This is a genomic window from Streptomyces sp. NPDC091649, assembly GCF_044756785.1.
Taxonomy (GTDB): domain Bacteria; phylum Actinomycetota; class Actinomycetes; order Streptomycetales; family Streptomycetaceae; genus Streptomyces.
In genome coordinates this window covers 56,801-111,502 of the sequence record NZ_JBIVTR010000020.1, presented here as the reverse complement: position 1 = coordinate 111,502, position 54,702 = coordinate 56,801, and the positions used below count along the sequence as shown (strand labels likewise).

Below are 54,702 nucleotides of genomic sequence, written 5' to 3'. Positions count from 1 at the left end.
GTGGAGCTCACGGAGAAGGACCCCGGGGCCGCCCTCACGGGACTTCAGCGCGCCGTCGAGCGGCGTCCGTCGCTCGCCCGCCACTGCATGTCGATCGCGAAGGCCCTCGGCAAGGCGGCCGTCGAGCAGTACGGCCCGACGCGCGCGCAGCGCTTCTCCCGGCCCGTCTGCGACACCTCGTTCGCCTCCGGCGTCGCCCAGTTCAGCTGAGCCGTTCCCGACCGGGCCGCTGCCCGTCCGGGTCCGTCCGGCTGAGCCGTTCCGGCCGAGGGCTCCCGTGCCGAGCCCGCGGGCGGCCGGGCGGAGCGCCGCCGCCCGTCGGCGGGCACCGCATATCGTGCCTGCCATGCATACGTATCCGACGCAGGCCGTGATCCTCGCCGGTGGCCAGGGGTCCCGGCTGCGGCCGTACACCGATGACCGCCCCAAGCCGATGGTCGAGATCCCCGGGACCGGGACTCCGATCATCGGCCATCAGCTTTCCTGGCTGGCCGCCGAGGGGGTCACCGACGCCGTGGTCTCCTGCGGGCACCTCGCCGAGGTGCTCCAGGAGTGGCTGGACTCCGCCGTACTGCCGCTCCGGGTCACCACCGTCGTGGAGACCGAGCCGCTGGGGCGCGGCGGCGGGCTGAAGTACGCGGCCGGGCGGCTGCCCGATCCGGAGCAGCCCTGGTACGCCACCAACGGCGACATCTGGACCCGCTTCTCCCTGCGGGAGATGGCCGCCTTCCACGCGGAGCGCGACGCCACCGCCACCCTGGCCCTCGCCCGCCCCCGGATTCCCTGGGGCGCCGTGGAGACCGACGCGTTCGGGCACATCACCGACTTCATCGAATCGCCGCCGTCGCCGTATCTGATCAACGCCGGGGTGTACGTGTTCTCGCCCTCGTTCACGGCGCTGCTGCCGGACCGGGGCGACCATGAGCGGACCACGTTCCCGCGGCTCGCCCGCGAACGCCGGCTGGCCGGGTACCCGCTGCCGAACGGGGCGTACTGGCGCGCCATCGACACCGCGAAGGACCTCACCGAGGCGGCCCGCGAGCTCGACTCCCCCACGGGCGGCACCACATCGCACCCGGCTGACCGCACCGGCTGACCGCACCGGCCGGCCCCCGCCGACCGGTCACCACCGTGGGCCGCCCCGGGGCCGCCCCCGTGGGCCGCCACCCCGGGACCACCCGTGGCGGGCCGCAGCCGCCCGCACGGAGCAGGAACCCGTCCCCGTACGGCTCCGGCAGCCACCCGTCCCGTACGGCTCCGGCGGTCGCCCGTCCGGTGCGACCGCCCACCCGTCCACGCCTCCGCACAACAGGCCGGCCCCCACCCGGTCTCTCCGGGTGGGGGCCGGCCCTCGCTGCCGGTGTACGGGTCAGCCGAGCAGGCCGCCGATCGGGTTCCTGCCGCCGGAGGTCGATCCCTCGCCGCCGGAGGACGTCGAACCACCGGTGGGCGCCGGTTCGCCGCCACCGCCGGAGGAGGCGTCGCCGGTGGAACCGGACGAGGTGGGACCGGCGCTGGTGGCGGCCGGGGGCTCCTGCGGAGTGGACTGCTGCGGGGGCGCCTGGCCCGTGCCCTGGGTCTGGCTCGGCTGGGTGTCCGAACCGGTGCTCTGGCCGCCGGAGTCGCGGGTCGCGCCCGGGGTCACCTGGCCGGTGGTGGACTCGGTGGCCGCCCCGGAGGGGGTGGGCTCCGGCTGTCGCCGCTGCTCCGGCGTGCGGGAAGCCTGGCGCTCGGCGGTGGACTCCTGGGGCAGGGGCATCCCGGGGAGGCGGTTGGTGGGGTTGTCGTTGCGGCCGGGCACGGTGACCACCTCGGTGGAGCGGACCGCACCGCCGAGGATGGAGCCGATGAGCAGGGTGAGGCCGACGACGACCGTCGCGACGACGGCGCCCCGGCGCAGGACCCGGCGGCGCAGGTCCCAGATCTCCGAGCGCGGACCGAGCTTGCGCCAGGCTTCCCCGGCCAGCCGGCCGTCCACGGAGTAGACCGGCGCGCCCGCGATGATCAGCGGGCTCCAGGCGGCCAGCAGGATGATGTCGGGGGCGTCGTACACGGCGACCGTGCGCCAGCTCACCGTCACCAGCAGCGCGGCGGAGAGCAGCGCGCCGAACGCGGCGGCCACCCGCTGCCAGAGGCCGAGGACGGTGAGCACACCGACCACGACCTGGAGGAAGGCGACGGTCAGCCCGGCGCCGACCGGGTGGGAGAGCGCGAAGTCGCGCAGCGGCTCGGCCACCGCCCACGGGTGCAGGGAGGTCAGCCACGTGACCATCGAGCCGCGCGCGCCGCCGTCGAAGTAGACGGGGTCGCACAGCTTGCCCATGCCGGCGTAGATGGAGATGAAGCCGAGGAGCACCCGCATGGGGAGCAGGACGACGCCCAGGTTCATCCGGTGGCCGGGGTAATAGGCGTGCCGGACCGAGTCGTTGGCGCCCCGCCGGGCGCGGGAGTCATCGGCTTCGTCGACGTCGTCGCCGGCGTCGGGGGCGCCGGGCCGGCCGAGGTCGTCGGGCCCGTCGACGAGGTCGTACGCGCCGACGGCCTGCCGCATGGGCGGCAACAGCGGGCCGGTGCGCCCCGGCTGGTGGGGGGCGGTCAGTACGGGGGTGGGCTGCGTCTCCTCCAGGAGCGGGACGACCTGCGTCGCACCCACCGCGTGCCCCTCCCCGGACGCCCCGCCGAGTCCGGCGTCGAGGAGTCCGGCGGTGGAGTTGCGCACGGCCTGGAGGAGGCCGGTGGCGCCGGGGTCGCCGGGAGCGGACTTCCCGCTCCAGACGACCGGTGCCCTCCTGCGGCCTCCACCGGCGCCGCTCATCGCGGGGATGCGGGCCGTCTCCGCGGGGGCACCGCGCAGCCGTGCGCGCTGGCCCGGGGCGAGCTGCACCCGGAAGCTGGCGTGGTTGACGATGACCTGCGCGGGGTCGCTGTCCACCTTGGTCATGCTCAGGGCGGGTTGCTCGTCGAACCGAGGCGTTCTGGTGTCCACACTCATCTAACCGAGTGATGGGTGCTTAGGACACTGCCTTGACCCCCCGGATGTGTCCGAGACCCGTCAAGATCGGGCCAAACCCGGGCATCCCGGAACGGTGTTCGGCATTCGCCCCTCACCGTGTCCGGCCGACACGTCCGGCCGACGCGCCGGGGCGGCGTGAACGCCGCGGCCCCGGCGGCCGGTGCGCGGCTATCCGCGGCGGCGCGCCACCTCGTACATCACGATGCCCGCCGCGACACCGGCGTTGAGCGACTCCGCGCCGCCGGGCATGGAGATCCGCACCCGGTAGTCGCAGGTCTCGCCGACGAGCCGGCCCAGGCCCTTGCCCTCGCTGCCGATGACGATGACGACCGGCCCGGCCAGCTGCTCCAGGTCCTCCACCGTGTGCTCGCCGTCGGCGGCCAGGCCGACGACCGTGAGGCCCGCCTTCTGGTAGCCCTCCAGCGCGCGGGTGAGGTTGGTGACCCGGGAGACCGGCGTGCGGGCCGCCGTGCCGGCGGAGGACTTCCACGCGCCGGCGGTCATGCCGGCCGCGCGGCGCTCGGGGACGACGACGCCGTGGCCGCCGAACGCGGAGACCGAGCGGACGATGGCGCCGAGGTTGCGCGGGTCGGTCACCCCGTCGAGGGCGACGATCAGCGGGTCCTCGTTGTTGTCGTACGCGGCGGCGGTGAGGTCCTCCGGGTGCGCGTACTCGTACGGCGGGACCTGGAGGACGAGGCCCTGGTGGTTCAGGCCGTTCGTCATCCGGTCCAGCTCGGGGCGCGGGGCCTCCATCAGGTTGATGTTGCCGCGCTCGCTGGCGAGCTTGAGGGCGTCGCGGACGCGCTCGTCGTTGTCGATGTACTGCTGGACGTACAGGGTGACGGCGGGCACGCCGTCCCGCAGGGCCTCGTAGACCGGGTTCCGGCCGACGACCATCTCCGAGGTGCCCTTCACGCCGCCGCGCCGGGGCGCGGGACGGCGGGCCGCGGCCTGCTTGGCCTGGGCGTTGGCGACCCGGTTCTTCTTGTGTCCCTTGCGGGCGGAGGCGGGCGGCGTCGGTCCCTTGCCTTCGAGACCACGGCGTCGCTGGCCACCGCTGCCGACCTGCATGCCCTTCTTGTTGGACGTGCGGCGGTTCCTGCGTTGGCTGTTCCCGGCCATGATCTACCTGTTTCGTTGCTTTCAGACGTACGTATGTATAAGGAAAGTGTGCCGCCCGGATCGCCGGGCGGCACCATCTCACTGCTCGGAGCGGGTGCTCAGCGCGGTCCCAGCGTCCACCGGGGGCCGGTGGGGCTGTCCTCGATGACGAGGCCGGACCGGCCCAGCTGGTCGCGGATGGCGTCGGCGGCGGCCCAGTCCTTGCGGTCCCGGGCCGACTGCCGCTGGTCGAGGACCAGGCGCACGAGAGTGTCGACGACGCCGTGCAGATCCTCGCCCCTCTCGCTCTCGCCCGCCCAGTGCGGGTCGAGCGGGTCCAGACCGAGGACGCCGAGCATGGCCCGGACCTCGGCGAGGCGGGCGGCGGCGGCTTCCTTGTCGTCCGCGGCCAGCGCGCTGTTGCCCTGCCGGACGGTGGTGTGGATGATCGCCAGGGCCCCGGGCACGCCCAGGTCGTCGTCCATCGCCTCGGCGAAGGCGGGCGGCACCTCGGCGGCGGGCGGCACGGTCTCCCCCGCCTGCTCGGTGGCGCGCTGGACGAAGCCCTCGATCCGGGCGAACGCGGAGTCGGCCTCGCGCAGGGCGTCCTCGCTGTACTCGATCATCGACCGGTAGTGCGGGGTGCCGAGGTAGTAGCGCAGGACGATCGGGCGCCAGTTCTTGACCATCTCGCTGACGAGGACGGAGTTGCCCAGCGACTTCGACATCTTCTCGCCGGACATGGTGACCCAGGCGTTGTGCACCCAGTACGTGGCGAATGCGTCGCCGTACGCCTTGGCCTGGGCGATCTCGTTCTCGTGGTGCGGGAAGATCAGGTCGATGCCGCCGCCGTGGATGTCGAACGCGGAGCCCAGGTACTTGTGGGCCATCGCGGAGCACTCCAGGTGCCAGCCGGGCCGGCCGCGCCCCCAGGGCGTCTCCCAGCTGGGCTCGCCGGGCTTCGTGGCCTTCCACATGGCGAAGTCGCGCTGGTCGCGCTTGCCGGTCTCGCCCTCGCCCGAGGGCTGGCGCAGATCGTCCAGCTCCTGGTTGGACAGCTCCAGATAGCCGGGCAGGGAGCGCACGTCGAAGTAGACGTTGCCGTCGGCCTCGTAGGCGTGACCGCGCTCGATCAGGCCGCGCATCATCTCGATCATCTCGGGGATGTGGCCGGTGGCGCGGGGCTCGTAGGTGGGCGGCAGGCAGCCGAGCGCGTCGTAGCCGTCGTTGAACGCGCGCTCGTTCTCGTAACCGATCGACCACCACGGCCGGCCCTGCTCGGCGGACTTAGCGATGATCTTGTCGTCGATGTCGGTGACGTTCCGGATGAACGTGACGTCGTAGCCGCGGTAGGTGAACCAGCGGCGCATGATGTCGAAGTTCAGGCCCGAGCGGATGTGGCCGATGTGCGGCGCCGCCTGGACAGTGGCGCCACAGAGGTAGATCGAGACGCAGCCCGCGGTGAGCGGGACGAAGTCACGGATCTGCCGGGCGTTGGTGTCGTGCAGGCGAAGAGTCACGCCTCAAGGGTAGTAGGCCCGCACCAGTGCCCCGCGACCCCCGGGGACAGCCGGGACAACTTTCTGGTACCGGGATGCCTCGAACCGGCCCGGAAGGGCCCTGGCCGAGTCAGATGCGGCCGACGACCTTGCGCGGGGAGACGCGGACGACGACGCGGGGGCCGTCGGATCCGGAGTCCGGGTTGAACTGCGCGTACGGCATGCCGGTGTACTTCACCGAGAGCTCGTCGATCAGTTCCTGCCCGCCGTCCGTCGTCAGTGTCGCCTCGCCGCGGATCTCGGCGTAGCTGTACGGGGCGTCGAAGGGCTGCACGACCACGCTGACGCGTGGGTCGCGGCGGAGGTTCTTCTCCTTGCGGCGGCCGACGGTGGTGGAGATCAGGAGGTCGTCGCCGTCGCGCTTGACCCAGACCGGGGAGACCTGGGGGCTGCCGTCGGGCTGGACGGTGGCGATGTTGACGAACACGGGGCTGTCGAGCAGGTTCTTGAGCTCGGTGGAGAGTGCGGCGGTCATCTGTACGTCCTCCGGTGCGCGCTGGTCCTGTGGTCCAGTGGTGCTCCTACCCCGCGACCGGTCGTGTTCCCTGGGCCGGTCCTGACGTCCCGCCGGAAGAGTGAACGCCAGCGCCGCTCCGGCGAGCGGGACCGCCGCGAGGACCGCCCACCGCACGGGCGCGGGCACGTCGAGCAGCGCACCGGTCGCCGCGCTCCCCCCGAGGACGGCGATCCCGGACACGGAGGACAGCGCCCCGGTGGCCAGCCCGAGCTGCCGGTCCCCGACCAGGTCGGGCACCATGCCGCGGGCCGCGGGGACCAGCAGCATCTGGCCCAGGGTCAGCAGGGCGACGAGCGCCGCGCCGGGCAGCAGGCCGCCGGGGCCGGCCGGCGTGAGCGGTACGGCGGCGAACCCGGCGGCGACGACCGTGAGGCCGGTGACCAGCGCGGTGCGCGGGGCGATCCGGCGGGCGGACCAGCGGGTCAGCGGGAGCTGGGCGATGACGACCAGCAGCGAGGACAGGGCGAACAGCCAGCCGAGCGCGGTCTGGGACCCGGTGGCCCGCTCCACCTCGACGGGCAGCGAGAGATAGAGCTGGTTGTAGGCGACGAGGTAGCCGCTGTACGCGAGGCAGAGCAGCAGGAACGCCCGGTTGGTGAACACCTCACGCCAGGGCGACCGCCCCTGCCGGTCCGTACGGGGGGCGTCCCGCGGTTCCCGGTCCCGTACGCGGTCGGCGCGCGGCATCAGGGCCGTGTGCCCGGCCAGTACACCGACGAAGACGAGGGCGCCGGCGAGGCAGGCGGCGCGGAAGCCGCCGCCGAGCAGCAGGAGCAGCGAGCCGAGCAGGGGCCCGAGGAACGCCCCGGCCTGCCCCGCGGCGGAGAAGAGGGCGAGGACGTGGGCGCGCGGAGCGCCGGTGTCCCGTTCGAACCGGACGGCCTCGCGGGCGGCCTCGGACTCCACGGCCGGGGAGAACAGCGCGGCGGCGAAGCCGATGAGGAGCACGGCGGCGACGACGGTGGCCGTGGAACCGGCGAAGGCGAGCCAGCCGAACCCGGCGATCCGCAGGGCGCAGCCCGCCAGCACGACGGGGCGCGGGCCGTAGCGGTCGGTGAGCGCGCCGCCGACGACGAACAGGCCCTGCTGGCTGAAGGTGCGCAGCCCGAGGACGAGGCCGACGAGCCAGCCCGCCATGCCGAGCCCGCTGCCGAGGTGGGTGGCCAGGTAGGGCAGGACGGCGTAGAAGCCGATGTTGAAGGCGAACTGGGTGGCGGTGAGGAGCCGGAGATAGGGCGTGGGGGCGCTCGCGAACCGGACCCGGCGGCCCTTCCCCTCGACGGGGGCCCGTGCGGGTGCTCCGGCGTGCGCGGGTGCGGGCGCGTCGGCTCGCGTGGGTGCGGGCCGGTTCACTTCAGGCCCGCCGGGGTGCGCCCGCGCACGGCGGCCGAGCTGAGGACGGCCAGCGCGCCCAGGGCGGCGAGCGCGGCGGCGGGGGCGAGGACCGCCCACGGGGCCCGTTCCGCGTACGGCAGGTTCTCCGACAGCATCCGGCCCCACTCCGGCGCCGGGGCCTGTGTGCCGAGGCCGAGGAAACCGAGGGAGGCGAGGGCGAGGGCGAGGGCCGGGACGCGCAGGAGGGCGTGCCGGACGACGGGCGGGAGGACCCCGGGCAGGACGTGGCGGCGCAGCAGATGGGTCCGGTCCGCGCCGAGGGCTCTGGCGGCGGCGAGGTGCGGGGCCGCCTTCTCCTGCGCGTACAGGGCGGCGGTGTGGGCGGCCAACGGGGCCCAGGCGACGGCGGCCACGGCGATGGCGGCGCCCCAGGGGCCCGGCCCGGCGACGCCCGCGACGACGAGGCCGACGAGGACGGCGGGGAGCGCGTTCGCCGCCTCGGTGAGCGCTCCGGCGCGGGCGGCTCCGAGGAGCAGGCCGAGCACCAGCGTGACGGCCCCCACGGCGACGGCCGCGAGTGCGGTCCGGGCCGCTCCGTGGCCGAGGCGGGCGAGGATGTCGCGGCCGAGGTTGTCGGTGCCGAAGGGGTGCGCGGCGGAGGGGCTCGCGAGGCGGGCGGCCGTGTCGATGTGGAGGGGGTCGCGCAGGAGGCCCGCGACGGTGACGGCGGCCAGGAGGGCGCCGAGGACGAGGGCGGCCGCGGCGAGCGCGCGGCGGCCGGGCAGGCGGGGCGCGACGAGGGCCGGCAGCGCGCGGGCGGTGAGCGCGGGGCCGAGCAGCACGCGGACGGCGAGGCGGGCCAGGAGCCCGGCGGCGACGGCCAGGAGGAGGAGCACCAGGACGGCCGCCCGGAGGACGGGCAGGTCCTGGGCGAGGGCGGCGGCCAGCGCCGTGGCGCCGAGACCGGGTATCGCGTACAGCGTCTCGACGGCCACCGCCCCACCGGTCAGCCCGACCGTGATCAGGGCGAGCTGGGGCAGCAGCCCCGGCAGCATCCGGCGCAGCGCGTGCCGGGCGATCCTTCGACGCGGCATACCGCTCGCGGTGGCGGCCCGCGCCCAGGGCTCGGCGAACGCGCCGGGCAGCGCGTCGTCCAGCAGCCGGCCCAGCAGGGCTCCCGCGGGGACGCCCATGGCCAGCGCGGGCAGCACGAGCTGGTCGGGCGCCCCCCAGCCGAGCGCGGGGAGCCATTCGAGGCGCACGGCGAACACCGTGGCCAGCACGGCGGCGAGCAGGAACTCCGGCAGTGCGGCGAGTACCGCCGCGCCCGCTCCGGCGCGCACCCGGACGATCCGGCGCGCGGCCCCGCGCCGCAGGGTGGCGGCGCTCAGTGCCAGGGCGAGGAGCACGGCGACGGCGAGCGAGACGCCCATCAGGGTGAGGGAGTTGCCGAGGGCGGCGGCCACCTCGGGTCCGACGGGCTGCCCGGAGACCCAGGACATGCCGAGGTCGCCGCGTACGAGAGCGCCGAGCCAGCCGCCCAGGACGGGGAGGGGGCCGCCGTCGAGCCCGGTCTCGGCGCGGATCGCGGCGAGGGTCTCGGGGGTCGGGGCCCGGTCGGCGTACCGGGCGTGCAGGATCGTGCGGGCCGGGTCGGTCCGGGTCAGCCAGGGCAGCAGCCCGATCACCGCGACGACGGCGAGCAGGGTGCCGAGCCGTCCGGCGAGGTACTTCACGCGCTCACCCGACGTGGGTGTCGGCGGTGATGAGGGTGCGTTCCATCGGGTCGAGGGCGACGCCCCGGACGCGGGTGTCGTCGTACCCCTGCACGAAGCGTTCGTGGACGAGCGGGACGAGCGCGTCGGAGCCGAGGACGGCGGCCTCGGCGGTCATCTCCGCGCGGTGGCGGGCGTCGGTTCCGGCCAGGGAGGCGGCCCGGTCGACGGCGGTGTCGACGGACTTCGCGCAGAGCTGGGTGATGTTGAAGCTGCCGTCGCAGGTGAAGTCGGAGGCCAGGTAGGAGACCGGGTCGGCGGTGTCCAGGAGAGTGTTGCGGGCCTGGATGAACGCGTCGTACGTCCCGGCGAGCGCGTCGGCCTCCAGCCGCGCGTAGTCGCGGACGACCTGCTCGACGCTGAAGCCGCGCTGCTCCAGCTGCCGCTGGACGACGGTGGCGACCTCGGGCAGTTCGGGCCGGTTGGTGTAGGTGGCGAGGACGATCTGCCCGGTCTTCGCGACCTCGGCCGGGGTGGCGGCCTTCGCGCGGCCCGTGGGGGCGGTGCGCAGGCCGGCGGCCCAGGGGACGCCGGGGCCGAGGAGCCCCTGGGCCGTGTCCGCGCGCCCTTCGTAGACGCCGTCGACGAGGGCCTTGGAGTCGATGGCCTCGCGGGCGGCGGCGCGCATCGCCGGGTCGGCGAAGACGCCGCGTTCGGTGTTGAGGGAGAGGCCGTTGGTGCGGGCGGAGGGGAACGCGTGGACCAGTCCGTCGCCGAGCAGGGACGCCTGCGAGATCGGTACGTACTCGGCGACGTCGACGTCCTCGGTCCGCAGCGCGTTGGCGCGGGCGGTGCCGTCGGCGACGAACCGCACGTCGAGGCCGGGGGCCTTGGCCTTGTCGCCCCAGTAGGTGTCGTTGCGCTCCAGGGTGGCGCCGACCGTGCCGTTCACGTCGGTGAGGGTGAAGGGGCCGGTGGCGTGCCCGGCGGGGTCCGCCTTCGAGCCGTCCTCGTACGCGGCGGCGGACAGGATGCTCAGGGAGGGGTTGGCGAGCCGCTGGGGCAGGAGCGGGTCGGTGTCCTCGGTCGTGATCCGTACGGTCGCGGCGTCCGGGGCCGAGGCGGTGAGCGTGGTGTCGGACAGCACGCGGGGCTTCGGGGACGCCTTCTGCGCGGCGGTCAGGGAGCGGGCCGCGGCGGCGGCGTCGAGCTTCGTCCCGTCCTGGAAGACCGTGCCCTTGCGGAGCGTGAACTCCCAGACCAGGTCGCCGTCCCGCTTCCAGGAGGCGGCGAGCGCGGGCTGGGCCTCCCCGTTCCGGTCCAGCCGGGTGAGCCCTTCGACGACCGCGAGCCGGCTCAGGGTGACCGCGTCGTCCCCGTACGGGGACATGGCCTGGGCGGGCGGGAAGGCCAGGGCCACCTTCAGCCGCTGGTCCCCGCCGGAGCCGCCGGATGCGGTGCAGGCGGTGGCGGGGATCAGGAGAGCGGCGGCCAGCGGCAGTGCGACGCGCGCGACGCGGGGGCGGGGGCGGTGGCGGGACGTGGGCATGGCGGCGACCTTATATGGAAATGATTGTCATCTAGCTGGCGGGGGCGGTCCTGGCGGTGTCGGCGGAAGTCGGCCCCGCCCCGGGCATCGGCAGCTCGAAATGGATGATCCCCTGGCCACCCCCGGGCAGTGCCCGCTCGTCGCACACCTCGCGGGCCAGCGAACGCCAGAAGGGCTCGGCGCCCGGCACGGCCGGATCGGTGTGCAGGTACAGGGCCTCGTAGCCACCGGCCCGCTCGGCGAACTCCACCAGCGCGCGCACCAGCCGGCGGGCCAGCCCGTGCCTGCGGTGCTCGGGGCGCACATAGATCCGGCAGAGCTGCGCCGTGGATCCGGAGGGAAAGCGGTCGGCGACCCACCGCGGATTGGGCGGCGACTGCGGGCCCCGGTCGCGCACGGCCCCGGTGGCGACGATGTCGCCCCGGTGCTCGACGACGAGCAGGGTGCAGCGCTCCGGGCGCAGATAGGCGGCGCCGGGGTCGATGACGTCGGCGTGCCAGCGGGGCACGTAACCGGACTTCAGATCGCGGTAGACGGTGTCGAGCATGACGGCCCGCGCACCGCCCAGGTCGTCGGCGGTGGCGGTGCGCAGGACGTATCCGGCGCCCTCGCGCCCCCCGGCCCCGTCGCGTCCGGCGGCCGGCTCCGCCGTCACCCGGGTCGCCGCCGTCGCCACCGGGGCCGCGCCGGACCGGTCGGCCACCGCCCCGGTCGTCACTGTGGTCGCGTGGGTCACCGGTACCGCTCCCGCCTCGTGGTGCACATCGCCTGCACGATCAGCGTACGTGCAAACGATGTGCACCAGACGGCGGCCCGCAGGTCAGCCGGTGCGGTAGTGCCGCAGGTCAGCCGGTGCGGTAGACCAGAGCGGTCGCGATGCCGGCGATGCCCTCGCCGCGGCCGGTGAAGCCGAGGCCGTCGGAGGTGGCGGCGGAGAGCGAGACGGGGGCGCCCACGGCGGCCGACAGCACCTTCTGGGCCTCCTCGCGCCGCTTGCCGATCTTCGGGCGGAGCCCGACGACCTGGACGGCGACGTTCCCGATCCCGAAGCCCTCCGCGCGGACGATCCGGGCGGCTTCGGTGAGCAGCGTGACCCCCGAGGCCCCGGACCACTCGGGGCGGCCGGTGCCGAAGTGCTGCCCGAGGTCGCCGAGGCCCGCGGCGGAGAAGAGCGCGTTGCAGGCCGCGTGCGCGACGACGTCGGCGTCCGAGTGGCCGGCCAGGCCCGGTCCCTCGCCCTCCCACTTCAGGCCCGCGCACCACAGCTCCCGCCCCTCCTCGAAGGCGTGGATGTCGGTGCCGATCCCGACGAGCGGGATGACAGGGGCGGGGCCTCCCGCGCCGGGGTTCTCAGAAACCATCGTTGGCCCTCCTGCGGGCGAGCACCGCTTCGGCCAGCACCAGGTCGAGCGGCCGGGTCACCTTGAACGCCTCCTCGTGGCCGGGGACGACGACCACCGGCGCACCGAGCCGTTCCACCATGCCCGCGTCGTCCGTGGCGCCGTCGCCGTCGACCGCCACCTCTGCGTGCGCCCGCACCAGCATGTCCCGCTCGAAGCCCTGCGGCGTCTGCACCGCGCGCAGCCTGGCCCGTACGGGAGTGGCGAGCACCGGCTCCGGCTCCCCGGGCGTCCCGGCGGGCTCGACCTCCTTGACGGTGTCCGCGACGGGCAGCGCGGGAACGACGGCGGGCGCTCCGTCCCGTACGGCGGCGGCGACCGCGTCCACCGTGTCGACCGGCACCAGGGGGCGGGCGGCGTCGTGGACCAGGACGACGGCCACGTCCTCGGGCAGCGCTTCGAGCCCCAGGCGCACGGACTCCTGGCGGGTCTCACCGCCCGGCACCACCAGGTAGTCGGTGCGCTCGGGCAGCGGGTGCTCGTCGAGGAGGTGCTTCACCTCGGGCGCGCCGTCCGGCGGGGCGACGACCACGACGAGGGAGACGGCCCGGGACGCGGCCATGGCGCGGATGGCGTGAATCAGCATGGGCGTGCCGCCGAGCGCCCGCAGGGCCTTGGGCGCGCCCGGCCCGAGCCGCACGCCGCGCCCGGCGGCGGGGATCACCGCGGCGGTACGGGGCGGGCGCGGCCGGTCGGTCGGGGGTGGCGTCGATGTCATCGGTTGCACTCCGAAGGTCCGAGAGGTCCGGGATGGTCCGAAGGATCCGAGGGGCCCGGGGGCCCCGGAGGCCCGGGGGGAAAGGTCCGAGGGTTCGGCAGGTTTGTTTCCACGACCGACATGGGTAGGGGCCCAGCGAGCCGGGCGGGACGCCCTGACTCGCACCGGGCCCCTTCCGTGACACCCGGTCGAGGACAGGTCGCACCGGGCGCTAATACGGCACCGGGGACCGCCACTCACCGGCGGTCGCCGCACACGCGGTTCGCACCGCGGGCACGAGGCGTGACAGGTGGTCGGGCACCGGATGACGATCCGGATCCGAACATGCCGCAGCGCCCGACGACACAGCGTGAAAACGGCTGGTCAGCGGGCACCGCGGCACATTCATACGACCGGTGCGATCCGGTTTCAGGACGCGAGGACCTCGTCGAGCAGAGCCTCGGCCTTGTCCTCGTTCGTGTTCTCCGCGAGGGCGAGCTCGCTCACCAGGATCTGGCGGGCCTTGGCGAGCATGCGCTTCTCTCCGGCGGAGAGACCGCGCTCGCGCTCCCGACGCCACAGGTCACGCACGACTTCGGCGACCTTGATGACATCGCCGGAGGCGAGCTTTTCGAGATTTGCCTTATAACGCCGGGACCAGTTCGTCGGCTCTTCGGCATACGGTGCGCGCAGCACCTCGAAGACCCGGTCCAGCCCGTCCTGCCCGACCACGTCGCGCACACCCACGAACTCCGCATTGTCCGCCGGCACACGAACCGTCAAGTCGCCCTGGGCGACCTTGAGCACCAAGTAGGTCTTGTCCACGCCTTTGATCTGGCGAGTTTCGATAGCCTCGATCAGCGCGGCCCCGTGATGGGGATAGACCACGGTGTCGCCAACCTTGAACGTCATGTGACAGGTACCCCTTCCGTGGCTATCCAGAGTAACACGAGAACGGCATCTCCTGAATGGCGTTTTCGCAGGTCAGGGCATATCTCGGGGCTTGACAACAGCGACACCGTCGTGCTGCGGAAGCCTTCCGGAGGGCGGTATTCGCAGGTCGGAGCCACTGTGCGCCCGGAGCGAAACATCCCCGTCACACGTCCCGGAAGCCCTACAGAAGAGGACGAAAGTCCCGTTTTGTCGGGTTCCGGATGGCGATCATTCCGTACTCCGTTCGGTGATCGCTCACCCGTGCGGACGTAACTGTCCGGCCGCAATGAAATTGATCAAGCCACGCGCCGCACGAAACGTTTCCGCCGCGAACACGATGCGAACGCGACGCGAACGTGAAGGACGAACGCGAAGGACGAAGAAGCCGGGAAGCGGAGAATGGTCCGGAAGGGCCGACGCGGGCGGAAGAATTGATCACACGGAATTTCCGAACGGCATCCGGCGTACCGGCCGGTAGAAACGCCTCGGGGCCACTTCGGCGGACCCGCCGCGCAAGCCGCCGGCGCCCGGCCCCACCCGCCTCGCGTCCCCCCGGGGAAGACCCTCGGCACCTAGGGGCGGGTCGGGTGCGGGGCGGACACGGCGGCTCGGTAGCCTAAGGCCGCTGACACACCCTTGGGGCGGGTTCACACGACCGCCCGACGACCGACGTCCGAAACCCGCAGTCCGACTCGTTCAAGGAGTTGCCGCCGCCGTGAGCCGCAGCCTTCGACACGGCGCTCTCGCCGCCACCGCCATCGCGTTCTCGATCGTCTCCCTGTCCGCCTGCGCGGCGGGAAACAACGCGGAGACACTCAAGATCAGGCCGGACAACCCGGCCACCTCGGTGGGCAGCATCAAGGTCCAGAACGTGAACGTGCTCACGCAGCCCGGAGGCGGCACGGACGGCCCCGCCGTCGTGGCCGCGACGCTGTTCAACGAAGGCACCGAGCGCGAGGTGCTGGAAGCGGTCACGCTGCCCGGCAGCGACGCCGAGGTGAAGCTCCGGGCCGCCGACGGCAAGGGGCCCATCGTGGTCCCGGCCGGCGGCCAGGTCATCCTCGGCGGCGAGGGCAACGCCGCCGCCGTGATCGAGAACGGACAGGCCGCACGCGACGGCGACGTCCGGCAGGTCGTCTTCAAGCTCAGCCGGACCGGCGACGTCGGCCTCGGCGCCAGCGTCTTCCCGGCCGAGGGCTTCTTCAAGGACTTCGGCCCCAGCCCCAAGGCGGAGGCGCCCGCGCCGAAGCCCAGCGGAACGCCGTCGGGCACCGCGTCCGGCGACGCGGAGGCCCCCGGCGCGACCGAGGGCGAGACGTCCGGCACGCCCGCGAACGGCGCGGGCGCCGAGGACGCCCAGGGCGGGACGGGAACGCAGGGCGAGGCGGGCGACGCCGCCTCGGTGCCCGCGGCCCACTGACGCGGCGGCTCCGGCCCCGTAACGCGGGCGCGCCGCCCCACCACCGCACCCAGCGGACAGCACGCGCGCCGAAGGGGCGCTTCCCGGCCGGGAAGCGCCCCTTCGGCACAGGCGGACCCGCGGTTTACGGCTCGAACTTGTACCCCAGGCCCCGCACCGTGACGAGATAGCGCGGAGCGCCCGGGTCGGGCTCGATCTTGGCGCGCAGGCGCTTCACGTGGACGTCGAGGGTCTTGGTGTCACCGACGTAGTCGGCGCCCCACACCCGGTCGATCAGCTGCATCCGGGTCAGCACCCGGCCGGCGTTGCGCAGGAGCATCTCCAGCAGGTCGAACTCCTTGAGCGGGAGGTCCACCTTGCCGCCGGAGACGGTGACCACGTGCCGGTCCACGTCCATCCGGACCGGTCCCGCCTCCAGGGCGGCCGGCGTGACCTCCTCCGGCTCCCCCCGACGGCGCAGGACCGCGCGGATGCGGGCGACGAGCTCCCGGGAGGAGAAGGGCTTGGTGACGTAGTCGTCGGCTCCTATTTCCAGGCCGACGACCTTGTCGATCTCGCTGTCCTTGGCGGTGACCATGATCACCGGGACGTTGGAGCGGCTGCGGAGCTGGCGGCACACCTCGGTGCCGGGCAGGCCGGGCAGCATCAGGTCGAGCAGGACCAGATCGGCGCCGTTGCGCTCGAACTCGTCCAGCCCGTCGGGACCGGTCGCCGCGATGGCGACCTCGAAACCTTCCTTGCGCAGCATGTAGGACAGGGCGTCGCTGAAGGATTCCTCATCCTCGACGACAAGCACTCGGGTCACGGAAGAGCCTCCGGGGCGGGGAAGGGGTCAAAGGTGTCGGTCTCGTACGGCCCCTCGTCGTCGCCGTTGACGATAAGCGGTCCGCCGGTGGTGCGCTCCCTCGCGACGCCCGATTCGGGCAGCCGGAGGGTGAAGGTGGAGCCCTGTCCCTCGGAGCTCCAGACGGTGACCTCCCCGCCGTGCGAGGCGGCCACGTGTTTGACGATGGCGAGGCCGAGACCGGTGCCACCGGTGGCCCGTGAGCGGGCCGGGTCGACGCGGTAGAACCGCTCGAAGACCCGCTCGCGGTCCTTCTCGGAGATGCCGATCCCCTGGTCGGTGACGGCGATCTCGATGAGGTCCCCGCCCGGTGACGCCATGCGGCGTGCCGCGATGCCGACGCGGGTGTGGGCGGGGCTGTAGTTGACGGCGTTCTCGACGAGGTTGCCGAGTGCGCCGACGAGCTGTCCGCGGTTGCCCCAGACCGTGAGGCCCTCGGCTCCGGCGGAGGCCATGGTGATCTGCTTCGAGCCGGCCTGCTGGCGGCAGCGGTCGATCGACTCGGCGATCAGCGTCTCCACCTTGACCGGCTCGGCGTCCTCCAGCGGGTCGTCGTTCTGCACCCGGGAGAGGTCGATGAGCTCCTGGACGAGGTTGGTCAGCCGGGTCGCCTCGATCTGCATCCGCCCGGCGAACCGCTCCACCGCCTCCGGATCGTCGGAGGCGTCCATGACCGCCTCGGAGAGCAGGGAGAGCGCTCCGGTCGGCGTCTTGAGCTCGTGGCTGACGTTGGCGACGAAGTCGCGCCGCACCGCTTCTATCCGGCGGGCCTCGGTGAGGTCCTCGACGAGCAGCAGGACCAGCCGGGAGCCCAGCGGCGCCACCCGGGCCGATACGGCGAGGGTGTCCCCCCGGCCCGTACCGCGCCGGGGCAGGTCCAGTTCGCCCTGGCGTATCTCGCCGTCCCGCCGGGTGTCCCGGGCCATGTTGAGCATGGGCTCGACGGCCAGTCGGCCGCCTCTGACCAGGCCCAGGGCGTACGCCGCCGAGCTGGCCTTCACCACCCCGTCGCTCTCGTCGAGGACCACGGCGGAGGAGCTGAGGACGGAGAGGACGGTGTCCACTCCGGGGGGCAGGGCCGCGTTGCCGTCCGGCCGCAGTGACGTACGCGTGGGCCGTTTCAGGTCGCGTTCGCTCCAGCGGAACGCCAGCATGGCGATCACACCGGTCAACAGCCCGGCGATCGCTGCAGCTGCGGCGACCGCCGCGTTCACGTCCATGCTTCAAGGTTATGCGGGTGCGAGGACACTCTCCCAGCCGTCCGAGTGCCATCTCGAACACTCGTCGCCCAGAGTTCACTGAGGGGTAGGAGCCGGTTCACTTAGGGGGCCGGATACGGACGCGTTGCGCCCCCACCGTGTAACCGTGGGGGTCGGTCCGAGACCCCGGCCTCAGTTTGGAACTGGAGAGGGACTTCCCATGCGCGACGCTTACCACGAGGAACTCGATTCGATCGGCGAGGGCCTGGTCGAGATGGCCCGGCTGGTCGGCTCGGCGATCGGCCGGGCGACCACGTCCATGCTCGACGCCGACCTGACCCTGGCGGAGAACGTGATCGCCGGAGACCAGAAGGTCGACGACCTCCAGCACGAGCTGGAGGCCCGCGCCATCGCGCTCCTGGCCCGCCAGCAGCCGGTGGCGACCGACCTGCGCATCGTGGTGACCTCGCTGCGGATGAGCGCGGACCTGGAGCGCTCGGGCGACCTCGCCCAGCACGTGGCGAAGCTGGCCCGGCTGCGCTTCCCGCAGACGGTGGTCCCGCACGACCTGCACGCCACCATTCTGGAGATGGGCCAGCTCGCCCAGCGTCTGATGGCGAAGGCGGCCGAGGTCATCATCACCAAGGACGTCGATCTGGCGCTCCAGCTGGAGCAGGACGACGACGAGATGGACCTGCTGCACCGCACGCTGTTCCAGCACCTGATGGACGACCGCTGGAAGCACGGCATCGAGACGGCCGTCGACGTGACGCTGCTGGGCCGCTACTACGAGCGCTTCGCGGACCACGCGGTGTCGGTCGCCAAGCGCGTGGTCTACCTGGTGACGGGGGAGCACGCGGACGAGATCCAGGCGGCGGCCCCGGTCGAGGGAGCGTGACGGCCGCACCCGTACGGCGGTGACACCGGCCGCACCGGGTACGGCGGTGACACCGGCCGCACCGGGTACGGCGGTGACACCGGCCGCGCCGGTACGGCGGTGGCGTACCGGCACGGTCGGTGTACCGGCGTACCCCCGCGCATCTCCGGCGTACGCGAGTCGCACTTACGTTCCTGCGCGTGTGCGCCGTTGATGCGCCCGCCGGAGCGGGCATGCAATGGAGGTTGGGAGCGGCGCACCATGCCGACCGCCGCCCCAGCCGTACGCCCTGAGGAGGGACCATGGCCGATTCCCCCATGACCGAACCCCAGCAGGAGAACCCGACCGAAGTGGTGCACCTGACCGTGCTCGGCGCCTGCGGCTGCGGGTCGGGCTGTGGGTGCGGCTGCCAGTCCGGCGCCCCGTGCCAGTGCGGCGGCTGATCCGCGCCGCGTACGGACCGGCGGCGCCCGCCCGGGATTCTCTTCCGGGCGGGCGCCGCCGTTTCGCGTACCGGCGCCCCGGTCAGCCGGCCCGCTCGACCGCCGCCACGGGCGCGGCCTCCGGCTCGGCCTGGTCGGGCCGTGCCTCGGCCGGGACGGGCGCGGGCTCGGGCAGGGCGTCCGCCACCGCGTGGTCCTCCCGCGGCAGGTTGCGCATCAGCAGCCAGTAGCCGCCTCCCGCGACCGTGCCGATCACCGCGCAGGCGCCCCAGAGCCAGGCGGCGCCGTAGTTGTCGATCACGAAGCCGGACATCAGGGGCGCGACCAGCGCGGCCACCGACCAGGACATCGTGTACATGCCCTGGTAGCGGCCCCGGCCCCGGGCGGGCGACAGCTGCACGACCAGGCCCGTCTGGGTGGGCGCGTTGACGATCTCGGCGAGGGTCCAGACGCACACCGTCAGGGCGTACAGCGCGACCGACCCGGCGAACGCCGTCAGCCCGAAGCCGTAGCCGGCGAGCAGCGAGGAGATGATCAGCAGCCGACGCGGATCACGGTGCTGGAGGAAGCGGGTGACGGGGATCTGGAGCACGACGATCAACACGCCGTTCACGAAGATGGCGGTGCCGAAGTCGGAGCTGGAGAGCCCGTCCCGCACCATGGCCACCGGCAGTCCCACGTACCCCTGCTGGAAGACCAGCGCCACCAGGAACGACAGCCCCACGACCCCCATGAAGCGCCCGTCGCGCAGGACGGTGGAGAGCCGCACCTCGTCCTTGGGCCGCTTGCCGCCGACGGCCGGCACCGGGGCCTGCTCGGGGCGGGACTCGGGCACCTTCACGAAGACGACGACCGCGCAGACCAGTGTCATCAGGGCCTCGCCGATGAAGCAGGCGAGATAGCTGTACTCCGCGATGAATCCGGCGCCGGCGGAGGAGATGGCGAAGCCCAGGTTGATGGCCCAGTAGTTCAGGGAGAAGGCCCGCACCCGGTCCTTCGGCTCCACGATGTCCGCCATCATCGCCTGGACGGCGGGGCGCGAGGCGTTGCTCGCCATCCCGACGAAGAACGCCACGGCGGCGATGGCGAAGGGGTGCACCATGAAGCCGAGCACCAGCACGGACACCGCGGTGGAGAGCTGGGCGATCAGCATGGTGGGGCGCCGCCCGAGCCGGTCGGTCATCACGCCCGCGCCGAGCGAGGAGACGACCCCGCCGAGCCCGTGGAGGGCGGCGACGAGCCCGGCGTACGAGGCGGAGTAGCCCCGGTCCAGGGTCAGGTACAGGGCCATGAACGTCGCGACGAACGCCCCGAGCCGGTTGACCAGCGTGCTGGTCCACAGCCACCAGAACTCGCGGGGCAGCCCGGAGACGGTCTCGCGGGCGGCGGTTCGCAGGCCGGCGACGGACATAAGGATTCCCCCCATGGGACATACGGAACGAGGGCCCCGGGACGGACGCCCGACGACGTTCGAGACGTTACGAAGCCCGGCTCCCCACCCGCCACCGGATTGACGGCTGCCGTCAAACGTCCCGCCGCCGAACACGCCCGGCCGGGAGCTGTCCGCTCTACGGGCGGGCGCGCGGAGGCCGTACGGGTTCGATTACGCTCGGACTCATGGCCGACGCACCGTACAAGCTGATCCTCCTCCGCCACGGCGAGAGCGAATGGAACGCGAAGAACCTGTTCACCGGCTGGGTGGACGTGAACCTCACCGAAAAGGGCGAGAAGGAAGCAGTCCGCGGAGGTGAGCTGCTCAAGGACGCCGGTCTGCTCCCCGACGTCCTGCACACCTCCCTCCAGCGCCGCGCGATCCGGACCGCCCAGCTGGCCCTGGAGTCCGCCGACCGCCTCTGGATCCCGGTCCGCCGCTCCTGGCGCCTGAACGAGCGCCACTACGGCGCGCTCCAGGGCAAGGACAAGGCGCAGACGCTCGCCGAGTTCGGCGAGGAGCAGTTCATGCTGTGGCGCCGCTCGTACGACACCCCGCCGCCGCCCCTGGACCGCGACGCCGAGTACTCCCAGTTCGACGACCCGCGCTACGCGACCCTCCCCCCGGAGCTGCGCCCGGACACGGAGTGCCTGAAGGACGTCGTCGTCCGCATGCTCCCGTACTGGTTCGACAGCATCGTCCCGGACCTGCTCACGGGCCGCACGGTCCTGGTCGCCGCCCACGGCAACAGCCTCCGCGGCCTGGTGAAGCACCTGGACGGCATCTCGGACGAGGAGATCTCGGGCCTCAACATCCCGACCGGCATCCCGCTCTCCTACGAGCTCGACGCCGACTTCAAGCCGCTGAAGCCGGGCGGCACGTACCTCGACCCGGACGCGGCGAAGGCCGCCATCGAGGCCGTGAAGAACCAGGGCAAGAAGAAGTAGCCTCCCCTCTTCCGGGCGGAGCCCCCCGCCCGTGGACGGTCCACTCGTCCACGGGCGGGGGGCTTCTTCCCGCCTCAGGTGCTCCGGTGGCGGTGGACCGGGGCATCGAGCCGGCGTGCGGGGCCCGGGGGCCTTCGTTCAGCCGGTGCCGCCCGTGTCCACGACCCCGCTCTCGTCCGGGGGCCGCACGTCCAGGGGCTCGTCGAAGGCGCTGAAGGACGTGACGCTGTCGAACTCGGCGTCCTTGTAGACGCGCACGTGCCCTTGAGGTCGGTCACCAGGTGGCCGGACCAGTCATCGCCGCCGGTCATCTGGATGACCGTGTCCATGGTCACCGACTTCAGGCCGCTCATCGCCTCGTTCGCGTCCTCAAGCAGCTGGTCGGCGGAAAGCTCCTCCGACGTGCCGCTGCCGGTGCAGCCGGTCACCGCGGCGCCCATGATCAGGCAGGCCAGCACGGCCGTCCCAGCGGTCGATCTCTTCGGCACAAGGCCCCCCGGAGTTTTCGATCATGCTAGGGGCTGCCCCGTAAGGGGCGCCCACACAGCGGCGGGAGGGCGGCGCGTGGACGTACCGGGGTTTCAGAGGGGTTTGCGCCATACGGAGATATGCCGACCGGAGTCCTGGGTGAACGGTGACCCGTTCCAGTCCTCGACGCGGCGTTCCCGGTCGAGCCCGGCGATGCGCGCCATCAGATCGAGTTCCGCCGGCCAGGCGTAGCGGTGCCGGGAGGCTCCTCGGCGGTAACGGCCGTCGTCGCCGTCCCGGGTGAAGTGGTGGGAGACCAGGATCTGTTCGACCAGGTCGAAGGTGTCGAAGCCGAGGTGCCGCTCGGAGACGTCGAACGGCACCGCCGCCTGCCCGGGCGGCAGGCACCGCAACGGCGGTACCTCCAGCTCGATGACGAACCGGCCGCCGGGCGCCAGATGACGGGCCGCGTTGCGGAAGCACGCGACCTGCTCGTCCTGGGTGAGCAGGTTCGAGATGGTGTTGTAGACGAGGTAGACGAGGGTGAACTCGCCGGGGACGACGGTGGTGGCCATGTCCCCGATGACCACCGGGAGGGTGTCCTCGTCGACCTTGCGGCGGAGTACCGCCGCCATGGGTTCGGACAGTTCGATGCCCACCACCGGCACGCCGCGTTCCCGGAGCGGCACGCCCACCCGTCCGGTGCCGATGGCGAACTCCAGGGCCGGTCCCTCACCGGCGAGGTCGGCGAGGAAGGCGAGGGCCGGTCCGAGAGCGGCGGGCGAGGAGTTCTCCGCCTCCTCGGTGTCGTAGCGGTCGGCGGTCGCCCGGGTCCACAGTTCACTGCTGGTCATGAACGGGCACTCTGCCCCGAGTTCCGTGTCCTGTCGACGGAATTGGCGCCGGCCGGCCCCGCACAGCGGCGCGTCGGCGTTGTCAGTGCCCTCTGCCACGATGGTGCTCATGGCGACCTACCTGCTCACCGACATCGAACGGGCGCTCCGCGCCAGTTGGAGCGCGGAGACCTGCACCCCGGAGTACCGGGACCGCTGGAATCCGGGCAATCCGGCACGGGACCAGTGCGGGGTGACCGCCATGGTGCTCAACGATCTGCTCGGCGGTGAGCTGATCCGGGGCGAGGTGCATGTCGACGGGGTGCGCACCGACTACCACTGGTGGAACCGCCTGGGCGCCGGCGTGGACATCGACCTGACCCGGGAGCAGTTCGGGCCGGAGGAGGTCGTGGTGGGCGGTGACGTCATAGTCCGGCCGCCCGTGAGCGAGTGGCGGCGGCTCCAGGAGGAGTACGCGCTTCTGCGTGACCGGGTGGCACAGAGGCTCGGCCGGGACTGAGGCGCTGTATCGATTCGTGACCCGGCCGGGCAGGCCGAAACGCCCCTCGTACGCACTACGGTGAGCCCATGCCGTCCGTGTGCTTCCAGAGCAGGGAGATCGAGGAGAGCGATCATGGGTGAGTCTCTGAAGACCTTCGTCGGCGGTACCGAGGTCGAGGTGCCCAACAGCATCCCGGACATCCGTGCCGCGCTGCCCGAGGAGAGACGCGAGGAATTCGACCTCGCGATCAACGACGCCGGCGTGCACGAGATCCAGGCCGTCATGCGGCACTGGATGCTGGAGGCCGTCCCCGATCCCGAGGCCGAGAAGATCCTGGACCGGCTGGCGCAGGACGAGGCCGAGAGGCGGAGCGTCGCTTGAGCTTCCGCATCTCCTACGCACCGCCCGCCGACGACACCCTGGCCAAGATGCGCGACGGTGAGTCCTTCCGGAACGAGATGGCGCGCACCCTCGGCAGGGAGCCGTACGGCCACGCCTCCTCCGCAGTCAAGGGTGAAGAGGACCGGCGCGAGGCGACCGTCTCCGGGGCCATCGTCCTCTACTACGTCTCCCGTTCCGTCCTGACACTCACCGTCGTCCGCCTCGTCCCCCTGCCCTGACCGCCCCCGGCCGAAGCGGCGGCGAGGGGCGAGGGGCGCCTACGCGTACGGCCGGTACGCACGGCCGGTACGGACGGACGTACGCGAAAGCCTGTCGTCCCGCCCGCGCCGCCACACCGCCCCGCCCAGTCCGTGCCGTGCGGGTGGCACCGGGCGGTGCCGGACCCTGCCGTCAGGCGTCGGGCGAGCGCTCGATCACGTGGCTGAACGCGTCCAGGTTCCGCGTGGACTCGCCGCGCGACACCCGCCACGCGTACTCCTTGCGGATCGAGCTCGCGAAACCGAGCTCCAGGAGGGTGTTGAACGCCCCGTCGGCCGCTTCGAGCACCACGCCGAGCAGCCGGTCCAGCTCCTCGGCGGTGACCACCGACAGCGGCAGCTTGCCGACCAGGTAGACGTCGCCGAGCGAGTCGATCGCGTAACTCACCCCGAACAGCCGGAGGTTGCGTTCCAGCAGCCAGCGGTGCACCCCGGCGCCGTTCTCGTCGGGGTGCCGCACGACGAACGCGTTGAGGGAGAGCGAGTGCTTGCCGACGATCAGCGAACAGGTCGTCGACAGCTTGCGGGTGCCGGGCAGCGTCACCACATAGTTGCCGCGTCCCGGGCTCTCCCATACGAGCCCGGCGTCGTTCAGCGTCGCCTCGATGACCTGGGCCGCTGCTGTCTCGTCCGCTACGTCAGCCATACAGCGAGCGTACGACAGCGGCGCGCCTCGCACGGGCACGGGACCGGCGGCACGGGACCGGCGGCAAGCGCCGCGGTCGCCCCCGGGTCAGCCGTGGTGCGCGCGGGCCCGGCGGCGGTGGTCGCAGAGCGCCGCCGTGTACACGTCGGCGGTCGCCGAGGCGGCCGTGTCCCAGCCGAAGGACTGGGCGTGCGCCGCGGCGGCCGCCCCCATCCGCTCGACCAGCTCCGGCGCGTCCGCGAACCGCCCGAGCGCCTGGGCGTACGCCTCCGGCTCGTGTCCGGGCACCAGGAAGCCGCTGCTCCCGTCGCGCACCGCCACGGGCAGCCCGCCCACGGCCGCGGCGATCACCGGAGTGCCGGCCGCCTGTGCCTCTATGGCGACCAGGCCGAAGGACTCGCTGTACGACGGCATGACCAGCACCGACGCGGCGCGGAACCAGTCCGCGAGCCGGTCCTGGCCCACCGGCGGGTGGAACCGCACGACGTCGGCGATGCCCAGGCGGGCGGCCAGCTTCTGCAGGCCCTCGGGCTTGGCGAGTCCGCTGCCGCTCGGCCCGCCGACCACCGGCACGACGATGCGGGACCGCAGGGACGGGTCCCGGTCCAGGAGCACGGCCACCGCGCGCAGCAGCACGTCCGGGGCCTTCAACGGCTGGATGCGGCCCGCGAAGAGCGGGATCAGCGCGTCCTGCGGCAGGCCGAGGCGGGCGCGCGCGGCGGCGCGGGCGGACGGCGCGTCCCGTGGACGGAGCTTGTCGGAGCCCTTGGGGAAGGGGCGGAAGCGGTCCAGATTGACGCCGGGGTGCACGACGGCGACCCCGGCGGGGTCCGCGTCGTAGAAGCGGACGAGCTCGTCGGCCTCCTCGGCGGTGTTGGCGATCAGCCGGTCGGAGGCGTTCACGATCTGGGTCTCGCCGATGACCCGGGCGGCCGGCTCGGGGGTGTCGCCCCGGGCGAGCGCGGCGTTCTTGACCTTGGCCATGGTGTGCATGGCGTGCACGAGGGGGACGCCCCAGCGCTGGGCGGCGAGCCAGCCGACCTGGCCGGAGAGCCAGTAGTGGGAGTGCACGAGGTCGTAGTAGCCGGGGCGCTGACCGGCCCACGCCTGCATCACGCCGTGCGTGAAGGCGCAGAGCTGGGCGGGCAGCTCCTCCTTGGCGAGACCTTCGTACGGGCCGGCGTCGACGTGCCGGACCAGGACGCCGGGGGCCAGCTCGACGACGGGCGCCAGCGAGCCGTTGGTGGCCCGGGTGAAGATCTCGACCTCGATGTCGATGGCGGCGAGGCGCGTGGCCAGCTCGACGATGTAGACGTTCATCCCGCCCGCGTCGCCCGTGCCGGGCTGGTGGAGCGGGGACGTGTGGACGGAGAGCATCGCGATGCGGCGCGGCTTGCGGGAGGCGCCGGAGAAGCCCCCGGGGAACCTCAGGCGCGCGGCCGTCCGGGTGGAGCCGAGCCGGGAGACGTACTGGCTCACCTCGTCGGTCCTCCTCATTCGGGGCATGCCGTGAAGAGGGCGCGGTCCCTCCGAAGGGCGAGAACAGTGGAATCCCGCCTTTCATTTCCGCTTTGCCAAATCATTACGTTGCCGGGCGGCGCGTCGTGCGACCCGGGCGCCGCACCGGGTATCCGCCCCTCCCCGCCCCGTCGCATACGCTCGACCCATGCGCCAGCGCCCCATCGGCACCGCCACCCGCGGGACCACCAACCCGAACCGGCTGCGCCGCATGGACCGCTGGATCGCCGACGCGCACGGGCCGGCCCTGCGCCGCGCCGGGCGGCCCGTGGCGGTCGATCTCGGGTACGGGGCCGCCCCCTGGACCGCCGTCGAGCTGCTGGGCCGCCTGCGCACCGCCGAGCCGCGGACCGTGGTGGCGGGCATCGAGATCGACCCGGAGCGGGTCGCCGCCGCGCAGCCGTACGCCGGGGAGGGCCTCACGTTCGCGCACGGCGGCTTCGAAATCCCCCTGGACGTCCGGCCCCTGCTCATCCGGGCGGCGAACGTGCTGCGCCAGTACGACGAGGACCAGGTGGCCGAGGTCTGGGCGCGACTGCGCTCCCGGCTCGACCCCGAAGGTCTCCTGGTGGAGGGAACGTGCGACGAGATCGGCCGGCGGCACGTCTGGGTGGCGCTGGGGCCCGAGGGCCCGCGCACGGTCACCTTCGCGACCCGCCTCGGCTCGCTGGAGCGCCCCTCGGACCTCGCGGAACGCCTGCCGAAGGCACTGATCCACCGCAACGTGCCGGGTGAGCCGGTCCACGCGTTCCTGCGGGACTTCGACCGGGCCTGGGCGTCGGCCGCCCCGTACGCCTCGCTCGGCGCACGGCAGCGCTGGATCGCGGCGGTGCGGGCGGTGGCGGCCGACTGGCCGGTGGTGGACGGGGTCCGGCGGTGGCGGCAGGGCGAGATCACCGTGCGGTGGGACGCACTGCGGCCCCACGTCCGCTGAACGTTGCCCGGAAGGGCAGAATTACGCTGTCCCGGGAACGCCGCGGGGGCACCGTTCGTCCCAGTGGGAGGATGGCGCACCAGGGGGCGGCGCACCAGGGACGGCACCGGTGGAGAGCGGCGTGGCGAGGGGACGCGGCTCCGTGCGGGCCGAGGGGGAGGAATCATGACGAAGTGGCCCGGTGGGGGCGGTATGTGACGCGGCGGGTGCCGTCGGCCTCTGTTGCTTTACGGGGCGACATGGCACGATCGCGACGCTGCCGAAAAGTTACTGACGGTAAGTCACGTCTGCGATGTCCGGCTTCCGTTTCCGTCCCCCGCTCACCGTACACACCGCTTTGGCCCCATCAGCGGCCTTCGCCGACTCTGTTGCGATCAACGTCCTTTTGTCATCTTGTCGCCTTCGCCCGGAGACGGGCCGGAGGAACCACCCGGAGGGGGAGCTCGTGAACCGACGCCACTGCGCCACTGCCGCCATCACGCTGGTCTGTGCGCTGGCCCTGCTGACGTCCACGGGCCAGGCCGCGGCCGCCCCGGTGCCGGACCCGTCCCCCTCGTCCTCCTCCCCCGCCGGCTCGCCGCCCCGCTACTCCAACGCGGACCTCGAAGAGGTCCGCCAGCAGATCGAGACGCTGTACCGGAAGGCGGGCGCGGCGACGGACGCGTACAACCTCGCCGAGGAGCAGACGAAGAAGCAGTCCGGCGAGATCGTGAAACTGGCCAAGGCCATCGTCGACGGCCAGGCGCGCATCACCGTGCTGAAGGACCAGGCCGGGGCCCAGGCCCGGGAGCAGTACCGCAGCGGCGGCCTGCCGCCCGGCGCGCAACTGGCCCTGAGCAGCGACCCGAAGCTCTTCCTCGACGGGATCAACAAGGTCCGCCAGAGCCAGCAGGCGTCCAAGTCGCTCCTGACCGACCTGAACCAGACGCAGGAGGACCTGGAGACGTACACCCAGGACGCCAGCGCCAACTGGGAGAAGCTGGAGACGAACCGGGTCAAGCAGGCCAAGGCCAAGAAGAAGATCAACGCCCAGATCAAGGCGGCGGAGAAGCTCGAATCACGGCTGGAGACGACCGAGCGCGAGCGGCTCCGCCGACTGGAGAGGGACGCCGCGGACAGGGCACAGGCCGCCTGGCTCTCCTCCGGTGCGGTCAAGGACGTCAGCGGCGAGGCGAGCGAGAGCGGCGCGGCGGCGGTGGCCTTCGCGACCGCGCAGATAGGCAAGCCGTACGTCTGGGGAGCCGAGGGCCCCGGTTCGTACGACTGCTCGGGGCTGACCTCGCAGGCGTGGCTGGCGGCGAAGCGGCCGATCCCGCGCACCTCGCAGGAGCAGTGGCGGCTGCTGCCGCGCATCGACATCCAGGACATGCGCCCCGGCGACCTGATCATCTACCACGCCGACGCCAGCCACGTCGGGATGTACGTCGGCGACGGCGCGATAGTCCACTCCCCGCGCCCCGGCCGCCATGTCACTCTGGCGGGTGCCGGGTCGATGAAGATCCTCGGCGTGGTCCGCCCCGACAAGTAGCACCGGCCCGGACAGCGGGGCCGCCTGTCCCGGGCCCTGGCAGGCGGGACCTCGCGATCAGGCCACACCGCCCGTGGTGGCGCGTGATGTTTGTCATGGGCGCTTACGCGCCGGCCTGGCGGCCCATCGCGCCGGATCCGTGTCGGGACGCGGCTTATGACGGCGCATATGACGGGGTCCGTTCCCGGTGCGCCATTCCGTTCCCCCGCCGCGTACCGCTATCGTCCCCGACTGGCGGATCGTCGATCGTCGACCCGCCGGGCCCTCGGGGGGAGGGAAGGAAACCCGAACCGATGCCCGTACCCGAACCTCGGCAGCGATCCGTTCCCGCCGCGGAGACCTCGCACGGCGACCTGACCCTGCTGGTGATCGAGGGCGACCCGGCGGGCACCGCCATCACCGTCCCCGAGCTGTCGGCAGCCGCCGGAACCCGGGTCCGTGTCCGTACCGCCCGCAATCTCACCGAGGCCGCGCGGCTGCTCACCGACGACGTCGACTGCATCCTGCTTGACCTCGCGCTGCCGGTCACCGGTGCCGCACCCGGCGCGCCGCCCATCGCCGACGCCGGGGCCCCGCGCACCGGGACGCCCGGCGGCGGGCCACGGCCCGAGCCCGTCTCCGAGCGGGCCGACGAGCTGGCGGCGCTCACCCATGTGCTCCGCCTGGCGCCGCTGCACGCGGTCCTGGCCCTGACCGCGCAGGACGACACGGAGCTGGCGACCGAGGCCGTACGCGTCGGGGCGCAGGACTACCTCTTCCGCGGCGAGCTGGACGCGCGCGTCCTGAGCCGTGCCATCCGGTACGCGGTGGAGCGCAAGCGCGCCGACATCGCCCAGCACCAGCTGACCGAGTCCCGGCTGCGTGCCCAGGAGAACGCCCGCCTGGAACGGGGCCTGCTCCCCACCCCGCTGCTGGACGGCTCCGGCCTGAGCTTCGCCGCCCGCTACCGCCCCGGACGCAGCCGGGCCCTCCTCGGCGGCGACTTCTACGACGTCGTCCGCACCCCGGACGGCACGGTGCACGCGATGATCGGCGACGTCTGCGGCCACGGTCCGGACGAGGCGGCGCTCGGCGTCGAGCTGCGGATCGCCTGGCGGGCGCTGACCCTGGCCGGGCTGTGCGGGGACGAGCTGCTCTCCACGCTCCAGCAGGTGCTGGAGCACGAGCGGCAGAGCGAGGAGATCTTCGCGACGCTCTGCACCGTCGACATCGCGCCCGACGGGCGTCGGGCCGGACTCTGCCTGGCCGGACATCCCGCGCCGCTGCTCGCCCGCCACGGCCGGCCCGCGGGTCTGCTCCCGTACGAGGACGGCGGACCGGCCCTGGGGCTGCTGCCCCGGGCCCGGTGGTCGCGCCGTCAGGTCGAGCTGGGCCCCGCCTGGAGCCTGATGATGTACACGGACGGGCTCATCGAGGGCCGCGTGGGGACCGGCGGCAGCGAGCGGCTCGGCCAGGACGGCATGGTCGCGATGATCAACACCCGGCTGGAGCAGGGTCTGGCGGGCGAGGAACTGCTGGAGGCGGCCGTCGCCGAGGTGCGGGAACTGAACGGCGGCGAGCTGACCGACGACGTGGCGGTCCTGCTGCTGGGCCGCGATCCGCAGCGGATACGACGATGGGGCGGCAGCGCACCGCGCTCCCACCCCGCGTCCGTCGACCGTCCGCCGCGCCCGCCCGTGAGGGCGGCGAGGGCTCAGCGCCCGCCGTTGTAGGGGCCGTACGGGCCGTCACTGCTGGAGCCGCCCTTGCGGCCACCGCCGCCGCCCGAGACCGCCTTGAGCGCGGGACGCACGTCGACCATGAACACGATCGACGCGACCACACCCGCGAGCTGCAGGAAGAGCAGCGGGATCAGCAGGTTCACGGCGACGGCGACACCGAGGATCACCAGCCAGAAGGACTTCTTCTTCTTGTCGGCGGCACGGTAGGCGTCCTCACGGGCGGTCGCCGCGAAGACGAACGCGACCACGGCCAGCACCAGCATCGCCAGATAGAGCAGCTGGAGGAGCGAGCCGAACGCTGAGAGCAACATGGTGTGTACCGCCTAGTGAGTGGATGAGCGCCCCCGGCCGGGAGGGCCAAGGTACCGGGACAACGAGCCGGCCACCCGTAAAGGTGCCCGCCCCGTGTCCCGGTCACGCGTACCGCATTCGGAAGGACCCGTGGGGGTCACTCGCCGGCGGGCGGCGGGGTCTTCCTGGCCGCGGGCTTGCGCGGCGCGGGCGTCTTCTTGGCGGGCGCGGCCTTGGCCTCGGCGGACTTCGCCGACGCGCCGGGCGCGGCCTTCGTCGCGGCGGGCTTCGCCGGGGCGGCCTTCGCCTCGCTCTTGGGCTCGTTCTTGGGCTCGGCCTCGACCACGGCGGCGATCTCGATGATCTCCTCGGCCGTCTCCCCGCGCCAGGTCCGTACGGTCTGCTCGCCGTGCTCGGCGACCTTCTCGTACGCCTCCCGGGCCTTGATCGCGTACTCGGCGGCCACGCCCACGCTGCGGAGAGCCAGGTCCTGCGCGTTCTCGCCCAGCTTCTTCAGGTCGGCGGCGTCGAAGGAGCCGAACACCTCGGTGACCTTCGCCTGCACGGTGGCCTGGGCCTCCTTGGCCTGCGTGGTCACCTTCTCCTGCACGACCTTGGGGTCGGTGTTGCGCACGGCGTCGATCCGCTCCGGCGCCTCGGCCCGCAGCTGATCGATCAGCGCCGGGACCTTGCGCGCCTGCTGCACGGCCAGGTCGGCCGTACCGGCGGCGAAGTAGAGGGGCGTGGGGTCGGTGAGGGTCTTGCGCAGGTCATCGGTGATGGCCATGACTGTGGTCCTCCCGGATCATCAGAACCAGCTGCTAGCTGTGAGGGTCGTGGTCTTGGGTGACATCCGTCCCGGCGTCGCCGCCGGGGCCGGGGCCGGCATCGCCGGCCGCGTCGGCGCCCGCGGCGGTTTTCGCTTCCGCCTCCGCGTCCGCATCCGGCCGGGGGACGAATCCGTTCTCGCGGCGGAAGGAGTCGTAGATCTGCAGCAGAACGTTCTTCTGCCGCTCGTTGATCGACGGATCGGCCAGAATGACCGCCCGCGTCTCCAGCTCCTCCCGCTCCCGCTCGTCGAGGATCCCCGCACGTACGTACAGGGTCTCGGCCGAGATCCGCAGCGCCTTGGCGACCTGCTGGAGCACGTCGGCGCTGGGCTTGCGCAGACCACGCTCGATCTGGCTGAGATACGGGTTCGACACCCCTGCGGCATCGGCGAGCTGCCGCAGGGAGAGCTGCGCCGCACGGCGCTGCTCCCGCAGGTACTCACCGAGATCGCCGACGTTGAGTGATGCCATACCTCGATACTGCATCACCCTTGCTAACTTTTGCAAGCACATGCTTGCAAAAGTGTCGTGTGCCACGCCCCCGGCTCCCGTGTGACTCGCAGCGACGACTGTCACTTCGCGGGGACTTCTGTCACCGGTCGGCCGTAGTCGCCGAGTGGCAGTCCCCCAAGCCCTGACTGTGTGAGCCACTAGGTTGGCGTGCGTGGAGACACGGGGGCAGAGGTATCGGTATGTGGGGCCGGCCGAGCTGAAGGAGTTCGTCCGGGCGGGTGGTGAGGGGCGGAGCATCCGCTCGGCGGCGGACTTCGGCGAGTGGGTCTCGGCGCTGCCCCTGGACGAGTCGGCCGAGCCGTTCACGTTCGTCGTCGATGGCGCCGGGGTGCTGCGACTGGCTCCGCGCCGCAGTGAGCACGTGGTGTGCGCCGGCGGCGGAGAGGTCCTGAGCGCCGGTGAGATGAGCTTCCGCGAGGAGTCCGGGCGGTGGGCGGTCGAGGAGGTCAGCAACCAGTCGACCGGCTACTGTCCGGACACCAGCTCATGGCCCGCGTTGGCCGAGGCTCTGGACCGGATCGGGATCCCTCGACCGCCCGGATTCACGCACGAGGTCGTCTTTCGCCGATGCCACTCCTGCCGGGAGCTCGGCATCGTGCGGGAGAAGGACTTCGTATGCGTCTTCTGCGGCGAGGAGCTGCCTCAGGAGTGGAACGTCGGTGAGCCCGGGTGACTGGTCAGACCGCGAAGATCGCATCGCCTTGCGAGTGCGGCGGCATGGCGGTGCGGCAGGTGAACCAGTTCCTCCTTCACGATGAGTTGTGGTGGGATGCGGAGTTCTCCTGCGGGTCCTGTAACACCCGCCTGTGCGAACACGCTGGCCCGGGACCAGCACCTGATGACGTCTGGGAGGGCGCGGCGTCGGATGCGGTGCATCGCAAGGTGGAGGGGCACCCGCATACCGGATGTCTGTGGATGGTCCGACAACGCGGCGAGGTGCCGTAGCTGTCGTCGTGCGCCCGCCAGGGATCACGGGACAGCCCTTAGCTTGTTTTTTGCCTCCCATGGCTCTGCGGTGACTGCTGATAGCAGCAGCGGATGCTCTAGGGCCAAACTGTGATGGCGGCGGTTGGGATGAGAGCGCCCGTGAGGGAGAGGAGCCAGTAGCGGGGTGCGGTGAGTCGGGTTCGGCGGGCGAGGGGTCGGTTGGCGATCCACCAGAGGACGGCGCTCGCAGCGATCATGGGGCCGAAGAAGAGAAGTACCGCATTCGGACTGTCGTCTTGCTCGTTGTTCGGAATTCTCGTCGTCAACCCCATGTCGGCGAGCGGCCAGTTCGACAGCAGAAACCAGAGCATCAGCACGGGCACGATGGCTGGGATGCCCAGGAGCAAATTGATGCCGAGTGGTGTGTACCAACGTCTGGTCATGGTCCCCCTCGATCCTGGACTGCGACGACATCGCAGCCCCCTCAACACCCACGAAGCTCACTTATGCTTCCACTTCGAGCCTGCACCGCCGCCCGAATCTCCGCGACGCCCTCCACCCAACCACAGGCGATGTCCGCGCTCACCGACAACAACCGTCAACTCCCGACGACAGATCCGCGACGGGGTTCGGTGCCGACCTTGTGGTGGAAAAGGCGGCTGTACGCCTCGCTGGTGGCGAAGACCCTGCCCACGTCGTGCCGGGTGGCGGGGTGGCGATTCTTCGAGCCCGGTTACCAGACTCACGACCACGGCCTTCGCGCTGTTCCTGCGCCTCTGTGACGGAGCACAGGAACAGACGAAGGCCGCCGACGTGTCCGCTGAACTGCGAGAAGGTCGATCAAGTTCGAGGCTCGTTCGACGCCAGACCGTGAATGAGGGGCTTGAGGGTTGCCCCGTCAAGCTTCCCCGCCCGCCTCTGGGCCCGCTGCCGCCGGAGCTCCCCCTACTCAACCACACCACCGTCGACCGGAGTTGCGTCACCGGTCATCGAGCCCGAGCGCCTGCGACATGAGGGGTCTCAGTCGTCATCGGAGATCGGGAACATCTCGGCGTAGGGGTCCGCTTCGCCGGTCAAGGGGTCCAGTCCGGCGACGAGCCGGCGGCGCTGCTCACGCCAGCTGACGAAGGCTCCGGGACGTCCCCAGAGCGACGCGTCACCGAGCGGGCATTCGTCGAACTCCGCGAGCATCATGCGCGTGAGGAACTTGACCATGCCACAGTCAAAAATCGCCCACCGGGACTCTCCGTAGGAAACCTGGCGCCGCCATGCCACCACAGGCCAGTTGTCCGGGTCCGAGTCGGTCATGAGCCAAGCCAGCTCGTTGGCGTTGCAGCCAGTCCCCCACGACAGCACGGTCTCTGGGCCGGCGGATACGCCTGGCACGCCCCCCTCCGCCTCCCACACCCGGCGAAGTCCCTCGCTCATGCCCCCGATGTGGCAGTCGCTCAGGTCGGGAACATCGACGGGCAGTGGCGGAAGGATGATCAGTTCCTCGATGTCACCCACGCCATAGGTGTCCATGAAGGACATGTAGTCGCTCGGCAACCCGGTGCCCAACGCGGCCTCCGCGGCCGTCCAGTCCACTCGCTCTTCACCCCGGTGCCCCAAGGGGACGATTCCGATCAAAGCCTCTACATCAGGATGGGTGGTCATGATTCAGACTCCATGAGCGTGGTGGCCGCTCACCCTAACCCGAGCGCCCACCAGCATCGTCCGGCAAACCGGCCATGACAGGTCGGTCGGAACGTGAGACAGCTCGCCACCTGGACGGGGCTGACGAGCTCGCCGCGAGAGCGCCGCTTCCGCCCGAGCCAACTCGCCTGAGAATGGCGCCCGCCCGACCTCGAACGCCATGAGGTGGTAGCGCATCGTGGCCCCTCCCGAGTTCGTCAGCGTCCTGGGAGTCACCGCTGATCCACGGTCGCGTGCCCACCGTGTCCCCGCCGGCCGGCACGGCAACTGCCCGGCGAAGGGGCCCAGTCCCGGTCCTCCCGGTGGCACAGCCCCCCGCGGGCCGAGCTACGGGCGTCGCGCGACGAAGACGAACTCCCTGCCCGGCCGGTCGGGAGCGTCGCGTACGTCCTCCACCACGTACCCCTGCGCGACCAGCTCCGTCTCGACCTCCCGCCGCTCACGGAAGCGCAAGGTGGAGTCCGACGTCATGACCTCCCCGTCGACGGCGAACACGTAGGTCCAGCGGAACGTCACCAACGGTTCGCGCACCTCGATCACCCGGACCCAGCTCTCGACAACGCCGACCTCCGGGATCTCCGTCACGCGGTGTGAGGCTTCGCGGTTCCACTGCTCCCACGCGCGGCCGGCCGGAACCCGGGTTTCGAACACCAGACGGCCGCCGGGCCGCAGTGCCTCGTACGCGCCACGCAGGGTCTCCCGCCATGCCTGCGGGTCGATGATCTCCTGGGCGACGTTCGCCGTCATGGTCGCCAGGTCGGCCCGCATCGGCGGAAGGGTCGTGGCATCGCCACAGATCCAGTGCACGTGCTCGCCGCCCGGCTTGGCCCGGGCCACGCCGATGGACGCCCGGGCGGGATCGACGCCCACGACTTCGATCCCGCGGTCAGCCAGCAGAAGCGCGAACACGCCTGTTCCGCAGCCGATGTCGAGCACGCGGCGAGCCGTGGATGCCCGAAACATTCGTCAGCCATACGGTCGAACGTATGGGCCGCCGAGCGTGCGCGCCTAGGCGTTTTGGCCGTACGGCAGCGGTGTCCGAGCATCCAGACGAGAGGTTTCGGCCTTACTCCTTCGTCTCGGCCCCGCCCTTGGCCGAGTGGCTCATGAACGCGGGGAACACGCCGAACAGCTCGCCGGCCGCCCGGCCCCGACGGCCCGTTCGGAGCGGGCCCGGGAGGCGGAACAGCCCACCGGGCCCGCTCCGAGGGCCGGTCACTTTCGCCAGAACAGGTGGTGCACCACGCCGCTCGGGCTGGGAACGACGTCGAGGTGGAAACGGTCGAGCAGCTCATCGGGGGACTCCCAGAGCCGCACCCCGGACCCGAACTCCACCGGCGAGACCGCCACGTGCAGGGTGTCGACGAGGTCGGCGTCCAGGAACTCCCGGATGGTGGTGGCCCCGCCGCCGAGCCGGACGTCCTTGCCCCCCGCCGCCTCCCGCGCCTGCTCCAGGACCGCGGCGGGGTCACCGTCGACGAAGTGGAACGTGGTGTCGGCGAGCGTGAACGAAGGACGCTCGTGGTGAGTCATGACGAACACCGGGGTGCGGAACGGGGGCTCGTCGCCCCACCAGCCCTGCCACTCGTGGTCGCTCCAGGGCCCGCGCTGGGGCCCGAACTTGTTGCGGCCCATGATTTCGGCGCCGATATTGCGGTCGTAGTCCCGCGTGAGGTAGTCGTCGAGGCCCCGGCTCCCCCCGGGATCGGTGCGCATGGGCCAGCTCGCCGTGGCGCCGGCCCAGGCGAACAGCCGTGCCGGGTCGATGCCGTGGCCGAAGGGATTTTCGAGGCTCTGGCCCTCACCGGCGCCGATCCCGTCACTCGAGACATTGAAATTCTGGACTCTCAGTAGCTGAGCCATGCGCTCCTCCTGCGATGCCGACAACGACAGTAGGACTCTCCGGGCCGCGCGAACTCATCGCCGCATCCGTGACCGGCCCGCATCCGTGACCGGCCCGCATCCGGGCCGCCCGGCGTCACAGACGGCGGGCGCCACCGGCAGGAACGTCATTTCTCGCCAACCTACAGGCGGACGTCCACCGCCGACCGGCCACCGAACCGGTGGGCCGCGCTCGCGCCGTTTCCCCGGCCCCCACGGCCCCACGGCCGGCGTTCGTACCCCGTCCCCCGTACTGGAAGCATTTATCGCAGCACTGTTATATTAGCGCTGTGACGTCTTCCGATCCCACCTCGCTGCCCGACCCCTGGCACTCCCTCCACGAGCTGCTCGCCGCCATGGACGCCGAGATCGAAAAGGTGTACGTCGAACGAGGCATGGAGGGAGTCCGGCCCCGGTTCGCGTATCCGCTGATCCGGCTCGCCCATACCGGGCCCCTGACCATCCGTGAGCTGGCGAAGTCCCTGGGCCGTTCGCACTCCGCGGTCAGCCAGACCGTCGCCGCCATGCGCAAGGAGGGTCTGGTCACCTCCGAGCCGGGGCCCGACGCCCGCACCCGGCGGATCGACCTGACCGAGCGCGGCCGGTCACTGGTGCCCTTCCTGGAGGCCGAGTGGCGTGCCACGCACGCGACGGTCGCCGAGCTGGACGGCGAGGTCCCGCACGCGATGACCGCCGTCGTGCAGGAGGTGCGTCGGGCGTTGGAAGCCCGCTCCATGCGACAGCGGATCCTCCACCACCTCGTCGAACCGCCCCGATGAGAGGACGCGTCCGGTTCCTCGACGTCCGTCCCCTCCGTGGGAGCCGGCCCTTCCGGGACCTGTGGGCCGGCACATCGGCTTCCCAACTCGGCGGGCAGATAGCCAACGTCGCGGTGCTGGCCCAGGTCTGGGACCTGACCGGCAGCCCGGTGGGCACAGGTGCCATCGGGCTGGCGACCGGCCTGCCGATGGTGCTGTTCGGCCTGCTCGGCGGCACGCTGGCCGACGCCGTGGACCGCCGTGCGCTGGTACGGATCACCACCGCCGGCCAACTGCTGACCGCCGTCGGGCTGTGCGCCCAAGCGCTGGCGGACAGCCGCAACGTGCTGCTGCTCCTTGCCCTGGTCGCCGCGGGTTCGGCCTGCGGTGCTCTCGGCGCCCCTGCGCGGCGCACCTTCCCGGTCCGGCTGCTGCCGGGGGACCAGGTCGCGGCCGGCCTCGCGCTGACCAACATCTCCTTCCAGGTGGCGATGCTGGCCGGGCCCGCGGTGGCCGGGCTGGTCATCGCCCGCTGGGACTTCGCCGCCGCTAACGCGACTCAGGCCGTGGCCCTGGCGGTAGCGATGCTCGCGGTGATCCGGCTCCCGTCCATGAAACCCGAGGGGAAGATCCGCGCGGCGGGCGGCCGGCGCCGGCCGGAGCGCGGCGGCTGGGCAGTCATCCTTCGCCGCCCGACGCTGTGGGGCTCGATGGCCACTGACCTGTCCGCGACGCTGCTCGCCATGCCGATCGCGCTCTTCCCTCTGGTCAACGAGACCCGCTTCGAGGGCGACCCGCGGAATCTGGGTCTGTTCTTCTCGGCTGTCGCGGTCGGGGGGATCACGGCCGGCCTGCTCTCCGGAACGGTGACGCGCCGGCGTCGTGCCGGCCTCGTGCAGTTGTGCGCAGCGGGCGTCTGGGGGCTGGCGCTGGCCTGCTTCGGCCTCGCCGGGCCGCTGTGGCTGGCGCTCTGCTGCCTGGCTGTGGCAGGCGCCGCCGACACCGTGTCGGTCGTCACCGGCAGCGCCCTGGTGCAAGGGGAGACTCCGGACGCGTACCGGGGGCGGGTCTCCTCGGTGGAGCACGTCATCGGCGTCGCGGGCCCCGAGCTCGGCAACTTCCGTGGTGGCCTGCTGGCTTCGGCCACCTCCGCCTCCTTCTCCCTGGTCGCCGGCGGGCTGTCCGCTGTCGTGGCGGTCGCCGCCGTGGCCGCGTCCAACACGGCCCTTCGCTCCTACCGCACGCCGTCCGCCGCAGTCGGGGCAGCCGCCCCCGGCGGCACCGGCGCGGCGGCGTCCGCCGACCGGGCTCACTGATCCGCCCCGGCCCCGCTCCCGGGCCGACGTGTTCGCGTACGGTCATCCACGCGTGGGCCGGTCCACCACCACCGGGGCCCTGCGCGGTCGGGCCCGGACCGGGCCGCCGGACGCGCGGCCCGGCCGGGACAGGGGCGGCGGAGAGGGACCGGCGATGTCCGCGGCGGAGAGCCGGCCGGACGGTGCCCGTCGACCCGCGAGGCGGACGGGATCGCCACGGCCGAGCCGTGACGGCCTTCCGGCTTGGGCCCTGCTCTGGGCCCGTGGGCCCGTGACGGACCACCGCGCCACCCCTACGGTCTATGCGGGTAGATCCTCGGATCCGCCCATCGCCCCCCCCACACACAGCCCCCCATGTGCTCGACCCGTCCCACGTGCTGACCTGTCCCACCACGTGCTCACCCGCTATCGAGGGAGACATGATGTGCCGATCCTGTGCGACCACCGCCGCGCCGACGGAGACACCGGCGACCACTGAGGGCCCGAACGGCGGTCTGTCCCGGCGGGGGCTGCTGGCCGGACTGGGCCTGGGCGTACTCGCCGTGAACCTGTCCGCCGGAGCCTCCACGGCGGCGGCCACCACGGCCCCGTCACTCGCAGCCGATGCCGCAGCGGCGGCAGCAGCCAAGAACGGGGCGTGGGCCGATCCCGCCCTGGGCCGCTTCCCCGCCGGGGGCCACTACGGCGCGCCCAGAGGCGGCGCGTCCCACGCCGGGCAGGATGTCAGCAACTCCACGGGGACCGCCGTCTACGCCGCGGCCGCGGGCACCGTCGTACGCCGGTCGTGGGGAGGGGGGCTGCCGGGCCGGACCGGTAACGCCCTGGTGATCTCGCACGGCAACGGCCAGTACACCTATTACGGGCACCTCAACGCCTACCGGGTCGGGCTCAATGCCAGGGTGTCGGCCGGGCAGCGCATCGCCGACATGGGGGCCACCGGCAATGTGACCGGCCCGCACCTGCACTTCGAGACCCACTCGGGACGCCTCGGCGCCACGGTGAACCCGGTCGCCTTTCTGGCCGCCCGGGGTGTGGACCTGTCCGGCGGCTGGTCGAGAATCGACCCGGGCGCGAGCGGCGCCACGGTCGTCGTGATCCAGCATCTGATGAACCGGCGCGGCTACGGGCTGGTCGTCGACGGCCGGTACGGTTCCGTATCGGTCGAGGCGGTCAAGCGGTTCCAGCGCTCCAAGGGGCTGGTGGCCGACGGCCAGGTCGGCCCGGCCACCTGGCCGGTGCTCGTGTACACGCTGCGGCAGGGCGCCAGCGGGTCCCACGTCCGGGCCCTGCAGACCGCGCTGAACAAGCGCAGTGCCCGACTGGCGGTCGACGGCGGGTTCGGTTCCGTCACCACGAGCGCCGTACGCGCCTACCAGAGCGTCAACCGCCTGGTGGTCGACGGCGAGGCTGGCCCGGTGACCTGGCGGGCGCTCACCGGCTGACCGCCGCCGAACGCGGGACGCCCGTCGCCTGGGTGGCACGGTGCCGGGGTGGCGTACCGCCGGCCCGGTGCCTGTTCGTGGACGACCGGCAGGAGAACGCCGCCGGCGACCTCGGCATGAGGGGCGTCCTCTACCGCGAACCCGGGGACCTCCGTGAGGCGTTGGGGCCGTGCGCGGAAGAAGCGGCGGAGAGGGGCGGGACGGCGGAGGGGGCGGAAGGGGCGGAGCACCGCGCCCGGGGGCACTGAGCCCGGCGGAACGGGAACCGGACGTACTGAACGGGAACCTGACGTACTGTCCGGCGGCCCGGTCAATCCCGGAGCCGTGGTCCGTCACGGCTCCGGCGTCGACTCCCGTCACGCAGGCCGCGGTTGCGCTGCGTTCGGTTGTCTCTTCGGGGTCCGTGACCACGCGCACTTCCGCCCCGTGGCCCCCTGCCCGGGTCTGCCCGCCGACGTCTCGGCCGCGCATCAGCGGGGGCCTCTTCCGGATCGTCCCGCCGACCGGATGACGATGCAGGCGGCGGCGAGGCCGGCGCCCGGAGGCCCGGGCCGTGCGGGGCGCACACGCCTTGCCGGTCGGCTGCCCGCCGGTGCGGTCCTGGCCGGCCGGTCGTCCGGGGCGTCGCCGCGGCACACCGGCCACGCCCCTCAGCCGCGCGGCATCGGCTCCAGGCCCGTCCGCAGCTGGACGAACGCCTGCTCGGCCGCCCGGACCGCGCCCGCGTGGACCCGGTCCGCGCTCTCCCCGGCGTCGATCCGCCGCCAGTTCTCCAGGGCCAGGATGCGCAGGACGGCGATGATCTGCCCGGCCGCGAGCCGTTCGGGCAACCCCCCGCCGAGGGCACGGGCGAGCGCGGCCTCGGAGCGTCCCTGGTAGGCGTGCATGCGGGCGACCAGCGACGGCGTTCCGTACAACAGGCGGTGGAACGCCAGCACTTCGGGCACGTCGCAGAGGCCGGTCACCGGGTCGTGCCGGTCGAGGCCGTCGAGGAGGTGGCGGCGCAGGGCGTCCAGCGGGTCCTCGCCCGAGGGCCGCGCGGCGACCACCCGGGCGGACTCGTCCTCGTGGTCGGCGAACCGGTGCAGCACCAGGTCCTCCTTGGCGGGGAAGTACCGGAACAGTGTGGGCTTGGAGATGTCCGCCGCCGCTGCCACCTCCGCCACGGACACCTTGTCGAAGCCTCGCTCCAGGAACATGGCGATGGCGACGTCCGACACCACCTGGTAGGTCAGCCGCTTCTTGCGCTCCCGCAGCCCGGCCGGCGCCGGGGGACGCTCCGGCGCCAGGCCGGGGACCCGCACACCGGCCCCGGCCCCGGCCTTCTCTCCGTTCATGACCATGAAGCGTACGCCCCCCGGGCTCAGGCCGGCCTGACGTCTTCGGCCGCGACGCGGGAGCGGTCCGCCGCCCTGCGGATCCGCGCCTCCACCCCGTCCAGCAGCACCCCCAGGCCGAAGGTGAACTCGTAGTCCGCCTCGTCCGGCTCGGCCATCACCCCGGACTCCAGCTGCCGGGCGATCCCCGGGTGGCGCTCGGGGTCGACGAGCCGCCTGAGGGTGCGTTCGTAGGAGGCCATCAGCTCCTCGGGCGTCACTCCGCGCGCGGTGACGGCGGCCGCCAGGTCGCTCATCATCAGCGCCTCGCTGCGGACGAAGTTGGAGACCAGCAGGATCACCGAGGTCTTGTCGCCCTCGCCCAGGCCGCTGTCCCCCAGCGCCTGGAGCCCCTGCTCCCACCAGGCGACGGAGTTGGGGCTCGCGGGCGGGCCGCCGATGGGGATCCGGAGCGCCCAGAGGTTGGCGTGGTACCGGTCGCGCTGCGCGGACGCCCATTCCGCGAGCGCCGCCCGCCAGCCCGTACCGGCCTTCAGGGCGGCCAGGGGCTCCGGCGGCCCGACGGCGGCCTCGTGCATCAGGACGTACAGCTCGTCCTTGGCGGAGACGTACCGGTAGAGGGACATGGTGGACGCGCCCAGCTCCTGGGCGACCCGCCCCATCGACACGGCCGCGAGCCCGTCGGACGCCGCGACGCCCACCGCCGCGGCCACGATGCGATCCAGGCTCAGGCCGGGCCTGGGCCCCTTGGCCGGGCGGTCCCGCAGTCCCCAGGCCGCCTCCAGACTGGCCGGCAGGTCGCCGCCGCCCGAGCCGCTCTTGTCCGTCACCGCATCCCCTTCGCCCGGCGTTCCGTCGCGCCGCCGCCGTGCCCCGCACCGGTGCGCCTTGACCCCATCCTAGAGATGCGTAATGCTTACGCAATAACGCGTATAGCATACACAGAAGAGAGAGCGCCCATGACCGACCCCACCGGAATCACCGGAATCACCGGCGACGGCAGCGCCCGCGCCCACGAGGCGTACGACCGCACCATCGAGGCGTACGGCCTCACCAAGTCCTACGGAAAGCCCGCCGTCCGGGTTCTCGACGGCATCGACCTCCAGGTGGCACGCGGCACCGTCTTCGCCCTGCTCGGGCCGAACGGGGCCGGCAAGACCACCACCGTGCGCATCCTCGCGACGCTGACCGAGGCCGACTCCGGCACCGCCCGCGTCGCGGGGTACGACGTCGTCGCCGAGCGGAGCGCGGTGCGCCGGTCGATCAGCCTCACCGGCCAGTTCGCCTCCGTCGACGAGACCCAGACCGGCGAGGAGAACTTGCGGATGACGGCCCGGCTCACCGGCCTCTCCCGTACCGCCGCCCGACGCCGCGCCGGGGAGCTGCTGGAGCGCTTCGACCTCACCGCCGCGGCCCGCCGCCCCGTCCGGACGTACTCCGGCGGCATGCGGCGCCGGCTCGACCTGGCCGCCGGGCTCGTCGGCTCACCGGAGCCCGGGGTGTTCTTCCTGGACGAGCCGACCACCGGCCTCGACCCACGCAGCCGCCAGGAGCTGTGGGAGGTCGTCCGCGGGCTGGCCGCACGCGGGGCGACGGTCCTGCTCACCACCCAGTACCTGGAGGAGGCCGACCGCCTCGCCGGCCGGATCGCCCTGCTGAACCGGGGCCGGATCGCCGCCGAGGGCACCGCCGCCGACCTCAAGTCCCGCGTCGGCGGACACCGCCTCGACCTGGTCCTCACGAGCAAGGCCGCGTACCTGGAACTCGCCGGCCGGGCCGTCCACCACTCCCCCGGGACCCTGACGCTCGGTCTGCCCACCGACGGCTCGGCGGCCCAGGTGCGCGCCCTGCTCGACGAGATCGACCCGACCGGCCGGGAGATCGAGCGCTTCAGCCTGCACAGCGCGACCCTCGACGACGTCTTCCTGCACCTGACCTCGACCGCGACGCCGAGCACGCCCACGACCCCCGACGCGACCCCGAGCACGCCCACGCCCCCGGAGGCATCCGCCCATGTCTGACACCGCCGTCCAGCCGAGGAGCACGCCCCGCCGCCCGGCCGGACCCGCGCCGGCTCCCGGCCGGGGCCCCGGACCGCTCACCCACACCGCCGTCATGGCCGCACGCGCCCTGCGCGTCAGCAGCCGCGACACCGACGCGCTGATCACGTCCCTGGCCCTGCCGGTCATGCTGATGCTGATCTTCGTCTACTTCTTCGGCGGCGCGATCGACACGGGGCCGGACCACGGCTCGTACGTCATGTACGTCGTTCCGGGCGTCCTGCTCCTGTCCGCCGGGTTCGGCGCCGCGACCACCGCCACCGCCGTCAGCGAGGACATGAAGGGCGGCGTCATCGACCGCTTCCGCTCCCTGGACGTGGGCGGTACGCCGGTGCTCGCCGGACATGTGGCGGCCAGCACCGTCCGCAACCTCTGCGCCACGACCCTCGTCTTCGGCGTCGCCCTGCTGATCGGCTTCCGCCCCGCCGCCACCTGGAGCGGCTGGCTCCTGGTGGCCGTCGTGCTGGTCGCCTACATCGTCGCCCTGTCCTGGATCTCGGCGGCGATCGGCCTGCTGGCCCGGACCCCCGAGGCGGCGAGCGGCTTCACGTTCTTCATGTCGTTCCTGCCCTACCCGAGCAGCGCGTTCGTCCCGACCGGATCGATGCCGGACTGGCTGCACGGCTTCGCCGACCACCAGCCGATCACCCCGGCGATCGAGTCCCTGCGCGGGCTGCTGCTCGGCCAGGAGGTGGGCAGCGCCCCCTGGATCGCGCTCGCCTGGGCCGCGGGGCTGCTCGCGGTGGCGGTAGCCGCCTCGGGGGCCCTGTTCCGGGTCCGGACGCGCTGACGGACCCGGCCGGACAGCGCCCCGCCCTCAGAACACGTCCGGGCTCCACGGCCGCCGGCCCGTGCGGAACAGCGCGTCCGCCGTCGCCGCCGCGCCCGCCCGCACCTCCTCGGCCCGGCCCAGGTCCACCAGCCGCCGCACGGACTCGTCACCCAGATACAGCGTGGACAGCTCCCCCGTCCCCAGCGCCAGATCGGCGCTCCGGGTGGTCGGGGTGCAGCGCGCGCCGTCGGCCGAGGCGTCCAGCAGGAAGCGGCCCCCGGCCAGCCCCGCGTCGTCCCGGACGTCCAGGACGAGCGACGCCTCGGTGCCGTAGGTCCGGGCCTCCAGGGCGCGCGGCACGTCCAGCATCCGCAGCCACAGCCAGTCCATGTTCGTGACCATCCGGGCCGCCCGCGGGTCGGGGAGCAGCAGCGGGAGCAGGTCGTCGGGGGCGCGGCGGCCCGAGCGCACCGTGGTGATCCAGTCGATCGAGCAGAGGTAGTGCCACAGGGCCCGCTCGGCGGCCGGGTTCAGCGCGATCATGTCCCGCACGGTGGCGGTGTTCAGCGGCTGCCCGGCGTCGCCCCACGAGTCGTCCGTGTCATACACCATCAGGCCGTCGACCGTCCCGTCGTCGGCGCGGTGCACCACGTAGAAGGGCTCCGTCCACTTCTCGTGGTCCATCTGGGGTGCGGCCCCCGTGCGCTGCCGCCACCAGCGCTCGCCGCGGGTGACGACGCCGGGCTGCCGGGCCGCCAGCGCTCCGTGCACCTCGGGGCCGACCTTGCGGACGTCGGCGCCGTCCACCATCTCGACGCGCCCGCCGCCCGCCGGCTGCCCGGAGCGGCGCGGGTCGAATCCCGCCCGGCGCACGGCGACCTCCCACCCCGCCGTCCAGGCGACGGGGCCGAAGCCGTACCGCCCGTAGATCGGGTATTCGGCGGCGATCAGCGAGGCGACCGGCTCGCCGCGCTCCTTGGCCGCCGCCAGGTCCGTCGCCATCATCCGGCTGAGCAGGCCGCGGCGGCGGTGCGTGGGCGTCACCGTCACCCCGCTGATCGCGTCGGCCCGCACGGTGGCCCCGCCGACCACGGTCAGCTCCTGGGCGAACGAGCGGAACGTCGCCACGCAGCGTCCGGCCTCGAAGGCACCCTGCACCCGGGAGAGGTCGGCGTCCGCGAGCCGGTCGGCGACGACGTCCTCGCCCGGTGTGCCGGCGGTGAGGAAACCGGTGCCCACCGCCCTCATCCAGTCGGTGGTCTCGGACGCGGTGACGGTGCGCACATCAAGGCTCATCCCCCCACGCTAGGCACCCGCCCCTCAGAATGTCGCCCGAATTTCCCCGACCTCCGCCGCCCCTCCCAGCAGCGGGGCGCGGCCGATCCGGGCGACCACCGGGGCGTCCACGCCCAGCAGTTCCAGGGCGCGGGCCAGCACCGGGCCGAGCGCCCGGACCGACCCGTCGTCGATCTTGAAGGCGAGGGCCCGGCCATCGGCCAGGGCCACCGCCTGGACCGCCTCGGCGCCCATCTTGGAGAGCGTCCCCGGCACCTCGCGCATCAGCCAGGTGTCCGGCCGCCGGGTGCCCGCGACGTACTCCGGGTGGGCGCGCATCGCGTCCGCCACCCGCCGCTCGGCGCTCCCGGGCTCCGCCAGCACGAAGGAGCGGAAGGCGCGGGCCAGTCCGGTCAGGCCGATCGCCATCAGCGGGGCACCGCAGCCGTCCGTGCCGAGCGCCGCGACGGGCTCGCCCGCCGCCTCGGCGACGACCTGGCCCACCAGCCGCTGGAGCGGGTGGCCGGGGTCGAGGTAGGTCGCGGTGTCCCAGCCGTTGCGGGCGCAGACGGCGAGCATGGCCGCGTGCTTGCCCGAGCAGTTCATCGTGATCCGCTCGCGTACGTTCCCGCTCGCGAGGTAGGTCTCCGCCTCCACCGGGTCCAGCGGCAGGTCGGGCGGGGTCCGCAGGTCGGAGGCGCTCAGCCCGTGCTCGGCGAGCATCTGCCGCACGAGACCGAGGTGGAAGGGCTCCCCCGAATGGCTCGCCGCGGCCAGCGCCAGCCGTTCGCCCGACAGGTCGAGGCCGGCCCGCAGGATCGCGGCGGCCTGCATCGGCTTGTTGGAGGACCGGGGGAAGACCGGTGCCGCCGGATCGCCGATCGCCCGCTCCACACTGCCGTCGGCGGCCAGCAGGACCAGCGACCCCCGGTGGTGCCCCTCCGTGAACCCGGAGCGCACGACCTCGGCCAGGACGGGCGGGGCGGGGACGGGGGCGGAGGATATGGCGGACGGGGCGTCGTTGGACGTCATGGGGGCCTTCCGGGGACGGGGTGCGGGACCCGCGCCCGGAAGGGTCGCTTCAGGCGAGCAGGTCGTCTACTTGTGCTTCACCGTCACGGTACCTGCGGGCGATCTCCGCTCCGCAATCGTCGGCGGTGCGCTGGAGTTCGTGACGGCGGCGGGACACCTGCTGCTCGTAGCGGACGAGCCGCCCCATCGCCGTGTGCAGTTCCTCGTCCGTCCGGGCGACCAGATCGGACAGCTCGACCTCGGCGAGGGTCTCGGCGGCGAGCTGCCGGAACTCGTCGCCGCGCGGCGTCGTCAGCGTGACGTGCCGGGCGGAGGAGCGGTGCCGGGACGGGGTGTCGGCCAGGATCTCCGAGAGCCGGCTCACCACCGCCGCGTCCGCGACCGCCGCGCCCGCCACCGGCGCCGCCGGACCGCGGCGGCGCGCCAGTTCGGCGCGCAGGATGTCGATCCGGCCCTGCACCAGCCGGCGTACGTAGCCGATATCGGCCTCGTCCCGCTGGGCGTCCCGGCGCAGCGCCCGCAGTTCCGGCAGCCGCAGCCCGCCGAGGCCCGCGTCGCCGCCGGCCTGCTCGGGCACGGTGGCGGGTGTGGGCGTCGCGGGCGTCAGCACGGGGCCCTGCCCCGGCAGACCGCGCTGTACGGGTGACCGCAGGGTGCTGGTGCGGTGACGTGTGCCCGGTACGACACCGGGAGATTGTCCGGCTCCATATGTACTCATGCTGTTCCGTCCCCTCGACCGGTGCGTCGGCACACCGACATCGTGCATCGTGCCACCCCGCACGGTGCCGATGCAGGTGCTCTGTACCCGTTCAGCCCAAGATAGGTTGGTCTGTATGCGTGCAGTGGTGCAGAGAGTGGACGGCGCGAGCGTCTCCGTCGCCGGGGCGACGGACGACCCCTCGGCCCCCGGAATCGTCGGGGAGATCGTCGGCGAGGGCCTGTGTGTGCTGGTCGGGGTCACCCATGACGACACTCCGGAGAAGGCGGCGCAGCTGGCCCGCAAGCTCTGGTCGGTGCGCATCCTGGAGGGCGAGAAGTCCTGTTCGGATGTAAATGCCCCCCTCCTGGTGATTTCGCAGTTCACTCTCTACGGGGACGCCCGCAAGGGTCGCCGGCCGACCTGGAACGCCGCCGCGCCCGGCGAGGTCGCCGAGCCGCTGGTGGACGAGGTCGTGGCCGGACTGCGGGCGCTCGGCGCGCACGTGGAGACGGGCCGGTTCGGAGCGGACATGCGGGTCTCGCTCACGAACCACGGCCCGTTCACGGTGATCATCGAGGTGTAGCCGTACGCGGCCGGGAGGGGCCCGTACGCCGCGCGGGCGCGTCCACCGGCGCGCGGCGGGCGCGCCCGGTACGCCGGGGCCTACGGCTCGACGACCGTCTCCTGGGCCGCCGCCGTGTCCCCGGCGATCAGCTCCGCGTCGACGGCCACGTTCCGCTTGACCAGGGCCAGCGCGATCGGGCCCAGCTCGTGGTGGCGGGCCGAGGTGGTGATGAAGCCGAGCTGGCGGCCCTCCTCGCCGTCGGCGGCCAGCCGCACCGGCGTGCCGTGCCCGGGCAGGTGCACCTCGCTGCCGTCCAGGTGCAGGAAGACGAGCCGGCGCGGCGGCTTCCCCAGGTTGTGGACGCGGGCCACGGTCTCCTGGCCCCGGTAGCAGCCCTTCTGGAGGTGGACGGCGCTGCCGATCCAGCCCAGCTCGTGCGGGATGGTGCGGTGGTCGGTCTCGAAGCCGACGCGCGGCCGGTGCCCCTCGACGCGCAGCGCCTCGTACGCCAGGATCCCGGCGGCCGGCCCGTGGCCGGCGGCGTACGCCTCCAGGTCCGCGCGCGGCAGGAACAGGTCGCGGCCCTGCGGGGTCTCCCGTACGGCCACCCCGTCCGGGACCTGGGCGATGGAGCCGGCCGGGAGGTGGACCACGGCGGTGTCCCCGGTGCGGTCGGCGACCTCGACCCGGTAGAAGAACTTCATCGACTCCAGGTAGGCGATCAGGTCGCCCTGGGTGTCGGGTTCGACGTGCATCCACACCGTGGCGCCGTCGTCCACCAGGTACATCGCGTGCTCGATGTGCCCGTTGGCGGACAGGATGAGCGCCTCGGTCGCCTGGTGCGGGGCGAGGTCGCTGACGTGCTGGGTGAGCAGCAGGTGCAGCCAGGCCAGCCGGTCGTCGCCGGTGACGGCGACGACACCGCGGTGGGAGAGGTCGACGAAGCCGTTGCCGTCGGCGAGGGCGCGTTGCTCGCGGAACAGGTCGCCGTAGTGCGCCGCGACACCTTCGTCGCGGCCTTCGGCAGGAACGGCGCCGGGCAGGGACAGCAGGGGGCTCTTCATGCGCCCAGCCTACGACTTGGCGGCCGCGCCCTTCGCCGGTGTGTTCGCACCCGTGCCGGCGGACCCGTCGGCGGTCCGGCCCGGGGCCCCGCCGGCCGCCGCATCCGCCGCCCCGTCCGCCGCCGCCCCCGCGGCCGTGCAGCCCGCGCAGCGGCCGAAGATCGCGAAGTGCTTCATGTCCGTCTCGAAGCCGAAGCCGGCGCGCAGCTTCTCGGTGAAATCGGCGACGACGGAGAGATCCGCCTCGATGACGTCCGAGCAGTCCCGGCAGACCAGGTGGATGTGGTGGTGCCGGTCGGCCAGGTGGTACGTCGGGGCGCCGTGGCCCAGGTGGGCGTGGCTGACCAGCCCGAGCTCCTCCAGGAGCTCCAGGGTCCGGTACACCGTGGAGATGTTCACGCCGGACGCGGTCCTGCGCACCTCGCACAGGATGTCGTCCGGGGTCGCGTGCTCCAGGGCGTCGACGGCCTCCAGGACGAGTTGGCGCTGAGGCGTCAGCCGGTAACCGCGCTGCCGAAGATCGGTCTTCCAGTCGGTGCTCACCACACGCCCAGTGTAGGGCGGGGCGAGCACCGGGCAGGAGGAACGGTTCCGGGTGGTCTGCCTACTTGAAGAACGCGATGCCGTTGTCGGGCATGTCCGGGAGGTTCCGCGCCATCTCGGCGACCTCCTCGGGCGTGACGACCTTCTTCAGGTGCGCCGACATGTACGGACGCAGCTCGACCTCGGGGGTGGCCTTCTCGCCGACCCACATGAGGTCGCTCTTGACGTACCCGTAGAGGCGCTTGCCGCCGCTGTACGGGCCGGAGGCCGCGGTGCGGGCCACCGCGTCGGTGACCAGGTCGATCTGCGGCTTCTGGTCGGCCAGCTCGCCGTACCAGATCTCGATGACGCCCTGGTCGCGGGCCATGACGACCTCGACCTTGCGGTCCTTGTCGATGCGCCAGTAGCCGGTCTCCGTCTCCAGCGGCCGGACCTGGTTGCCCTCTTCGTCCAGGACCCAGGTGCGGGAGACGTACTCCAGGAAGTCACGGCCGTCGTGGCTGAAGGTGACTTCCTGGCCGAAGTTGCACTTCTCGGCGCCGGGGAAGTCGGAAACGCCGGCACCCGCCCAGTTGCCCAGGAGGAAGGCCAGCGGGACGAGGTCCGGGTGGAGGTCGGACGGGATCTCGATCATGAGCGGCTCAGACGATCTGTGAGGGAGGGGCGGAACGATCGGGTACCGGTCCGCTGCGGGGCCGGGTGCGGGCCGGGGGCGACGAGGGTCAGCGCTGGCCCTGGTACAGCTTCTTCACGGTGATCGCGGCGAAGGCGGTGACGCCCACGCAGACCAGGATCAGCAGGGCGGAGAAGAATACCTCAAGCACAGGGGGCTCCTTGTGACGAGCGGGCGGCAGTGACGGGACCGGGCCCCCAGCCTAATGGGTGGGGGCCCGGTCCTCTCGTCCAGGTGCCGGGCGCGGGGCGCGGGCCCGGGGCTCAGGCGAGCAGCTGGTTCTGCAGGATCAGCGTCTGCTGGAAGGGGACGCGGGCCGTCTCCCGCTTCCCGGCGCGCTCGTGCACGACCAGGGCGATCGTGTCTCCCGCCAGGGTGTACGCCTGCCGGACGTGCTCGGCCCCGAAGGGCGCCTGCTCGGTGAAGACGAACGACGAGAGGTTCTCGATGTCGTTGGCCGAGCCCCAGCCGTCGTCGAGCTCCGTGGTGTCCGTGCGGTCCAGCGGCGTACCGGCCGAAGCGCCCACGTTCAGGTCGTCGAGCATCCGGCTCGCGAACGCGGTCGAATGGAACCGCACCAGGTAGATCCGGGACGTCGTGCCGTCCGGCATGGTCCAGCCGCGGGCCGCGATGTGACGCGGAGCGGCGTCCTCCAAGAGCTGGGACACCGACTTCCGGTTCTGCGGCCGGTAGGCGTCGAGATACGTCTCCGTGGAGATCCAGCCGCCGGTCAGCTTCTTGTCCGGCACCGCTCCGGCGGGGGCCGGCAACAGCAGGTCGCGCAGGTCGGCGTGGTGGATCTCGGCCGGGTTGTCGGCCCCGAACGGCCGGGGCGAACCCGCCGGGAGCGCGGGCAGGGACAGCTCCGGGTAGTCCCAGCGGCCGTCGCCCTCGGTGGCGAGCCCGGGGACGTCGGTCCGCTCCAGGGAGGCGATCCCGAAGGCCGTGCCGGTGCCGAGCACCCCGAACGCCAGCGCGGCGGCCGTCCACCGCGCTACGGCGCGCAGGACCCGCCTGGGCGGCTTCGGCGGCGCGTCGGCCGCACCGGGCGGCACGGACGGGACCGCGGGCGGGAACTCCGGCGGGGCCCCGGGCAGGACCTCGGGCGTGGCGGGCGTGGCGGGCGTGGCGGGCGTGGCGGGCGTGGCGGGCGTCTCGGGGTTCACCGTCTGCTCGCTCATATGTACTCCCCCGGGGACACGATGTGGTCGAGCTGGTCCTTCACCAGGTCCCCGACGTCGGACGGGCTGAACGGCTTGGTTCCGCTCGCGTTCACGGCGACCGAGGTCTCTCCGTCGTACGCGACGCAGATGACGCCGTCGAGGGCGTCCTTGCCGCCCTTGGGCAGCCGGTAGCAGGAGACCTTCTTGTGGCCGTCGACCGTCGGCCCCTTGCGGAACGCGTCGATGCCGTCCAGCAGCTTCTTGCGGGTCAGATAGGTCTCGCGGACCGCTCGCTTGTCCCGCATCTTCACGATCTGGACGTTCACGACGAGGTCATGGGCGTCCGAGGCGTACGAGCGCTGCGCGATGCCCCGGACCCGGAGCTTCTCGACGGACTTGTTCAGCGCGCGGCGGTCCTTCCCGGCCAGGCCGCGCCCCATCTCCTTCATCGCGGCGGTGGCCTCGGCGCCGCTCGTCTCGCTGTCGTTGCCGAGTTGGCCGATGTCCGGGCCGAGCCGGTAGCCATCGGGCACCGGGAGCAGGAGCTTGGTCAGCTCGCTGTCGTGGCGGCCCCGGGACGGCTCGTCCGCCGGATCCTTGCCCGCGGGGGCGTGGTCCTCGTCCCAGACGGTCGTCGTGACCGTCCGGTCGGCGGTGTCCACGGTGTTCTTCGTGTACGCGGCCGTGCCGCCCACCGCCCCGAGCACCAGGATGACGGGCAGCGCGGTCAGCACCACCCGACGCCCTCGGCCGGGTGCGGGCGGGGACACGGGCGCGGCGTCGGGCTCAGGCGCGGGCGCGTCGGGCGCGGGCGCGGCGTCGGTCTCGGCCGGCCCGGTCGCGTCGGCGGGGCCGGTCGCGTCGGCGGGACCCGTCGGCTCGGTCGTGTCGGCAGGACCGGTCGACCCGGTCACGTCGGCGGGACCGGTCGGCTCGGTCACGGGGCGCGTCTCGTCGTCGTTCACAGCCGCTCCAGCTGTCGCTCGGCCAGCGTCCGGATGTCCTTCTTGCTGATCGGGACGGTGTCGTGGATGTTGATGTCGAGCACGATGTCACCGCGCACGGCCAGGGCCCTGGCGTGGTAGGCGGGCAGATACCCGGCCTTCCGCTCGACCTCGTACAGGAAATAGCGGCCTTCGCGGCTTCCCTTGATCGGATCGCCCGGGTTGCCCGCGCCCTCCTCCTCGCCCGGCATGTACGACATCTGGTCGTCGAAGTGGGCGGACGCGCCGAGTACGACGCCCGACCGGAACTGGAGCAGATGGACGTACGTCTCGCGGTGCTGCCCCTGCTGCCAGGTGACCGCCGCGACCCGCCGCAGCCCGAACCCGGCCAGCGACTCGAACATGTAGTTCGGGTCCTCGTAGTAGCCCTCGGCGTAGTCGCCGATCGGCTCCCAGCCGTCTTCGAGGCCCAGTTTGCCGGTGAGCGTCTTCTTCGCGCCCTTGGGCCGGTCGACGAGCAGCTTGCGCAGGTCGCCGTCCGTCCTGACCTGCCGGTCCTGGGCCGCGGGCAGCGGAGCCGGAGCCCGGTCGGCGGCCAGCGGCTTCGCCGGGTAGCCGAGGCCGGGCTGCGACAGGGCGGCCAGCGGCGTCGGCGCCCGCTCCGCCTGGATGCCGTAGCCGGCGGCGGCCCCGCCCGAGATCCCGAGCAGCGCCGCCGCCGTGATGATCAGCGTCGTACGGCCACGCGGCCGGCGGCGTACGGACGCACCGGCCGTGGCGGGCGGCCCGGTCGGCGGCGCCGGCACGGGGGCGGGCGCCGCCGGCATGGGCACGGACCCCTCCGGCGCGGCGGGAATGGTGTCGTTCTGTTCCAAAAGGGGTCCCCCCAAGAGACCTGAAGCGCGGGTTCCATTACCTGCGCGCCCTAGTGACCCCCAGGTCAGCACGGAGGTTGCGCCCTGGACGATTACAGTTCGGCATATGCCGAAGAAGCTTGTGATCAAGGTGACCGCCGGGCCCGAGGCCGCCGAGCGCTGCTCGCAAGCCTTCACCGTGGCGGCCGTGGGCGTCGCCAGTGGTGTGGAGGTCTCGCTGTGGCTGACCGGGGAGTCCTCGTGGTTCGCGCTGCCGGGCCGGGCCGCGGAGTTCGAACTGCCGCACGCCGCCCCGCTGCCCGACCTGCTGGACTCGGTCCTGGCGGGCGGCCGGATCACCCTGTGCACCCAGTGCGCGGCCCGGCGCGACATCACCGAGAAGGACGTGCTGGCAGGCGTGCGCATCGCGGGGGCACAGGTCTTCGTGCAGGAGGCCATGGCGGACGGCGCACAGGCGCTCGTCTACTGACCCGGCCGGACGGGCCGCTTCAGTAGCGCTTCTTGCCGTCCAGTTCGTCCCACCACGCGTCGGACTGCGGGTCGCCGGAGGGGTCGTCCCACCAACGGTCCTCCGGACCCCGGCGGTTGGCGACGATCGCGGCGACGGGCGGGATCACCATGGCGACCACGCACATGCCGACGGCGACCGGCATGGACCACAGGCGCACCACGGCCCAGGCGGACACGAAGAGGGTGACGCATCCGCCCATCATGATGAGGTAATTCCGCCTGCGCCGGGCGTACATGCTTCCAGCGTAGGACGGGTCCGCGCCGCCCGCCCACCCCGGCGGGAGCCCCGGACGGCGCGAAGGGCCGCACCCCGCTCAGGTGGCGTCCAACCCCCTGGGGTGCGGCCCTCCGGCCGTTCTGCGGGCCGGATGCACCGGCCGTTCCGCGAGCCGCCGGAACGGCCTGCGGTTCCGCGGGCCGGACGGACCGGCCCTCCGTGCATCCCGGGAAGGGCCGGACGGACCGGCCTCCGTGGACCCCGTGAAGGATCAGACGGCGATGGCGACCTCGGAGAGCCCGCCGGTCTGCGCGACGACCGTGCGGTCGGCGCTGCCGCCCGGAACCAGGGCGCGGAGCGTCCAGGTGCCCTCGGCCGCGTAGAACCGGAACTGCCCGGTCGCCGAGGTCGGGACCTCGGCGGTGAACTCGCCGGTCGAGTCCAGCAGCCGCACGTAACCGGTGACGGGCTCGCCGTCGCGGGTCACGCTGCCCTGGATGGTGGTCTCACCGGGCTTGATCGTCGAAGCGTCGGGGCCACCGGCCTGTGCTCCACACATGGTTGTGTCCTTCTGGTCGAAGTGGTGCTGGTCGGTCGGGTTACTTGGCGGGGCCGAGCTCGATCGGCACGCCGACGAGGGAGCCGTACTCGGTCCAGGAGCCGTCGTAGTTCTTGACGTTCTCCTGGCCGAGCAGCTCGTGGAGCACGAACCAGGTGAGCGCGGAACGCTCACCGATGCGGCAGTAGGCGATGGTGTCCTTCGACAGGTCGACCTGCTCGGCCTCGTAGAGGGCCTTGAGCTCGTCGTCCGACTTGAAGGTGCCGTCGTCGTTGGCGTTCTTCGACCACGGGATGTTGCGGGCGCTCGGCACGTGGCCGGGGCGCTGCGACTGCTCCTGCGGGAGGTGGGCCGGGGCGAGCAGCTTGCCGCTGAACTCGTCGGGCGAGCGGACGTCGACCAGGTTCTGGCTGCCGATGGCCTTGACGACGTCGTCGCGGTAGGCGCGGATCGACTCGTCCTGCGGCTTGGCCGTGTACCGGGTGGCCGGGCGCGTCGGGACGACGTCGGTCAGGTCGCGGGAGTCGAGCTCCCACTTCTTGCGGCCGCCGTCGAGGAGCTTGACGTTCTCGTGGCCGTACAGCTTGAAGTACCAGTAGGCGTAGGAGGCGAACCAGTTGTTGTTGCCGCCGTAGAGGACGACCAGCGTGTCGTTGCCGATGCCCTTCTCGCCGAGCAGCTTCTCGAAGCCGGCCTGGTCGACGAAGTCCCGGCGGACCGGGTCCTGGAGGTCCTTGGTCCAGTCGATCCGGATGGCGTTCTTGATGTGGTTCTTCTCGTACGCCGAGGTGTCCTCGTCCACCTCGACGATGGCCACCTGCGGGTCGTCGATGTGGGCCTCGACCCAGTCTGCGTCTACCAGGACGTCACTGCGGCTCATGTTGTTCTCCTCCGGGGCAGTCTGCGGCGGGGTGGTGCGAGATGCGGAGTTGCTGGTGCGGCTGTACGCGCGGAGGCACGGAACGGG

The 54,702-nt window shown here is 72.6% G+C and carries 57 protein-coding genes and 2 pseudogenes (1 of these 59 running past the window's edge); 21 read left to right on the top strand and 38 right to left on the bottom strand.

Going from position 1 to position 54,702, the window contains the following annotated elements:
- Positions 1-210, top strand: partial view of a hypothetical protein gene (locus ACIQMU_RS27350; RefSeq protein ID WP_352243592.1) — the 3' portion only. The gene continues 204 nt to the left of window position 1, outside the view; only the last 210 of its 414 coding nucleotides appear in the window; its start codon lies off the left edge, out of view; the stop codon is at positions 208-210.
- A 136-nt stretch (positions 211-346) separates the two neighbouring features.
- A complete protein-coding gene (locus ACIQMU_RS27345) occupies positions 347-1,096 on the top strand; it encodes an NDP-sugar synthase (RefSeq protein ID WP_402689908.1) in 750 nt (249 codons plus the stop codon).
- Between the two features lie 273 nt (positions 1,097-1,369).
- Here ACIQMU_RS27345 and ACIQMU_RS27340 read toward each other — a convergent pair whose 3' ends face one another.
- The 11 genes and pseudogenes from ACIQMU_RS27340 to ACIQMU_RS27290 all read right to left on the bottom strand — a co-directional run bounded on the left by ACIQMU_RS27340 (position 1,370) and on the right by ACIQMU_RS27290 (position 13,801).
- Positions 1,370-2,992 (bottom strand): DoxX family membrane protein, encoded by a 1,623-nt coding sequence (locus tag ACIQMU_RS27340; RefSeq protein WP_402689907.1) that lies wholly within the window; start codon positions 2,990-2,992, stop codon positions 1,370-1,372.
- 189 nt (positions 2,993-3,181) lie between these two features.
- Positions 3,182-4,138, bottom strand: a complete 957-nt coding sequence (rlmB, locus tag ACIQMU_RS27335) for a 23S rRNA (guanosine(2251)-2'-O)-methyltransferase RlmB (RefSeq protein WP_352243589.1) — start codon at positions 4,136-4,138, stop codon at positions 3,182-3,184.
- A 98-nt stretch (positions 4,139-4,236) separates the two neighbouring features.
- Positions 4,237-5,637, bottom strand: a complete 1,401-nt coding sequence (gene cysS, locus ACIQMU_RS27330; RefSeq protein ID WP_352243588.1) for a cysteine--tRNA ligase — start codon at positions 5,635-5,637, stop codon at positions 4,237-4,239.
- Between the two features lie 109 nt (positions 5,638-5,746).
- The gene (locus ACIQMU_RS27325; protein WP_352243617.1) at positions 5,747-6,151 is read right to left on the bottom strand and encodes a PPOX class F420-dependent oxidoreductase; all 405 of its coding nucleotides are present in this window, start codon (positions 6,149-6,151) and stop codon (positions 5,747-5,749) included.
- A gap of 57 nt (positions 6,152-6,208) precedes the next feature.
- Positions 6,209-7,387, bottom strand: a pseudogene (locus ACIQMU_RS27320) (MFS transporter); the annotation flags it as partial.
- Positions 7,388-7,542: 155 nt separating this feature from the next.
- Positions 7,543-9,264, bottom strand: a complete 1,722-nt coding sequence (locus ACIQMU_RS27315) for an ABC transporter permease subunit (protein ID WP_402689906.1) — start codon at positions 9,262-9,264, stop codon at positions 7,543-7,545.
- Between the two features lie 4 nt (positions 9,265-9,268).
- Positions 9,269-10,792 carry an ABC transporter substrate-binding protein gene (locus ACIQMU_RS27310; protein ID WP_402689905.1) on the bottom strand — a complete coding sequence of 508 codons (1,524 nt, stop codon included), beginning with the start codon at positions 10,790-10,792 and terminating at the stop codon, positions 9,269-9,271.
- Between the two features lie 31 nt (positions 10,793-10,823).
- A complete protein-coding gene (locus tag ACIQMU_RS27305) occupies positions 10,824-11,447 on the bottom strand; it encodes a GNAT family N-acetyltransferase (RefSeq protein WP_352243616.1) in 624 nt (207 codons plus the stop codon).
- Between the two features lie 190 nt (positions 11,448-11,637).
- Positions 11,638-12,153, bottom strand: a complete 516-nt coding sequence (ispF, locus tag ACIQMU_RS27300) for a 2-C-methyl-D-erythritol 2,4-cyclodiphosphate synthase (RefSeq protein WP_352243585.1) — start codon at positions 12,151-12,153, stop codon at positions 11,638-11,640.
- Positions 12,143-12,910 carry a 2-C-methyl-D-erythritol 4-phosphate cytidylyltransferase gene (gene ispD / locus ACIQMU_RS27295; protein ID WP_402689904.1) on the bottom strand — a complete coding sequence of 256 codons (768 nt, stop codon included), beginning with the start codon at positions 12,908-12,910 and terminating at the stop codon, positions 12,143-12,145. Before ispD ends, ispF begins: the two co-directional genes overlap by 11 nt.
- A 408-nt stretch (positions 12,911-13,318) precedes the next feature.
- Entirely contained in the window at positions 13,319-13,801 is a 483-nt protein-coding gene (locus ACIQMU_RS27290; RefSeq protein WP_003953493.1) for a CarD family transcriptional regulator, read from the bottom strand.
- Positions 13,802-14,537: 736 nt separating this feature from the next.
- Here ACIQMU_RS27290 and ACIQMU_RS27285 point away from each other — a divergent pair.
- Positions 14,538-15,242: a DUF461 domain-containing protein gene (locus tag ACIQMU_RS27285; protein ID WP_402689903.1), complete on the top strand. Its 705-nt coding sequence runs from the start codon at positions 14,538-14,540 to the stop codon at positions 15,240-15,242.
- Between the two features lie 124 nt (positions 15,243-15,366).
- Here the strand turns inward: ACIQMU_RS27285 and ACIQMU_RS27280 are convergent, their stop codons facing one another.
- Together ACIQMU_RS27280 and ACIQMU_RS27275 are read right to left on the bottom strand one after the other, a co-directional pair.
- Positions 15,367-16,047 (bottom strand): response regulator transcription factor, encoded by a 681-nt coding sequence (locus ACIQMU_RS27280; RefSeq protein ID WP_003968183.1) that lies wholly within the window; start codon positions 16,045-16,047, stop codon positions 15,367-15,369.
- The gene (locus ACIQMU_RS27275) at positions 16,044-17,306 is read right to left on the bottom strand and encodes an ATP-binding protein (protein WP_352243582.1); all 1,263 of its coding nucleotides are present in this window, start codon (positions 17,304-17,306) and stop codon (positions 16,044-16,046) included. Before ACIQMU_RS27275 ends, ACIQMU_RS27280 begins: the two co-directional genes overlap by 4 nt.
- A gap of 199 nt (positions 17,307-17,505) precedes the next feature.
- On the opposite strand from ACIQMU_RS27275, the gene phoU reads away from it, so the two are divergent.
- Complete coding sequence (gene phoU / locus ACIQMU_RS27270; RefSeq protein ID WP_352243581.1) at positions 17,506-18,183, top strand: phosphate signaling complex protein PhoU; 678 nt, start codon at positions 17,506-17,508, stop codon at positions 18,181-18,183.
- A gap of 281 nt (positions 18,184-18,464) precedes the next feature.
- A complete protein-coding gene (locus ACIQMU_RS27265) occupies positions 18,465-18,605 on the top strand; it encodes a hypothetical protein (protein ID WP_352243580.1) in 141 nt (46 codons plus the stop codon).
- 82 nt (positions 18,606-18,687) lie between these two features.
- Here ACIQMU_RS27265 and ACIQMU_RS27260 read toward each other — a convergent pair whose 3' ends face one another.
- Positions 18,688-20,016, bottom strand: a complete 1,329-nt coding sequence (locus ACIQMU_RS27260; RefSeq protein WP_352243615.1) for an MFS transporter — start codon at positions 20,014-20,016, stop codon at positions 18,688-18,690.
- A gap of 206 nt (positions 20,017-20,222) precedes the next feature.
- Here ACIQMU_RS27260 and ACIQMU_RS27255 point away from each other — a divergent pair, with 206 nt between their 5' ends.
- Positions 20,223-20,984 (top strand): phosphoglyceromutase, encoded by a 762-nt coding sequence (locus ACIQMU_RS27255; protein WP_018959814.1) that lies wholly within the window; start codon positions 20,223-20,225, stop codon positions 20,982-20,984.
- A gap of 581 nt (positions 20,985-21,565) precedes the next feature.
- Here ACIQMU_RS27255 and ACIQMU_RS27250 read toward each other — a convergent pair.
- A complete protein-coding gene (locus ACIQMU_RS27250; RefSeq protein WP_352243579.1) occupies positions 21,566-22,306 on the bottom strand; it encodes a class I SAM-dependent methyltransferase in 741 nt (246 codons plus the stop codon).
- 109 nt (positions 22,307-22,415) lie between these two features.
- Here ACIQMU_RS27250 and ACIQMU_RS27245 point away from each other — a divergent pair, with 109 nt between their 5' ends.
- The 3 genes from ACIQMU_RS27245 (at position 22,416) to ACIQMU_RS27235 (ending at position 23,407) form a co-directional block, all read left to right on the top strand.
- A complete protein-coding gene (locus ACIQMU_RS27245; protein ID WP_352243578.1) occupies positions 22,416-22,805 on the top strand; it encodes a hypothetical protein in 390 nt (129 codons plus the stop codon).
- Between the two features lie 114 nt (positions 22,806-22,919).
- Positions 22,920-23,168, top strand: a complete 249-nt coding sequence (locus tag ACIQMU_RS27240) for a hypothetical protein (protein ID WP_352243577.1) — start codon at positions 22,920-22,922, stop codon at positions 23,166-23,168.
- Complete coding sequence (locus ACIQMU_RS27235; protein WP_352243576.1) at positions 23,165-23,407, top strand: hypothetical protein; 243 nt, start codon at positions 23,165-23,167, stop codon at positions 23,405-23,407. Before ACIQMU_RS27240 ends, ACIQMU_RS27235 begins: the two co-directional genes overlap by 4 nt.
- Before the next feature lie 172 nt (positions 23,408-23,579).
- Here ACIQMU_RS27235 and ACIQMU_RS27230 read toward each other — a convergent pair whose 3' ends face one another.
- Together ACIQMU_RS27230 and mshA are read right to left on the bottom strand one after the other, a co-directional pair.
- Entirely contained in the window at positions 23,580-24,092 is a 513-nt protein-coding gene (locus ACIQMU_RS27230) for a YbjN domain-containing protein (protein ID WP_352243574.1), read from the bottom strand.
- Positions 24,093-24,179: 87 nt separating this feature from the next.
- On the bottom strand, positions 24,180-25,571 hold the full coding sequence (mshA, locus tag ACIQMU_RS27225; protein ID WP_352243573.1) for a D-inositol-3-phosphate glycosyltransferase: 1,392 nt from the start codon (positions 25,569-25,571) through the stop codon (positions 24,180-24,182).
- 187 nt (positions 25,572-25,758) lie between these two features.
- Here mshA and ACIQMU_RS27220 point away from each other — a divergent pair, with 187 nt between their 5' ends.
- The 3 genes from ACIQMU_RS27220 to ACIQMU_RS27210 all read left to right on the top strand — a co-directional run bounded on the left by ACIQMU_RS27220 (position 25,759) and on the right by ACIQMU_RS27210 (position 29,784).
- Positions 25,759-26,544 carry a class I SAM-dependent methyltransferase gene (locus tag ACIQMU_RS27220; protein WP_352243572.1) on the top strand — a complete coding sequence of 262 codons (786 nt, stop codon included), beginning with the start codon at positions 25,759-25,761 and terminating at the stop codon, positions 26,542-26,544.
- A 445-nt stretch (positions 26,545-26,989) separates the two neighbouring features.
- Positions 26,990-28,072, top strand: a complete 1,083-nt coding sequence (locus ACIQMU_RS27215; protein ID WP_402689902.1) for an NlpC/P60 family protein — start codon at positions 26,990-26,992, stop codon at positions 28,070-28,072.
- Between the two features lie 293 nt (positions 28,073-28,365).
- Positions 28,366-29,784: a fused response regulator/phosphatase gene (locus tag ACIQMU_RS27210; protein ID WP_352243570.1), complete on the top strand. Its 1,419-nt coding sequence runs from the start codon at positions 28,366-28,368 to the stop codon at positions 29,782-29,784.
- On the opposite strand, the gene ACIQMU_RS27205 is transcribed toward ACIQMU_RS27210, so the two are convergent.
- The 3 genes from ACIQMU_RS27205 to ACIQMU_RS27195 form a co-directional block, all read right to left on the bottom strand.
- A complete protein-coding gene (locus tag ACIQMU_RS27205; RefSeq protein ID WP_352243569.1) occupies positions 29,766-30,104 on the bottom strand; it encodes a DUF2516 family protein in 339 nt (112 codons plus the stop codon). The genes ACIQMU_RS27210 and ACIQMU_RS27205 overlap by 19 nt on opposite strands.
- A gap of 137 nt (positions 30,105-30,241) precedes the next feature.
- Complete coding sequence (locus ACIQMU_RS27200) at positions 30,242-30,871, bottom strand: hypothetical protein (protein WP_402689901.1); 630 nt, start codon at positions 30,869-30,871, stop codon at positions 30,242-30,244.
- A 34-nt stretch (positions 30,872-30,905) separates the two neighbouring features.
- Positions 30,906-31,385: a helix-turn-helix transcriptional regulator gene (locus ACIQMU_RS27195; RefSeq protein ID WP_352243567.1), complete on the bottom strand. Its 480-nt coding sequence runs from the start codon at positions 31,383-31,385 to the stop codon at positions 30,906-30,908.
- 193 nt (positions 31,386-31,578) lie between these two features.
- Between ACIQMU_RS27195 and ACIQMU_RS27190 the strand changes: the two genes are divergently transcribed.
- Positions 31,579-32,100 (top strand): hypothetical protein, encoded by a 522-nt coding sequence (locus ACIQMU_RS27190; RefSeq protein WP_402689900.1) that lies wholly within the window; start codon positions 31,579-31,581, stop codon positions 32,098-32,100.
- 370 nt (positions 32,101-32,470) lie between these two features.
- Here ACIQMU_RS27190 and ACIQMU_RS27185 read toward each other — a convergent pair whose 3' ends face one another.
- The 4 genes and pseudogenes from ACIQMU_RS27185 to ACIQMU_RS27170 form a co-directional block, all read right to left on the bottom strand.
- Positions 32,471-32,797 carry a hypothetical protein gene (locus ACIQMU_RS27185; protein WP_352243565.1) on the bottom strand — a complete coding sequence of 109 codons (327 nt, stop codon included), beginning with the start codon at positions 32,795-32,797 and terminating at the stop codon, positions 32,471-32,473.
- A gap of 577 nt (positions 32,798-33,374) precedes the next feature.
- Complete coding sequence (locus tag ACIQMU_RS27180; RefSeq protein ID WP_352243564.1) at positions 33,375-34,010, bottom strand: hypothetical protein; 636 nt, start codon at positions 34,008-34,010, stop codon at positions 33,375-33,377.
- Positions 34,011-34,376: 366 nt separating this feature from the next.
- A pseudogene (locus tag ACIQMU_RS27175) lies at positions 34,377-34,994 on the bottom strand (class I SAM-dependent methyltransferase); the annotation flags it as partial.
- A gap of 270 nt (positions 34,995-35,264) precedes the next feature.
- Positions 35,265-35,912 carry a dihydrofolate reductase family protein gene (locus ACIQMU_RS27170; RefSeq protein WP_352243553.1) on the bottom strand — a complete coding sequence of 216 codons (648 nt, stop codon included), beginning with the start codon at positions 35,910-35,912 and terminating at the stop codon, positions 35,265-35,267.
- A 308-nt stretch (positions 35,913-36,220) separates the two neighbouring features.
- Between ACIQMU_RS27170 and ACIQMU_RS27165 the strand changes: the two genes are divergently transcribed.
- From ACIQMU_RS27165 to ACIQMU_RS27150, 4 genes are all read left to right on the top strand, one after another.
- Complete coding sequence (locus ACIQMU_RS27165) at positions 36,221-36,709, top strand: MarR family transcriptional regulator (protein ID WP_352243552.1); 489 nt, start codon at positions 36,221-36,223, stop codon at positions 36,707-36,709.
- Positions 36,706-38,004 (top strand): MFS transporter, encoded by a 1,299-nt coding sequence (locus ACIQMU_RS27160; RefSeq protein WP_402689899.1) that lies wholly within the window; start codon positions 36,706-36,708, stop codon positions 38,002-38,004. Before ACIQMU_RS27165 ends, ACIQMU_RS27160 begins: the two co-directional genes overlap by 4 nt.
- Before the next feature lie 422 nt (positions 38,005-38,426).
- Entirely contained in the window at positions 38,427-39,446 is a 1,020-nt protein-coding gene (locus ACIQMU_RS27155; RefSeq protein ID WP_402689920.1) for a peptidoglycan-binding protein, read from the top strand.
- Positions 39,447-39,523: 77 nt separating this feature from the next.
- Positions 39,524-39,694 carry a hypothetical protein gene (locus tag ACIQMU_RS27150; RefSeq protein WP_402689898.1) on the top strand — a complete coding sequence of 57 codons (171 nt, stop codon included), beginning with the start codon at positions 39,524-39,526 and terminating at the stop codon, positions 39,692-39,694.
- A gap of 402 nt (positions 39,695-40,096) precedes the next feature.
- Here ACIQMU_RS27150 and ACIQMU_RS27145 read toward each other — a convergent pair whose 3' ends face one another.
- On the bottom strand, positions 40,097-40,789 hold the full coding sequence (locus tag ACIQMU_RS27145) for a TetR family transcriptional regulator (RefSeq protein WP_352243549.1): 693 nt from the start codon (positions 40,787-40,789) through the stop codon (positions 40,097-40,099).
- A gap of 20 nt (positions 40,790-40,809) precedes the next feature.
- A complete protein-coding gene (locus ACIQMU_RS27140) occupies positions 40,810-41,613 on the bottom strand; it encodes a TetR/AcrR family transcriptional regulator C-terminal domain-containing protein (protein WP_352243548.1) in 804 nt (267 codons plus the stop codon).
- 129 nt (positions 41,614-41,742) lie between these two features.
- On the opposite strand from ACIQMU_RS27140, the gene ACIQMU_RS27135 reads away from it, so the two are divergent.
- On the top strand, positions 41,743-42,804 hold the full coding sequence (locus tag ACIQMU_RS27135; protein ID WP_352243547.1) for an ATP-binding cassette domain-containing protein: 1,062 nt from the start codon (positions 41,743-41,745) through the stop codon (positions 42,802-42,804).
- Positions 42,797-43,633, top strand: a complete 837-nt coding sequence (locus ACIQMU_RS27130; protein ID WP_352243546.1) for an ABC transporter permease — start codon at positions 42,797-42,799, stop codon at positions 43,631-43,633. The genes ACIQMU_RS27135 and ACIQMU_RS27130 overlap by 8 nt, the downstream gene beginning before the upstream one ends.
- 27 nt (positions 43,634-43,660) lie before the next feature.
- Here the strand turns inward: ACIQMU_RS27130 and ACIQMU_RS27125 are convergent, their stop codons facing one another.
- Genes ACIQMU_RS27125 through ACIQMU_RS27115 form a run of 3 tightly spaced genes read right to left on the bottom strand, consistent with a single transcriptional unit; the run spans position 43,661 to position 46,640 of the window.
- Complete coding sequence (locus ACIQMU_RS27125) at positions 43,661-44,911, bottom strand: GNAT family N-acetyltransferase (protein ID WP_402689897.1); 1,251 nt, start codon at positions 44,909-44,911, stop codon at positions 43,661-43,663.
- A gap of 24 nt (positions 44,912-44,935) precedes the next feature.
- Positions 44,936-45,922 carry an asparaginase gene (locus ACIQMU_RS27120; RefSeq protein WP_352243544.1) on the bottom strand — a complete coding sequence of 329 codons (987 nt, stop codon included), beginning with the start codon at positions 45,920-45,922 and terminating at the stop codon, positions 44,936-44,938.
- A gap of 49 nt (positions 45,923-45,971) precedes the next feature.
- Complete coding sequence (locus ACIQMU_RS27115; protein ID WP_352243543.1) at positions 45,972-46,640, bottom strand: ABC transporter substrate-binding protein; 669 nt, start codon at positions 46,638-46,640, stop codon at positions 45,972-45,974.
- 115 nt (positions 46,641-46,755) lie between these two features.
- On the opposite strand from ACIQMU_RS27115, the gene dtd reads away from it, so the two are divergent.
- On the top strand, positions 46,756-47,205 hold the full coding sequence (gene dtd, locus ACIQMU_RS27110) for a D-aminoacyl-tRNA deacylase (protein ID WP_352243542.1): 450 nt from the start codon (positions 46,756-46,758) through the stop codon (positions 47,203-47,205).
- 80 nt (positions 47,206-47,285) lie between these two features.
- Here dtd and ACIQMU_RS27105 read toward each other — a convergent pair whose 3' ends face one another.
- The 6 genes from ACIQMU_RS27105 to ACIQMU_RS27080 form a co-directional block, all read right to left on the bottom strand.
- Entirely contained in the window at positions 47,286-48,251 is a 966-nt protein-coding gene (locus tag ACIQMU_RS27105) for a YgfZ/GcvT domain-containing protein (RefSeq protein WP_402689896.1), read from the bottom strand.
- Positions 48,252-48,260: 9 nt separating this feature from the next.
- Positions 48,261-48,797 carry a Fur family transcriptional regulator gene (locus ACIQMU_RS27100; RefSeq protein WP_402689895.1) on the bottom strand — a complete coding sequence of 179 codons (537 nt, stop codon included), beginning with the start codon at positions 48,795-48,797 and terminating at the stop codon, positions 48,261-48,263.
- A gap of 58 nt (positions 48,798-48,855) precedes the next feature.
- Positions 48,856-49,428 carry an FABP family protein gene (locus ACIQMU_RS27095; protein ID WP_352243539.1) on the bottom strand — a complete coding sequence of 191 codons (573 nt, stop codon included), beginning with the start codon at positions 49,426-49,428 and terminating at the stop codon, positions 48,856-48,858.
- Between the two features lie 302 nt (positions 49,429-49,730).
- A complete protein-coding gene (locus tag ACIQMU_RS27090; protein WP_352243538.1) occupies positions 49,731-50,648 on the bottom strand; it encodes a hypothetical protein in 918 nt (305 codons plus the stop codon).
- The gene (locus ACIQMU_RS27085; protein WP_402689894.1) at positions 50,645-51,595 is read right to left on the bottom strand and encodes a hypothetical protein; all 951 of its coding nucleotides are present in this window, start codon (positions 51,593-51,595) and stop codon (positions 50,645-50,647) included. Before ACIQMU_RS27085 ends, ACIQMU_RS27090 begins: the two co-directional genes overlap by 4 nt.
- A complete protein-coding gene (locus ACIQMU_RS27080) occupies positions 51,592-52,449 on the bottom strand; it encodes a hypothetical protein (protein WP_352243537.1) in 858 nt (285 codons plus the stop codon). The genes ACIQMU_RS27085 and ACIQMU_RS27080 overlap by 4 nt, the downstream gene beginning before the upstream one ends.
- Before the next feature lie 106 nt (positions 52,450-52,555).
- Here ACIQMU_RS27080 and ACIQMU_RS27075 point away from each other — a divergent pair, with 106 nt between their 5' ends.
- The gene (locus ACIQMU_RS27075) at positions 52,556-52,918 is read left to right on the top strand and encodes a DsrE family protein (RefSeq protein ID WP_352243536.1); all 363 of its coding nucleotides are present in this window, start codon (positions 52,556-52,558) and stop codon (positions 52,916-52,918) included.
- A gap of 19 nt (positions 52,919-52,937) precedes the next feature.
- Here the strand turns inward: ACIQMU_RS27075 and ACIQMU_RS27070 are convergent, their stop codons facing one another.
- The 3 genes from ACIQMU_RS27070 to ACIQMU_RS27060 all read right to left on the bottom strand — a co-directional run bounded on the left by ACIQMU_RS27070 (position 52,938) and on the right by ACIQMU_RS27060 (position 54,615).
- Positions 52,938-53,195 (bottom strand): DUF3099 domain-containing protein, encoded by a 258-nt coding sequence (locus ACIQMU_RS27070; protein WP_402689893.1) that lies wholly within the window; start codon positions 53,193-53,195, stop codon positions 52,938-52,940.
- A 252-nt stretch (positions 53,196-53,447) separates the two neighbouring features.
- Complete coding sequence (locus ACIQMU_RS27065; RefSeq protein ID WP_003968135.1) at positions 53,448-53,735, bottom strand: DUF1416 domain-containing protein; 288 nt, start codon at positions 53,733-53,735, stop codon at positions 53,448-53,450.
- A gap of 40 nt (positions 53,736-53,775) precedes the next feature.
- Positions 53,776-54,615, bottom strand: coding sequence for a sulfurtransferase (locus ACIQMU_RS27060; protein WP_352243534.1), 840 nt, complete (start codon positions 54,613-54,615; stop codon positions 53,776-53,778).
- Positions 54,616-54,702 lie beyond the last annotated feature (87 nt).

Coding starts and splice junctions, on each gene's coding strand:
- ACIQMU_RS27345 (WP_402689908.1), top strand. CDS start 347: ATGCATACGTATCCGACGCAGGCCGTGATCCTCGCCGGTGGCCAGGGG.
- ACIQMU_RS27340 (WP_402689907.1), bottom strand. CDS start 2,992: ATGAGTGTGGACACCAGAACGCCTCGGTTCGACGAGCAACCCGCCCTG.
- rlmB (WP_352243589.1), bottom strand. CDS start 4,138: ATGGCCGGGAACAGCCAACGCAGGAACCGCCGCACGTCCAACAAGAAG.
- ACIQMU_RS27325 (WP_352243617.1), bottom strand. CDS start 6,151: ATGACCGCCGCACTCTCCACCGAGCTCAAGAACCTGCTCGACAGCCCC.
- ACIQMU_RS27310 (WP_402689905.1), bottom strand. CDS start 10,792: ATGCCCACGTCCCGCCACCGCCCCCGCCCCCGCGTCGCGCGCGTCGCA.
- ispF (WP_352243585.1), bottom strand. CDS start 12,153: ATGGTTTCTGAGAACCCCGGCGCGGGAGGCCCCGCCCCTGTCATCCCG.
- ispD (WP_402689904.1), bottom strand. CDS start 12,910: ATGACATCGACGCCACCCCCGACCGACCGGCCGCGCCCGCCCCGTACC.
- ACIQMU_RS27290 (WP_003953493.1), bottom strand. CDS start 13,801: ATGACGTTCAAGGTTGGCGACACCGTGGTCTATCCCCATCACGGGGCC.
- ACIQMU_RS27275 (WP_352243582.1), bottom strand. CDS start 17,306: ATGGACGTGAACGCGGCGGTCGCCGCAGCTGCAGCGATCGCCGGGCTG.
- phoU (WP_352243581.1), top strand. CDS start 17,506: ATGCGCGACGCTTACCACGAGGAACTCGATTCGATCGGCGAGGGCCTG.
- ACIQMU_RS27265 (WP_352243580.1), top strand. CDS start 18,465: ATGGCCGATTCCCCCATGACCGAACCCCAGCAGGAGAACCCGACCGAA.
- ACIQMU_RS27260 (WP_352243615.1), bottom strand. CDS start 20,016: ATGTCCGTCGCCGGCCTGCGAACCGCCGCCCGCGAGACCGTCTCCGGG.
- ACIQMU_RS27255 (WP_018959814.1), top strand. CDS start 20,223: ATGGCCGACGCACCGTACAAGCTGATCCTCCTCCGCCACGGCGAGAGC.
- ACIQMU_RS27250 (WP_352243579.1), bottom strand. CDS start 22,306: ATGACCAGCAGTGAACTGTGGACCCGGGCGACCGCCGACCGCTACGAC.
- ACIQMU_RS27245 (WP_352243578.1), top strand. CDS start 22,416: ATGGCGACCTACCTGCTCACCGACATCGAACGGGCGCTCCGCGCCAGT.
- ACIQMU_RS27240 (WP_352243577.1), top strand. CDS start 22,920: ATGGGTGAGTCTCTGAAGACCTTCGTCGGCGGTACCGAGGTCGAGGTG.
- ACIQMU_RS27230 (WP_352243574.1), bottom strand. CDS start 24,092: ATGGCTGACGTAGCGGACGAGACAGCAGCGGCCCAGGTCATCGAGGCG.
- ACIQMU_RS27220 (WP_352243572.1), top strand. CDS start 25,759: ATGCGCCAGCGCCCCATCGGCACCGCCACCCGCGGGACCACCAACCCG.
- ACIQMU_RS27210 (WP_352243570.1), top strand. CDS start 28,366: ATGCCCGTACCCGAACCTCGGCAGCGATCCGTTCCCGCCGCGGAGACC.
- ACIQMU_RS27205 (WP_352243569.1), bottom strand. CDS start 30,104: ATGTTGCTCTCAGCGTTCGGCTCGCTCCTCCAGCTGCTCTATCTGGCG.
- ACIQMU_RS27200 (WP_402689901.1), bottom strand. CDS start 30,871: ATGGCCATCACCGATGACCTGCGCAAGACCCTCACCGACCCCACGCCC.
- ACIQMU_RS27195 (WP_352243567.1), bottom strand. CDS start 31,385: ATGGCATCACTCAACGTCGGCGATCTCGGTGAGTACCTGCGGGAGCAG.
- ACIQMU_RS27185 (WP_352243565.1), bottom strand. CDS start 32,797: ATGACCAGACGTTGGTACACACCACTCGGCATCAATTTGCTCCTGGGC.
- ACIQMU_RS27180 (WP_352243564.1), bottom strand. CDS start 34,010: ATGACCACCCATCCTGATGTAGAGGCTTTGATCGGAATCGTCCCCTTG.
- ACIQMU_RS27170 (WP_352243553.1), bottom strand. CDS start 35,912: ATGGCTCAGCTACTGAGAGTCCAGAATTTCAATGTCTCGAGTGACGGG.
- ACIQMU_RS27160 (WP_402689899.1), top strand. CDS start 36,706: ATGAGAGGACGCGTCCGGTTCCTCGACGTCCGTCCCCTCCGTGGGAGC.
- ACIQMU_RS27155 (WP_402689920.1), top strand. CDS start 38,427: ATGTGCCGATCCTGTGCGACCACCGCCGCGCCGACGGAGACACCGGCG.
- ACIQMU_RS27145 (WP_352243549.1), bottom strand. CDS start 40,789: ATGGTCATGAACGGAGAGAAGGCCGGGGCCGGGGCCGGTGTGCGGGTC.
- ACIQMU_RS27135 (WP_352243547.1), top strand. CDS start 41,743: ATGACCGACCCCACCGGAATCACCGGAATCACCGGCGACGGCAGCGCC.
- ACIQMU_RS27130 (WP_352243546.1), top strand. CDS start 42,797: ATGTCTGACACCGCCGTCCAGCCGAGGAGCACGCCCCGCCGCCCGGCC.
- ACIQMU_RS27125 (WP_402689897.1), bottom strand. CDS start 44,911: ATGAGCCTTGATGTGCGCACCGTCACCGCGTCCGAGACCACCGACTGG.
- ACIQMU_RS27120 (WP_352243544.1), bottom strand. CDS start 45,922: ATGACGTCCAACGACGCCCCGTCCGCCATATCCTCCGCCCCCGTCCCC.
- ACIQMU_RS27115 (WP_352243543.1), bottom strand. CDS start 46,640: ATGAGTACATATGGAGCCGGACAATCTCCCGGTGTCGTACCGGGCACA.
- dtd (WP_352243542.1), top strand. CDS start 46,756: ATGCGTGCAGTGGTGCAGAGAGTGGACGGCGCGAGCGTCTCCGTCGCC.
- ACIQMU_RS27105 (WP_402689896.1), bottom strand. CDS start 48,251: ATGAAGAGCCCCCTGCTGTCCCTGCCCGGCGCCGTTCCTGCCGAAGGC.
- ACIQMU_RS27095 (WP_352243539.1), bottom strand. CDS start 49,428: ATGATCGAGATCCCGTCCGACCTCCACCCGGACCTCGTCCCGCTGGCC.
- ACIQMU_RS27090 (WP_352243538.1), bottom strand. CDS start 50,648: ATGAGCGAGCAGACGGTGAACCCCGAGACGCCCGCCACGCCCGCCACG.
- ACIQMU_RS27075 (WP_352243536.1), top strand. CDS start 52,556: ATGCCGAAGAAGCTTGTGATCAAGGTGACCGCCGGGCCCGAGGCCGCC.
- ACIQMU_RS27070 (WP_402689893.1), bottom strand. CDS start 53,195: ATGTACGCCCGGCGCAGGCGGAATTACCTCATCATGATGGGCGGATGC.
- ACIQMU_RS27065 (WP_003968135.1), bottom strand. CDS start 53,735: ATGTGTGGAGCACAGGCCGGTGGCCCCGACGCTTCGACGATCAAGCCC.
- ACIQMU_RS27060 (WP_352243534.1), bottom strand. CDS start 54,615: ATGAGCCGCAGTGACGTCCTGGTAGACGCAGACTGGGTCGAGGCCCAC.